The 55,135-nt window shown below is 64.3% G+C and carries 57 protein-coding genes and 2 pseudogenes (1 of these 59 cut by a window edge); 41 read left to right on the top strand and 18 right to left on the bottom strand.

Annotated elements, in window-relative coordinates; all coding sequences use genetic code 11:
- The 3 genes from DH08_RS05550 to DH08_RS05540 form a co-directional block, all read left to right on the top strand.
- Positions 1–724: the 3' portion of a hypothetical protein gene (locus tag DH08_RS05550; protein ID WP_192178273.1), read on the top strand. 383 nt of this gene lie to the left of the window's left edge; the window shows 724 of its 1,107 coding nt (coding positions 384–1,107); its start codon lies off the left edge, out of view; its stop codon occupies positions 722–724.
- Positions 725–809: 85 nt separating this feature from the next.
- The gene (locus tag DH08_RS05545) at positions 810–1,436 is read left to right on the top strand and encodes a nucleoside triphosphate hydrolase (protein ID WP_192178272.1); all 627 of its coding nucleotides are present in this window, start codon (positions 810–812) and stop codon (positions 1,434–1,436) included.
- A gap of 77 nt (positions 1,437–1,513) precedes the next feature.
- Positions 1,514–1,837 carry a hypothetical protein gene (locus DH08_RS05540; RefSeq protein WP_192178271.1) on the top strand — a complete coding sequence of 108 codons (324 nt, stop codon included), beginning with the start codon at positions 1,514–1,516 and terminating at the stop codon, positions 1,835–1,837.
- Between the two features lie 38 nt (positions 1,838–1,875).
- On the opposite strand, the gene DH08_RS05535 is transcribed toward DH08_RS05540, so the two are convergent.
- The 3 genes from DH08_RS05535 to DH08_RS05525 form a co-directional block, all read right to left on the bottom strand.
- Positions 1,876–2,580 (bottom strand): glutathione S-transferase family protein, encoded by a 705-nt coding sequence (locus tag DH08_RS05535; protein WP_192178270.1) that lies wholly within the window; start codon positions 2,578–2,580, stop codon positions 1,876–1,878.
- 111 nt (positions 2,581–2,691) lie between these two features.
- Positions 2,692–3,900: a beta-ketoacyl-[acyl-carrier-protein] synthase family protein gene (locus DH08_RS05530; protein WP_192178269.1), complete on the bottom strand. Its 1,209-nt coding sequence runs from the start codon at positions 3,898–3,900 to the stop codon at positions 2,692–2,694.
- Between the two features lie 4 nt (positions 3,901–3,904).
- The gene (locus DH08_RS05525; protein WP_192178268.1) at positions 3,905–4,159 is read right to left on the bottom strand and encodes an acyl carrier protein; all 255 of its coding nucleotides are present in this window, start codon (positions 4,157–4,159) and stop codon (positions 3,905–3,907) included.
- A 209-nt stretch (positions 4,160–4,368) separates the two neighbouring features.
- On the opposite strand from DH08_RS05525, the gene DH08_RS05520 reads away from it, so the two are divergent.
- Genes DH08_RS05520 through DH08_RS05500 form a run of 5 tightly spaced genes read left to right on the top strand, consistent with a single transcriptional unit; the run spans position 4,369 to position 6,751 of the window.
- On the top strand, positions 4,369–5,205 hold the full coding sequence (locus tag DH08_RS05520; protein ID WP_192178267.1) for an urease accessory protein UreD: 837 nt from the start codon (positions 4,369–4,371) through the stop codon (positions 5,203–5,205).
- Positions 5,206–5,240: 35 nt separating this feature from the next.
- Positions 5,241–5,543: an urease subunit gamma gene (locus DH08_RS05515; RefSeq protein ID WP_006200750.1), complete on the top strand. Its 303-nt coding sequence runs from the start codon at positions 5,241–5,243 to the stop codon at positions 5,541–5,543.
- 10 nt (positions 5,544–5,553) lie between these two features.
- Positions 5,554–5,808 (top strand): DUF1272 domain-containing protein, encoded by a 255-nt coding sequence (locus tag DH08_RS05510; RefSeq protein ID WP_192178266.1) that lies wholly within the window; start codon positions 5,554–5,556, stop codon positions 5,806–5,808.
- Positions 5,809–5,843: 35 nt separating this feature from the next.
- Positions 5,844–6,437 carry a HupE/UreJ family protein gene (locus DH08_RS05505; protein ID WP_192178265.1) on the top strand — a complete coding sequence of 198 codons (594 nt, stop codon included), beginning with the start codon at positions 5,844–5,846 and terminating at the stop codon, positions 6,435–6,437.
- An 8-nt stretch (positions 6,438–6,445) separates the two neighbouring features.
- On the top strand, positions 6,446–6,751 hold the full coding sequence (locus tag DH08_RS05500) for an urease subunit beta (protein ID WP_192178264.1): 306 nt from the start codon (positions 6,446–6,448) through the stop codon (positions 6,749–6,751).
- Positions 6,752–6,834: 83 nt separating this feature from the next.
- On the opposite strand, the gene DH08_RS05495 is transcribed toward DH08_RS05500, so the two are convergent.
- Entirely contained in the window at positions 6,835–7,323 is a 489-nt protein-coding gene (locus tag DH08_RS05495) for a hypothetical protein (protein ID WP_192178263.1), read from the bottom strand.
- A gap of 147 nt (positions 7,324–7,470) precedes the next feature.
- Positions 7,471–7,851, bottom strand: coding sequence for a hypothetical protein (locus tag DH08_RS05490; protein WP_006200755.1), 381 nt, complete (start codon positions 7,849–7,851; stop codon positions 7,471–7,473).
- A 164-nt stretch (positions 7,852–8,015) separates the two neighbouring features.
- Here DH08_RS05490 and ureC point away from each other — a divergent pair, with 164 nt between their 5' ends.
- The 8 genes and pseudogenes from ureC to DH08_RS05450 all read left to right on the top strand — a co-directional run bounded on the left by ureC (position 8,016) and on the right by DH08_RS05450 (position 14,353).
- On the top strand, positions 8,016–9,728 hold the full coding sequence (gene ureC, locus DH08_RS05485) for an urease subunit alpha (RefSeq protein ID WP_428338284.1): 1,713 nt from the start codon (positions 8,016–8,018) through the stop codon (positions 9,726–9,728).
- Between the two features lie 93 nt (positions 9,729–9,821).
- Positions 9,822–10,415 (top strand): annotated as a pseudogene (locus DH08_RS05480) (hypothetical protein).
- Positions 10,416–10,560: 145 nt separating this feature from the next.
- Positions 10,561–11,166, top strand: coding sequence for a glutathione S-transferase family protein (locus tag DH08_RS05475; protein WP_192178262.1), 606 nt, complete (start codon positions 10,561–10,563; stop codon positions 11,164–11,166).
- A complete protein-coding gene (gene ureE / locus DH08_RS05470; RefSeq protein ID WP_192178261.1) occupies positions 11,163–11,750 on the top strand; it encodes an urease accessory protein UreE in 588 nt (195 codons plus the stop codon). Before DH08_RS05475 ends, ureE begins: the two co-directional genes overlap by 4 nt.
- Positions 11,725–12,414, top strand: a complete 690-nt coding sequence (locus DH08_RS05465) for an urease accessory protein UreF (RefSeq protein WP_192178260.1) — start codon at positions 11,725–11,727, stop codon at positions 12,412–12,414. Before ureE ends, DH08_RS05465 begins: the two co-directional genes overlap by 26 nt.
- Positions 12,411–12,851, top strand: a complete 441-nt coding sequence (locus DH08_RS05460) for a DUF3995 domain-containing protein (RefSeq protein WP_192178259.1) — start codon at positions 12,411–12,413, stop codon at positions 12,849–12,851. Before DH08_RS05465 ends, DH08_RS05460 begins: the two co-directional genes overlap by 4 nt.
- The gene (gene ureG, locus DH08_RS05455; protein WP_192178258.1) at positions 12,848–13,489 is read left to right on the top strand and encodes an urease accessory protein UreG; all 642 of its coding nucleotides are present in this window, start codon (positions 12,848–12,850) and stop codon (positions 13,487–13,489) included. Before DH08_RS05460 ends, ureG begins: the two co-directional genes overlap by 4 nt.
- A gap of 96 nt (positions 13,490–13,585) precedes the next feature.
- The gene (locus DH08_RS05450) at positions 13,586–14,353 is read left to right on the top strand and encodes a class II aldolase and adducin N-terminal domain-containing protein (protein ID WP_192178257.1); all 768 of its coding nucleotides are present in this window, start codon (positions 13,586–13,588) and stop codon (positions 14,351–14,353) included.
- Between the two features lie 9 nt (positions 14,354–14,362).
- Here the strand turns inward: DH08_RS05450 and DH08_RS05445 are convergent, their stop codons facing one another.
- Positions 14,363–14,995, bottom strand: a complete 633-nt coding sequence (locus DH08_RS05445; RefSeq protein WP_192178256.1) for an HAD family hydrolase — start codon at positions 14,993–14,995, stop codon at positions 14,363–14,365.
- A 244-nt stretch (positions 14,996–15,239) separates the two neighbouring features.
- On the opposite strand from DH08_RS05445, the gene DH08_RS05440 reads away from it, so the two are divergent.
- Positions 15,240–16,199: a sugar-binding domain-containing protein gene (locus tag DH08_RS05440; protein ID WP_192178255.1), complete on the top strand. Its 960-nt coding sequence runs from the start codon at positions 15,240–15,242 to the stop codon at positions 16,197–16,199.
- Between the two features lie 21 nt (positions 16,200–16,220).
- Here the strand turns inward: DH08_RS05440 and DH08_RS05435 are convergent, their stop codons facing one another.
- Complete coding sequence (locus DH08_RS05435; protein ID WP_192178254.1) at positions 16,221–16,406, bottom strand: hypothetical protein; 186 nt, start codon at positions 16,404–16,406, stop codon at positions 16,221–16,223.
- Positions 16,407–16,516: 110 nt separating this feature from the next.
- Between DH08_RS05435 and gcvA (DH08_RS05430) the strand changes: the two genes are divergently transcribed.
- From gcvA (DH08_RS05430) to DH08_RS05385, 10 genes are all read left to right on the top strand, one after another.
- Positions 16,517–17,425: a transcriptional regulator GcvA gene (gene gcvA / locus DH08_RS05430; RefSeq protein WP_192178253.1), complete on the top strand. Its 909-nt coding sequence runs from the start codon at positions 16,517–16,519 to the stop codon at positions 17,423–17,425.
- Positions 17,426–17,630: 205 nt separating this feature from the next.
- The gene (locus DH08_RS05425) at positions 17,631–18,941 is read left to right on the top strand and encodes an ABC transporter substrate-binding protein (protein WP_192178252.1); all 1,311 of its coding nucleotides are present in this window, start codon (positions 17,631–17,633) and stop codon (positions 18,939–18,941) included.
- Between the two features lie 138 nt (positions 18,942–19,079).
- On the top strand, positions 19,080–19,952 hold the full coding sequence (locus DH08_RS05420) for a carbohydrate ABC transporter permease (RefSeq protein WP_006201819.1): 873 nt from the start codon (positions 19,080–19,082) through the stop codon (positions 19,950–19,952).
- An 11-nt stretch (positions 19,953–19,963) separates the two neighbouring features.
- A complete protein-coding gene (locus tag DH08_RS05415; RefSeq protein WP_120011784.1) occupies positions 19,964–20,788 on the top strand; it encodes a carbohydrate ABC transporter permease in 825 nt (274 codons plus the stop codon).
- A gap of 45 nt (positions 20,789–20,833) precedes the next feature.
- Entirely contained in the window at positions 20,834–21,832 is a 999-nt protein-coding gene (locus DH08_RS05410) for an ABC transporter ATP-binding protein (RefSeq protein ID WP_192178251.1), read from the top strand.
- Positions 21,833–21,834: 2 nt separating this feature from the next.
- A complete protein-coding gene (locus tag DH08_RS05405) occupies positions 21,835–22,605 on the top strand; it encodes an L-iditol 2-dehydrogenase (protein ID WP_192178250.1) in 771 nt (256 codons plus the stop codon).
- Between the two features lie 87 nt (positions 22,606–22,692).
- Entirely contained in the window at positions 22,693–24,171 is a 1,479-nt protein-coding gene (locus DH08_RS05400) for a mannitol dehydrogenase family protein (RefSeq protein WP_192178249.1), read from the top strand.
- An 18-nt stretch (positions 24,172–24,189) separates the two neighbouring features.
- Entirely contained in the window at positions 24,190–24,873 is a 684-nt protein-coding gene (locus DH08_RS05395) for an HAD family hydrolase (RefSeq protein ID WP_192178248.1), read from the top strand.
- Positions 24,870–26,456 (top strand): FGGY-family carbohydrate kinase, encoded by a 1,587-nt coding sequence (locus DH08_RS05390; protein ID WP_192178247.1) that lies wholly within the window; start codon positions 24,870–24,872, stop codon positions 26,454–26,456. Before DH08_RS05395 ends, DH08_RS05390 begins: the two co-directional genes overlap by 4 nt.
- A 254-nt stretch (positions 26,457–26,710) precedes the next feature.
- Positions 26,711–28,114 (top strand): MATE family efflux transporter, encoded by a 1,404-nt coding sequence (locus DH08_RS05385; RefSeq protein ID WP_192178246.1) that lies wholly within the window; start codon positions 26,711–26,713, stop codon positions 28,112–28,114.
- A 56-nt stretch (positions 28,115–28,170) separates the two neighbouring features.
- Here DH08_RS05385 and DH08_RS05380 read toward each other — a convergent pair whose 3' ends face one another.
- The 8 genes from DH08_RS05380 to speB form a co-directional block, all read right to left on the bottom strand.
- A complete protein-coding gene (locus DH08_RS05380; RefSeq protein WP_192178245.1) occupies positions 28,171–28,974 on the bottom strand; it encodes an ABC transporter permease in 804 nt (267 codons plus the stop codon).
- Entirely contained in the window at positions 28,971–29,825 is an 855-nt protein-coding gene (locus DH08_RS05375; RefSeq protein WP_192178244.1) for an ABC transporter permease, read from the bottom strand. Before DH08_RS05375 ends, DH08_RS05380 begins: the two co-directional genes overlap by 4 nt.
- On the bottom strand, positions 29,822–30,859 hold the full coding sequence (locus DH08_RS05370; protein ID WP_192178243.1) for an ABC transporter ATP-binding protein: 1,038 nt from the start codon (positions 30,857–30,859) through the stop codon (positions 29,822–29,824). The genes DH08_RS05375 and DH08_RS05370 overlap by 4 nt, the downstream gene beginning before the upstream one ends.
- Before the next feature lie 77 nt (positions 30,860–30,936).
- The gene (locus tag DH08_RS05365; RefSeq protein WP_428338283.1) at positions 30,937–32,025 is read right to left on the bottom strand and encodes an ABC transporter substrate-binding protein; all 1,089 of its coding nucleotides are present in this window, start codon (positions 32,023–32,025) and stop codon (positions 30,937–30,939) included.
- Positions 32,026–32,093: 68 nt separating this feature from the next.
- On the bottom strand, positions 32,094–32,741 hold the full coding sequence (locus tag DH08_RS05360) for an amino acid ABC transporter permease (protein WP_006201831.1): 648 nt from the start codon (positions 32,739–32,741) through the stop codon (positions 32,094–32,096).
- Entirely contained in the window at positions 32,738–33,406 is a 669-nt protein-coding gene (locus DH08_RS05355) for an amino acid ABC transporter permease (RefSeq protein ID WP_192178242.1), read from the bottom strand. The genes DH08_RS05360 and DH08_RS05355 overlap by 4 nt, the downstream gene beginning before the upstream one ends.
- A 99-nt stretch (positions 33,407–33,505) precedes the next feature.
- A complete protein-coding gene (locus DH08_RS05350) occupies positions 33,506–34,312 on the bottom strand; it encodes a transporter substrate-binding domain-containing protein (RefSeq protein WP_192178241.1) in 807 nt (268 codons plus the stop codon).
- A gap of 81 nt (positions 34,313–34,393) precedes the next feature.
- The gene (speB, locus tag DH08_RS05345) at positions 34,394–35,455 is read right to left on the bottom strand and encodes an agmatinase (RefSeq protein ID WP_192178240.1); all 1,062 of its coding nucleotides are present in this window, start codon (positions 35,453–35,455) and stop codon (positions 34,394–34,396) included.
- Positions 35,456–35,718: 263 nt separating this feature from the next.
- Between speB and gcvA (DH08_RS05340) the strand changes: the two genes are divergently transcribed.
- The 8 genes from gcvA (DH08_RS05340) to DH08_RS05305 all read left to right on the top strand — a co-directional run bounded on the left by gcvA (DH08_RS05340) (position 35,719) and on the right by DH08_RS05305 (position 44,762).
- Complete coding sequence (gcvA, locus tag DH08_RS05340) at positions 35,719–36,693, top strand: transcriptional regulator GcvA (protein WP_192178239.1); 975 nt, start codon at positions 35,719–35,721, stop codon at positions 36,691–36,693.
- A gap of 136 nt (positions 36,694–36,829) precedes the next feature.
- Entirely contained in the window at positions 36,830–38,134 is a 1,305-nt protein-coding gene (pncB, locus tag DH08_RS05335) for a nicotinate phosphoribosyltransferase (protein ID WP_192178238.1), read from the top strand.
- Between the two features lie 293 nt (positions 38,135–38,427).
- Positions 38,428–39,807: a hypothetical protein gene (locus DH08_RS05330; protein WP_210328545.1), complete on the top strand. Its 1,380-nt coding sequence runs from the start codon at positions 38,428–38,430 to the stop codon at positions 39,805–39,807.
- A 152-nt stretch (positions 39,808–39,959) separates the two neighbouring features.
- Positions 39,960–41,264 carry an ABC transporter substrate-binding protein gene (locus DH08_RS05325; protein WP_192178237.1) on the top strand — a complete coding sequence of 435 codons (1,305 nt, stop codon included), beginning with the start codon at positions 39,960–39,962 and terminating at the stop codon, positions 41,262–41,264.
- A gap of 219 nt (positions 41,265–41,483) precedes the next feature.
- Complete coding sequence (locus tag DH08_RS05320; protein WP_192178236.1) at positions 41,484–42,365, top strand: branched-chain amino acid ABC transporter permease; 882 nt, start codon at positions 41,484–41,486, stop codon at positions 42,363–42,365.
- Entirely contained in the window at positions 42,362–43,324 is a 963-nt protein-coding gene (locus tag DH08_RS05315; protein WP_192178235.1) for a branched-chain amino acid ABC transporter permease, read from the top strand. Before DH08_RS05320 ends, DH08_RS05315 begins: the two co-directional genes overlap by 4 nt.
- The gene (locus tag DH08_RS05310) at positions 43,321–44,046 is read left to right on the top strand and encodes an ABC transporter ATP-binding protein (RefSeq protein ID WP_192178234.1); all 726 of its coding nucleotides are present in this window, start codon (positions 43,321–43,323) and stop codon (positions 44,044–44,046) included. Before DH08_RS05315 ends, DH08_RS05310 begins: the two co-directional genes overlap by 4 nt.
- Positions 44,043–44,762, top strand: a complete 720-nt coding sequence (locus DH08_RS05305; protein ID WP_192178233.1) for an ABC transporter ATP-binding protein — start codon at positions 44,043–44,045, stop codon at positions 44,760–44,762. The genes DH08_RS05310 and DH08_RS05305 overlap by 4 nt, the downstream gene beginning before the upstream one ends.
- On the opposite strand, the gene DH08_RS05300 is transcribed toward DH08_RS05305, so the two are convergent.
- Together DH08_RS05300 and pncA are read right to left on the bottom strand one after the other, a co-directional pair.
- Positions 44,763–46,088, bottom strand: coding sequence for a sodium:proton antiporter (locus DH08_RS05300; RefSeq protein ID WP_428338285.1), 1,326 nt, complete (start codon positions 46,086–46,088; stop codon positions 44,763–44,765).
- A 129-nt stretch (positions 46,089–46,217) separates the two neighbouring features.
- Positions 46,218–46,832 (bottom strand): bifunctional nicotinamidase/pyrazinamidase, encoded by a 615-nt coding sequence (gene pncA / locus DH08_RS05295; protein ID WP_192178232.1) that lies wholly within the window; start codon positions 46,830–46,832, stop codon positions 46,218–46,220.
- Between the two features lie 286 nt (positions 46,833–47,118).
- On the opposite strand from pncA, the gene DH08_RS05290 reads away from it, so the two are divergent.
- Genes DH08_RS05290 through DH08_RS05265 form a run of 6 tightly spaced genes read left to right on the top strand, consistent with a single transcriptional unit; the run spans position 47,119 to position 54,261 of the window.
- Positions 47,119–47,979, top strand: a complete 861-nt coding sequence (locus tag DH08_RS05290) for an FAD binding domain-containing protein (protein ID WP_192178231.1) — start codon at positions 47,119–47,121, stop codon at positions 47,977–47,979.
- Between the two features lie 59 nt (positions 47,980–48,038).
- On the top strand, positions 48,039–50,807 hold the full coding sequence (locus DH08_RS05285; RefSeq protein ID WP_246800690.1) for a molybdopterin-dependent oxidoreductase: 2,769 nt from the start codon (positions 48,039–48,041) through the stop codon (positions 50,805–50,807).
- Positions 50,804–52,342 carry a 6-hydroxynicotinate reductase gene (locus tag DH08_RS05280; RefSeq protein ID WP_192178230.1) on the top strand — a complete coding sequence of 513 codons (1,539 nt, stop codon included), beginning with the start codon at positions 50,804–50,806 and terminating at the stop codon, positions 52,340–52,342. The genes DH08_RS05285 and DH08_RS05280 overlap by 4 nt, the downstream gene beginning before the upstream one ends.
- Positions 52,342–53,223 carry a UPF0280 family protein gene (locus DH08_RS05275; protein WP_192178229.1) on the top strand — a complete coding sequence of 294 codons (882 nt, stop codon included), beginning with the start codon at positions 52,342–52,344 and terminating at the stop codon, positions 53,221–53,223. Before DH08_RS05280 ends, DH08_RS05275 begins: the two co-directional genes overlap by 1 nt.
- A complete protein-coding gene (locus DH08_RS05270) occupies positions 53,216–53,800 on the top strand; it encodes an amino acid synthesis family protein (protein ID WP_192178228.1) in 585 nt (194 codons plus the stop codon). Before DH08_RS05275 ends, DH08_RS05270 begins: the two co-directional genes overlap by 8 nt.
- Positions 53,782–54,261, top strand: a complete 480-nt coding sequence (locus DH08_RS05265; RefSeq protein ID WP_192178227.1) for a MarR family winged helix-turn-helix transcriptional regulator — start codon at positions 53,782–53,784, stop codon at positions 54,259–54,261. Before DH08_RS05270 ends, DH08_RS05265 begins: the two co-directional genes overlap by 19 nt.
- 88 nt (positions 54,262–54,349) lie before the next feature.
- Here DH08_RS05265 and DH08_RS05260 read toward each other — a convergent pair.
- Positions 54,350–55,135: pseudogene (locus tag DH08_RS05260) on the bottom strand (NAD(P)(+) transhydrogenase (Re/Si-specific) subunit beta); the annotation flags it as partial.

Below are 55,135 nucleotides of genomic sequence, written 5' to 3'. Positions count from 1 at the left end.
CCTCTACCAGGAACATGTCTTCTCAGACGGCGCCGGCGCCATTTCCATCGCCCATCATCCGATGACGGCGATGCGCGACGGCGGCAGGCTGGCCTTCTCGCCCAAGCGCTTTGCCGCCACTCCCGCCGATCCGCTGGAGCCCGATCCGGCCCGCGGCCGCTTCATGCTCGCCTATCCCGCACGTTCCGCCGACCTGGCGCGGTTTCCAACCGCCGATGGCGGTACGACCGACCTCGGCGAGTACCGCAACGATCGGGTGCGCGAGGATTTCCTCACTCTGGTCGAGGCCGATCACGGCGGGCCGGGCTGGACGGCGCTCGCCCGGCATGCCGAGCAGGATCTGGTGCTGGTGCTGAAGAACCCGGCCGAACTGCCGGTCACCATGCTGTGGTTCAGCAATGGCGGGCGCGACTATGCGCCCTGGAACGGCCGCCACCGCGGCGTGCTCGGCATCGAGGACGGCCGCGCTGCCGTCGGCCATGCCGCCTCGCTCGGCGACAACTGGCTGAAGCGTGAAGGCGTGGCGACAGCCTTCGCGCTTGCCGAAGGGCGCTCGGTATCGTTCCGCCATGTCATCGGCGCCGTCCCCCTGGCCGGCGGCGAGCCACCGCGCGACATCGAAACCGTGCGCGACCGGATGCGCATCCTCGCGGCCGACGGTGCGACGAAGGAGATTGCCTTCGACGGCGACTTCCTGCGCATCGGCCGGTCCGTCCCGGCCTGAGGCGCCGACGCCGCGTTTGAAATTTCCACCAACTGCCGCCAAGATACGCCGATCACCCTGCGGAACATCCAGCCAGGAATGCCTCATGTCCGAAATCGCCCATCTCGCCGCCACCATCTTCAAGCGTGCCGGCAAGGCGCCCCGCTTCGTCGTCGCCATCGCCGGCCCTCCCGGCGCCGGCAAGTCGACGCTATCTGGCTCCTTGCATGACCTGCTGCCGGAAGGATCCTCGGAAGTCGTGCCGATGGACGGCTTCCACTATGACGACATCGTGCTCAACCAGCGCGGCCTTCGGCCAAGAAAAGGCGCGCCGGAAACCTTCGACTTTGCCGGCTTCGAAACGCTGTTGAAGCGCATCCGCTCGGGCGAGCCCGACATTGCCATCCCGGTGTTCGACCGCAGCATGGAATTGTCGCGCGCCGCCGCGGCAATCGTCGGTGCCGGCACCAAGTTCATCCTGGTCGAGGGCAACTATCTCCTGCTCGACGAAGAGCCATGGTCGCGGCTGGCGCCGCTGTTCGATTTCACCATCTTCGTCGACGTGCCGCGCGACGAGCTCGAACGCCGCCTGCTGGTGCGCTGGCACGGGCATGGCCGCTCCGATGAAGACGCCCGCGCCTGGATCGCGTCCAACGACATGCCCAACATCGACCGCGTGCTGGCGCGGCGGCGGCCCGCTGATCTTGTCATCGGCGATCATGCCGGATTTTAGCATTGTTGGTCGGGGAACCTTAAGACTTTCCGGTCGTTATGCCCGACACGGCATTTAGCTGGATCAGGGAAAATCCGATGGCAACCAGGACCAAAAAACCCGCCAAGGGCAAGTCAGTTCAACCCAGGGCAACGCAGGCAAAAGCGGGTGCCGGCCCGGCAATCGCCGAGCGTTCGAAGGACGCCAAGCCTGCCTTCGGCAAGGCCGCGCCGAGGAAAGTGGTGCCCGGCGCCGCCCCGAAAGCCACCAAGGCCAGGAAACCGGCGGCAAGCACCTCGAAGGGCGCCGTTCGCACGGCAGCCGGCGTTGCGGCCGGAGCGGTCGTCGCCACCGCGCGAGGCGTAGCGTCGCTCGCGGCCTCCGTCGTCGGCCGGGGCGGGTCCAAAGCCAAGGCAAAATAGGTCCCAGTCGCGGTTCCCGTCCTTGCGGCCGGCCGCGCTCAGCCCCTTGCGGGAATGGTTAGGCCTTTTTGCACCGCGGGCCGCGCGAGGCCGCGCTCCAGCCATGCCGCGACGATCGGGAAATCGTCGAAGCCTACCAGTTCGCGCGCCTCATAAAAGCCGATCAGATTGCGCACCCAGCCGAGCATCGAGATGTCGGCGATGGTGTAGTCGTCGTCCATGATCCATGTCCGACCCTTGAGCCTGGTCTCCAGCACGCCGATCAGCCGCCGCGATTCGTCGCGGTAGCGCTCCAGAGGCCGCTTGTCGGCGATCTCTCGCCCGGCGAATTTGTTGAAGAAGCCGACCTGTCCGAAGATCGGCCCGATCGAGGCCATCTGGAAGAACACCCACTGGATCGTCTCGTAGCGCCGGATCGGGTCGGCAGGGATCAGCTTGCCGGTCTTGTCGGTGAGATAGAGCAGGATGGCGCCGGATTCGAACAGGCCGATCGGCTGGCCGCCGGGACCGTTCGGGTCGATCATCGCCGGTATCTTGCCGTTCGGGTTCAGCGACAGGAATTCCGGCGTCCAGCTCTCGTTCTTGCCGATGTTGACTGCGTGCGCCTCGTAGGGAAGGCCGAGTTCCTCCAGCGCGATCGAGATTTTCACGCCGTTGGGTGTTGTCGCGGAATAGAGCTGGAGGCGGTCTGGATGTTTGGCCGGCCAGCGCTTGGTGATCGGAAAGGCGGACAGGTCGGTCATGGAAGGCTCCGGAATCGGAAGCGGCGCAAGGGGCGGGTCGCAAAGAATTAGAAGCAGGCCCGGCCCCGATCAATATGGCCGGCAAAGTTCCGGCCAAATGGTGCGACGGCCTCAGACCGCCTTGAAGGCCAGCACCGCATTGGTGCCGCCAAAGGCAAAGCCGTTGCTGACCGCGACGCGCACCTTGCGCTCGCGCGCCACGTTCGGCGTCACGTCGAGATCGCAATCGGGGTCCGGCTCGCGGAAATTCGCCGTCGGCGGCACGATGCCTTCGCGGATCGCCATGACGCAGGCGATCATCTCCAAGCCGCCCGAGGCGCCAAGGCAGTGCGCATGCATCGACTTGGTCGAGGAGATGGAGAGCGAATGCGCGTGCTCGCCGAAAACGCGCTTGATCGCCGCCGTTTCGATCTGGTCGTTGGCTTTGGTGCCGGTGCCATGCGCGTTGAGGTAGTCGATATCCTCCGGATTGAGCCCGGCGTCCGCCAGGCAGAAGCGCATCGCCGCTTCCGGCCCTTCGATGGTCGGCGCGACGATGTCGGATGCGTCGGCGGACAGGCCCGTGCCGGCGATCTCGGCCAGGATGGTGGCGCCGCGCGCCACGGCGTGGTCGTAGCTTTCCAGCACCGCCATGCCGGCACCTTCGCCGAGGATCAGGCCTTGGCGGTCGGCCGAGAACGGTCGGCATGTGTCAGGCGACAGAACGCGCAGCGCCTCCCAGCCCTTCAGCACGCCCCACACAAGCGGCGCGTCGGTGCCGCCGGCGACCATGACGTCGGCGCGGCCGAGCCGGATCTGGTCGACCGCCGAGGCGATCGCGTGGTTGGCCGACGAGCAGGCCGAGGTGACGCCAAACACCGGCCCGCGCAGGCCGAGATGCATGCTGACCTGGCCGGAGGCTGCGCCCGGCATGACTTTCGGCACCGTGAAGATGCCGGCGCGGTTCTTCTTCTCGATCAAAATCGCGCGATAGTTTTCCTCGACCGCCTCGAACCCGCAGACCCCGACGCCGACGATGGTGCCCATGCGGTAGGTGTTGTCCGCATGAGCGGTCAATCCGGAGTGCTGCATGGCTTCGCGCGCGGCAATCACCGCCAGCAGGCTGAACCGGTCCATCGACACCAATTGCTTGCGGTCGATGCCGTGCTCGGGCAGCGCCTTGATTTCGCAGCCGATCTTGACCTTCAAATCATGCAGCAGCGGATTGTCGATCGGACCGATCGCCGAGCGGCCGGCGCGCATCTCGCTCCAGATTGCCGGTGCATTGGTGCCGAGCCCGCAGAGCCCGCCGATGCCGGTAATGACGACGCGCTTCAGCATTCGGTCAGGCTTTTTTCGCGATCAGCGCGCGAACAGCCTCGACCATGTCGCCGACATTCTTCAAATTGCTCCAGGCATCGACCGTGTTCATCTCGATCTCGATGCCATACTGTTCTTCGAGATCGAAGATGATCTCCGTCAGTTCCAGCGAATGGATGCCCAGCGACGTCAATTCGGTATTGGCGGTGATCTCTTCGCCGCCAGGCTCGGCATGAGCCTTGATCTTCTCGATGATGTCCGTTGCCAGCTGGTCAGCCATTCGGTTTCTTCCCCAACTTTGTCGTTTCCCGACGCCGACTGATCAGCGCCCCTTTGTCCCCGGATTCACATCGTCGTCGTCGCCCTATACCCCGCCAGGCGCTGCGTGACCGTTCCAAGGTGGCTCTCTCTATAGAAACCGAAACGTTGTGAGGCAACAAGCTATATATCGACAAAGCCACGGGAGTGCTTAACGTTGGTCGTGTGGACATGATGGAAACTATCTCGACTTCGGCGCCCGCGGCCCAGCGTGTTGCGGGGCGAGCCAGGCTTTTCTGCGGCAGGAGCGATGGTCGCACGCGCCTTCGGCGTCTCTATCAGGACGGCTCGGCCAAGATCCGCATGCCTTCAGTCTCGGCCGATCCGCTCGAAGCCGTGCTGATCAACACCGCCGGCGGCCTGACCGGTGGCGACCGTCTCGACTGGGAGGTGGATGTCGGCGCCGGTGCCTCGGCCTCGATCACCACCCAGGCCTGCGAAAAAATCTATCGCGCGGCATCGGATCGCGCCGAAGTGCGGGTGAGGCTGACCGTCGGCGCCGGCGGCCGCATCGCCTGGCTGCCGCAGGAAACCATCGTCTTCGATCGGGCGGCCTTCGCCCGCACGCTCGATGTCGAGCTTGCCGCCGATGCCGAGGCGCTGCTGCTCGAGGCCACCGTCTTCGGCCGCCTGGCCATGGGCGAGCGCACGACGCATGGCGGTTTTCACGACCGCTGGCGCGTCCGCCAGGACGGCGCGCTCGTCCACGCCGAGGATTTCCGTATCGGACCGGATATTGCCGCCAGCCTTGGCCGTGCGGCCGTCGTCGGCGGCGCCGCCGCGATGACGACGGTGCTGTTGGTCTCGCCGCGCGCCGAGGCGTTTCTCGACCCGGTTCGCGCAATCATCGGCGGTGAGGGCGACGCCAGTGCCTGGAGCGTGAAAAAATCTGGCAAGCTTCTTGCGAGGCTGTTTGCCGAGGACGGCTACCAGCTCCGCAAGCGGCTGGTTCCGCTTGTCGAATTGCTCAACGGGCGGGCGGGCCTGCCCAAATTATGGTCACTCTGATTCTGCCACTTTGATTCTACCTCTTAGGAAAACGCATGAACCTGACGCCGAGGGAAAAGGACAAGCTGCTCATCGCCATGGCGGCGATCGTGGCGCGCAAGCGGCTCGAACGCGGCGTCAAGCTCAACCATCCGGAGGCGATTGCGCTGATCACCGATTTCGTCGTCGAAGGTGCTCGCGACGGCCGTGCGGTCGCCGAATTGATGGAGGCCGGCGCCCATGTCGTCACCCGCGCGCAGGTGATGGACGGCATCGCCGAGATGATCCACGACGTCCAGGTCGAGGCGACGTTTCCCGACGGCACCAAGCTGGTGACCGTGCACGAACCGATACGGTGAGGAGAAAAACATGCTCGAGCTGCGCCCAAACTGCGAATGTTGCGACAAGGACCTGCCGCCGGCGGCGATGGATGCGCTGATCTGCACGTTCGAATGCACCTTCTGCGCCGATTGCGCGGAAAACGTGCTTGGCGGTGTCTGCCCGAACTGCGGCGGCAATTTTTCGCCGCGGCCGATCCGCCCAGCAGCGAAGCTGGAGAAATATCCTGCTTCGACCAAGCGCGTGCTCAAGGCCGAGGGCTGCGGCCCCCGCAAGGCCGCGTGACCGGCACGAACCCTGTCAGCAGAGAAGGCATTTCGATGATATCAGCTCCGATGAAACGAACCACGCTCGCGGCGATCCTGCTGCTCGCCGCCGCCATGCCCGCCTACGCTCATGTCGGCGTCGGCACCACCTCGTCCTTTGCGGCCGGCCTCATGCATCCGCTGTCGGGCCTCGACCACATGACGGTGATGATCGCCGTCGGGCTCTGGGCGGTGCTCAAGGGTGGCAAGGCGATCTGGGCCTGGCCGGCGGCGTTTGTCGGCGTCATGCTGGTCGGCGGCGCGCTCGGCATGCTGCACGTGCCGCTGCCCTTCGTCGAACCGGGCATCCTCGCTTCCGTCGTGGCCTTGGGCCTGCTGGTGGCGCTGGCGGTCGATCTGCCTGTCTCGGCAGGGGTTGCCATTATCGGCCTGTTCGCGCTGTTCCACGGTCACGCCCATGGCACCGAGGTGCCCGAAAATGCCGGCGGGCTGGAGTACATGGCCGGCTTTGCCGCGGCCACCGTGCTGCTCCATGCGACGGGCATTGCGGCTGGTCTGGGCCTTGGTATGCGCTTCCGCGGCTTTGCCCGTGCGGCCGGCGCCGCCTGCGCGGCGATTGGCGTCGGCCTCGTCTTCGGCGTGCTGTGAGGCCTCAGATGATCCCGGGCGAAGTCATCACCGCGAGCGGCGAGATCGAACTGAACAAGGGCCTGCCGACCGTGACGCTGAAAGTGGCCAACAGCGGCGACCGGCCGATCCAGGTCGGCAGCCACTACCACTTCTTCGAGACCAATGAAGGGTTGAAATTCGATCGTGCCAGGGCGCGCGGCATGCGCCTCGACATCGCCGCCGGAACGGCGATGCGCTTCGAGCCCGGCCAGGAGCGCGACGTCACGCTGGTGCCGCTCGGCGGCAAGCGCGAGGTCTACGGCTTCCAGCAGAAGGTGATGGGCAAGCTGTGAGATCGATTGCCGATGCATGTCGCCCAAAAGTGCTGAGCGGTTTTGGAGCAGCGACATGCATGGAAACAAGCAGCGCTTTCGGCTCAGCCCGACGGCTTGGCCGCCGCATAGATGACGACTTTTCCCGGATCGTCGAACTCGACGGCGAGAACGTCCTCGGCGGCCACGCGCCTGGAATCGATGGCATTGAACAGCAGCGCGTTCGCTTCGATCTCCTTGCGCAGCTCCGCGATATCGTCCTGATGCTGTTTGATCTTGGTCTCGATCGCCGGCGGCGGGCCGCCTTCGCTGCGCGCCGCATCGGTGAGGAACACGATATCGACCTTGTCGAGCTTGGACGTCTTGCGCACGGTGCCGATGTTTTGCCGCGTCCGGTCGATCGCGATGCTGACCTTCCCGGCTTCAGTGCTTGTCCTGGTCTCTTCCTGCTTGACCTCCGAACCGATGATGCGGTCGACGGTCTCGGTGCTTCCAAGCCCTTGCGCGTTGAGCTCTGTGGGGGAGCCGGCCGCGGCGAGGAGCGCCAGCGCGGCCATCGCTTGCAGCCATCTTGTCGTGAGGGTAATCGCCATCGCTCGCTCCAGACGGAACTCTTTTCGGGACGCGGTTCAGCGCGAAAAGATAGAAACGAATCCCGCCCGGCGAAGGTTCCCTTGCTGATGTGGCGGGCGGGCCGGGTGTCGGCCCGCCGCAGCCACGCGTCAGCTCGCTTTCCCGGATCAGCTCGCCTTCTTTGTGATCAGCGTCAGTGCGCCGTCGGTGTTCATGCTGGCGGCGATCACCTGCGCCGAGGTCAGCCCCTTGGCTTCGAGCGCCGACTTGACCTTGGGCGTCGCGTCGATCGAGCTGCGCAGCTTCTGCAGGCCGCCCTCGCCGCGCTGGGCGATCACCTGGTTGACCTGCGTCTGGGTGTCCTTGGGCAGTTCCGTGATGTCGACGATGTTCACGCTCTGGATCGTCGGCACGGCCGGCTGCGCGCCGGGCGCGGCGGGGGCTGCCGGCGGCTGGCTGGGCTGTTGCTGCGCGGGCTGTTGCTGAGCGCTGGCTGCACTCGCCAAGGCCAGGGTGGCGGCGGCTGCGATAAGTATCGTTTTGCGCATGGATCTTCCTTCCATCGATTTGGCAAACGGTCGTTTTGGGGTGACTCGTTCACCTCAACCGCCAAATGGGAACACAAGGTGTCGCGTAGCAGGTCATTGCGTGACCATAGGATGGCGGCAATGTGGAGCACGGCTTCGCGGCCGCATTTCGGGAGCAGTTGCTGATGGCTAGAATTACCCGCGCCGCCTATGCGCAGATGTACGGCCCGACGGTCGGCGACAAGGTGCGGCTGGCCGACACCGAATTGTTCATCGAGGTGGAAAAGGACCTCACCGTTCACGGCGAGGAAGTGAAATTCGGCGGCGGCAAGGTTATCCGCGACGGCATGGGCCAGAGCCAGGTTTCGCGGGCACAGGGCGCGGTCGACACGGTCATCACCAACGCGTTGGTGATCGATGCGTCGGCCGGCATCTTCAAGGCCGATATCGGTCTCAAGGACGGCCGCATCGCCGCCATTGGCAAGGCCGGCAATCCGGACACTCAAGACGGCGTCACCATCATCATCGGCCCCGGCACCGAGATCATCGCCGGCGAGGGCAAGATACTGACCGCCGGGGGTTTCGACGCGCATATCCACTTCATCTGCCCGCAGCAGATCGAGGAAGCGCTGATGAGCGGCATCACCACCATGCTCGGCGGCGGCACCGGTCCGGCGCACGGCACTCTGGCCACCACCTGCACGCCGGGGCCGTGGCACATGGCGCGCATGATCCAGTCCTTCGATGCTTTCCCGATGAACATCGGCCTGTCGGGTAAGGGCAATGCCTCGCTGCCGGCCGCCCTTGAAGAAATGGTGCTCGCCGGCGCCTGCTCGCTGAAGCTGCACGAGGACTGGGGCACGACGCCTGCGGCCATCGACTGCTGCCTGTCGGTCGCCGACGACCATGACGTGCAGGTGATGATCCACACCGACACGCTGAACGAGTCCGGCTTCGTCGAGAATACCGTCGCGGCGATCAAGGGCCGCACCATCCATGCCTTCCACACCGAAGGCGCCGGCGGCGGCCACGCGCCCGATATCATCAAGGTCTGCGGCCTGCCCAATGTCATCCCGTCCTCGACCAATCCGACCAGGCCCTACACTGTCAACACGCTGGCCGAGCATCTCGACATGCTGATGGTCTGCCATCACCTGTCGCCATCGATCCCCGAAGACATCGCCTTCGCCGAAAGCCGCATCCGCAAGGAAACGATCGCGGCCGAAGACATACTGCACGACATCGGCGCCTTCTCGATCATCTCCTCGGACAGCCAGGCCATGGGCCGCGTCGGCGAAGTCGCGATCCGCTGCTGGCAGACCGCCGACAAGATGAAGCGCCAGCGTGGCTCGCTGCCGCAGGAAACCGGCGACAATGACAATTTCCGCGTCCGCCGCTACATCGCCAAATACACCATCAACCCGGCCATCGCGCATGGCCTGTCGAAGGAGATCGGCTCGGTGGCGGTGGGAAAACGCGCCGACCTCGTGCTGTGGAACCCGGCCTTCTTCGGCGTCAAGCCGGAGATGGTGCTGGTCGGCGGCTCGATTGCCGCGGCTCCGATGGGCGATCCCAACGCCTCGATCCCGACGCCGCAGCCGATGCACTACCGGCCGATGTTCGGCGCCTATGGCAAGGCGCTGACCAACTCCTCGGTGACCTTCGTTTCCAAGGCAGCTTTCGAGTCAGGCCTGCAAGGCCGGCTCGGCGTCGACAAGGCCATGGTCGCGGTCGAAAACACCCGCGGCGGCATCGGCAAGCATTCGATGGTGCTCAACGACGCCACCCCGCATGTCGAGGTCGACCCCGAAACTTACGAGGTGCGCGCCGACGGTGAGCTGCTGACCTGCGAACCTGCGACCGTGCTGCCGATGGCGCAGAGGTATTTTCTGTTTTGACGCGGGCAGTTCGATTGCCCGGGCAAAATGCGTTGCGGCTGAAATCCGTACGCCGCAATATGCCGTCGAGCAGAAGCCGAATAGTGATCAGGCATGGCCACCGAAATAGCCTCTCCCCACGACGTCTTCCCGCATATCCGCATCGTCATGGGCATGGTGATCGGTCTCGGCGTGACGCGGCTGCTGTCGGGGCTCGCCCGCATCGTTCAGCATCCCGGCCAGTACAAGCTCTATCCCGTGCATCTGGCCTGGGTCGGCTCGATGCTTGTTGCTGCTGGTGCATTTCTGGTGGTGGGAATTCGGCCTCTACGCCATTGAGACCTGGACCTTCGGCACGTACCTGTTCCTCATCTTCTATGCCGTCACGCTGTTCCTGCTCTGCGCGCTGCTGTTCCCGGACTCCATGCTCGACTACACCGGCTACGAGGATTTCTTCTATTCGCGCCGCGCCTGGTTCTTCGGCCTGCTGGCGATGACCATCTGCTCGACGTCGTCGACACGCTGCTGAAAGGGCCGGAGCATTTCGCCCACTACGGCAATGAATATCTCATCCGCACCCCGGTTTTCGTTGCGCTGTGCATCGCAGCCATCCTGGTCCGCGATCGCCGCTTTCACATCGTCTTCGTCGCCGGCACGCTGATCTATCAGGTATCGTTCATCCTGCGGCTCTTCGACACGATCGTATGACGGCAGCGGATGGTCTAGAACATGATCCCGAAAAGTGGGAACCGGTTTTCGGAAAAGATCATGCTCAAACAAAAAGCTAGAGCCCATCCCGATACCATCGGGATGGAACAGGCTCTATGCTTCTCGCAAAAGGCAGGTTTCAACAATGTACAAGGCCGTCGGATCGCGCGGGTCCCGGGTCAGCCGTGTTCTCTGGATGCTCGAGGAACTCGGGCAGCCCTATGAATTCGTCGAGGTCAAATTGCGCTCGCCGGAAGCCTATGCGCTCAACCCGTCCGGCAAGGTACCGATCCTGATCGACGAAGAGCTGAAGGTGACGGATTCGGCGGCGATCTGCATCTATCTCGGCGATAAGCATGCCGATAAGGGCATGGGCGCCAATCCCGGTCTCGCAGGCCGCGCCGAGATGGATTCCTGGATGCATTTTGCCCAGTCGGAATTCGAAGCGCCGCTGTGGAACAAGGTGCGCCACCGCTTCCTGCTGCCGAAGGAGGTCCGTGTCGATGTCGGCCCCGCCGCGGCGCATGACTTCGCCACGGAGGTCAAGGCGCTGGACCGCCGGCTTGGCGACAAGTCCTTTGCCCTCGGCGACCGGTTTTCCGCCATCGACGTGCTGCTCGGCGATATGGGCGGCTGGGCCCGCGCCGGCCGGTTCCCGATAGAGTCCGACAGCGTCAATGCCTATCTCGACCGCGTGCTGGCCCGCCCGGCCCGCGCCCGCGCGCAGGCCAATGGAGGATCTTCCAGATGAAGCTCGACATCCGCACCGACTTCACCAAGTTTCCGCGTGCCGTCTCCGTGCTGGCAGGCGCAGAGGCGGGGCCGACCGTGCCTTACGCGAAGGCTGTGCTTGCTCACGACGAGCGGCATCTGCGCCGTCGCGCCATCGAGACGTCAGGCGGCGAGAAGGTGCTGGTCGATCTGCCGGAGGCGGTCGCCTTGAATGATGGCGACCGGCTGGTGCTGGAGGATGGCCGCCATGTCGAGATCGTCGCCGCGCATGAAGAGGTCTATGACATTCGCGCTCGCAGTGCCGTGCATCTGGCCGAACTCGCTTGGCATATCGGCAATCGCCACCTTGCCGCGGCGATCGAGACCGACCGCATCCTCATCCTGCGCGACCATGTCATCAAGGCGATGCTGGAGGGGCTCGGCGCCACGGTGAGCGACGTCTCCGAGCCATTCAAACCTGTACGCGGCGCCTATTCCGGCGATGGCGGTCATGATCACGGTCATGCCCATGCCGAGGCGCATGCGCACAGCCATTCTGAATCGCATTCCCATTCGCACAGCCATTCCCATTCGCATGATGACGACCACCACCATCATGACTGACCAGCCTTCCGGCATCGCCTTGCTGCGGCTGATGGCATGGCTGTCGCCGGCCTTTCCTGTCGGCGGCTTTTCCTACAGCCATGGCCTTGAACGCGCCGTGCATGACGGCCTGATAACCGACAGGCAAAGCCTCGCTGCCTGGCTGGAGACGCTGGTCGAGATGGGCTCGGGCTGGAACGACGCCGTGCTGTTCGCCGAATCCTGGCGGCGTGCCCGCGAAGCCGGCGACCTGGATGAGATTGCCGCACTCGCCGAGGCCCTGGCCGGCTCGCGCGAGCGACATGCCGAGACCATGCTGCAGGGCGCCGCCTTTTTGAAGGCGGCGTCGGCTTGGCCAAGCCGGGTGCTGCAGCGTCTGTCGGAAGACTGCGCCTATTGCGTCGCCGTCGGCGCCGTCGCTGGCGGCAATGGCATCGCCTTGCAGGATGCACTCTCTGCGTTCCTGCAGGCCTTCTTCTCCAATCTTGTCCAGGCCGCGATTAGGCTCGGCGTCGTCGGCCAGAACGACGCCACCGCGCTGCTCGCCGGCTTCGAGCCGCTGGCGCTGGCGACCGCGGCCCGTGCCGCCGGCTCGACTCTTGACGATCTCGGCGGCTGCGCCTTCGTCTCCGACGTCATGGCGATGAAACACGAAACCCAATATTCGCGGCTGTTTCGCTCATGATCCTCTTCGCCTTTACGCTATCGCTCGTCCTACTCGTCATCACCGCTCTGCACGTCTATTGGGGCATAGGCGGTGTCTGGCCGGGCAGGGACGCTGCGTCCTGCGCCCACGCTGTCGTCGGCTTTCGCGGCGTCAGTGAGATGCCCTCGCCCTTTGCCAGCTTTGCCGTTGCCGCCTGCCTTGGCCTGGCGACGCTGTGGCCGATGGCGCTAGAAGGCGTCTTTGCCTCGCCCTTTCCCAAGCAAGGCCTTGCCGCCACATCGATGCTGATTGCGCTGGTGTTCCTCGGGCGTGGCATTGCCGGCTTCACGCCCTGGTGGCGCCGGCTCACGCCCGAGCAGCCTTTCGCGCGGCTCGATGTCCGGTATTATTCGCCGCTGTGCCTGCTGATCGGGCTCGGCTTCGCCGTCCTTGCCATCACGGAGTTCTCGACATGACCCAGGCCAATGGTCCCCTTCGCATCGGCATCGGCGGTCCTGTCGGTTCCGGCAAGACGACACTCACCGAAAAGCTTTGCAAAGCGCTGCGCGACGACTTCTCCATCGCCGTCGTCACCAACGACATCTACACCAGGGAAGACGCCATGATGCTGGCCAGGCTGCAGGCGCTGCCCGAAGACCGCATCGTCGGCGTCGAGACCGGTGGCTGCCCGCACACCGCCATCCGCGAGGATGCCTCGATCAATCTGCAGGCGATCGCCGAGCTGAACAAAAAATTCCCGGATCTCGACGTCATTTTCATCGAGTCCGGCGGCGACAACCTCGCCGCCACCTTCTCGCCCGATCTCGCCGACCTGACGCTCTATGTCATCTCCGTCTGCCAGGGCGAGGAAATTCCGCGCAAGGGTGGGCCGGCGATCACCCGCTCCGATTTCCTTATCATCAACAAGAGCGATCTCGCGCCCTATGTGAACGTCAACCTCGATGTCATGGAAAGCGACGCCGCCCGCATGCGCGGCAAGCGGCCCTTCGGCTTCACCGACCTGTCGCGCGGCAAGGGCCTGCAGGAGGTGATCGATTTCATCGTCGAGCATGGCGGGCTCAGCGTCGGTGCCGCCAGAAGCACGGCCGCGTAGGGCGGCAGCCTCATCCTACCGGATCTGCACCAAACGAAACCGGTTGCGTGCTTGTCAGGCGCGCGGCATCCTCGCCTCTTTTACGGAGTATTCTCGATGAGCATTGCCCGCCTGCAGAAAGAGCCGCTGACCAATCTGCCCTTCTATGAGGAGCGCGTCGATCTCGCTTGCGCCTTCCGCTGGACGGCGCGGCTCAACATGCATGAGGCGGTGGCCAATCATTTCTCACTGGCCGTCAACGAGGACGGCAGCAAGTTCCTGATGAACCCCAACCAGGTGCATTTCTCGCGTATCAAGGCGAGCGATCTTCTGCTCATCGACGCCAACGATCCCGAGACGCTCTCCGGCCCCAATGCGCCCGACCCGACGGCCTGGGGCCTGCATGGCGCCATCCATCGCAACGTGCCGCATGCGCGTTGCGTCATGCATGTGCATTCGGTCCACGCCACCGTGCTCGCCTCGCTCGCCGACTCGACCTTGCCGCCGGTCGACCAGAACTCGGCCATGTTCTTCAACCGCCATGTCGTCGACGCCAATTATGGCGGGCTGGCCTTCGAAGAGGAGGGCGAGCGCTGCTCGCAGCTTCTGACCGATCCGAAGGTCAAGGTCATGGTCATGGGCAATCACGGCGTGCTGGTCATCGGCGACAATGTTGCCGATGCCTTCAACCGCATGTTCTATTTCGAGCGCGCCGCCGAGACCTACATCAAGGCGCTGTGGACCGGCCGTCCGCTGCGTATGTTGTCCGATGCCATTGCCGAGAAGACGGCAAGCGAGATGGACGACTATCCCGGCCAGGCCGAGCGTCATCTCAGCGAATTGAAGGCGATCCTCGACGAGCAGGAGCCGGTCTACCGGAACTGAGGGATATTTTCAAAGCCCGAGTTCCCGGCGCAGATCTTCGGCGCTGTTGATGACGGTCGCACCTGGCGGGCCTTCCATCGGCGCCTCCGGCCAGAACATCGTGCGCATTCCCGCCGCCAGCCCGGCCATGGCGCCGGTGCGGCTGTCGTCGACCGCCGCGGCGTCAGCCGGCTCGATGCCGGCCAGGAAGGCGGCGCGCAGGAACGGTTCGGGATGCGGCTTGCCTTCGTGCACATCGTTGCGGCTGATCGTCTTCATGCCTGGATAGACGAGGCCGACCGCGCGCAGGTTGGCGTCGACGATCAGCCGGTCGGAATTGGACACCACCGCCTGCTGCACGCCGCGTTCGCGCAATTCGTTGAAGATCTCGATCGCGCCGGGGCGCGGCTTCAGCGTTTCGGCCATTGGCAGATAATGATCGTATTTGCGCACGATCCAGTCGTCGAAGGGCAGGTCGAGGCCGAACTCGCCGCACAGCATCTCGTAGACAGGCCATGCGGCGACGCCCAGCACCCGCTCGTGCAGATTGGTCGGCGGCGCGATGCCGACGCTGCGCAGCGCCGCCACCAGAGCTGCCTCGTGCAGCGGCTCGCTGTCGACCAGCGTGCCGTCCATATCCCAGAAAACCGCTTTCGGCGTCATGCAAGGCTCCTTTTGTGACCCCCATAAAGCGTTTGTGTCCGGAGATAAACCGTCGAACCCGCGATCCCCGATATTCATGAGGCTGCAGCGTCTTCGCCGAGGTCTGGCTTACACTGCCTGGCCCCGGTCAGGTGCATCAGACGGCGTAAGCAATTGCCCTTTTTGATAGACAATTGCGCATGGCGCCATTCCTTGTAAGCTAAAGCGCCCGCTTGCATACTAAGCGGGGCTTGGGAGGCAGGACGTGAATTCGCGGCAAGATGGTGGCAGCAACCGGTTGGACGACGCGGCGCGCGCCGGCTGGCTTTACTATGTCGCCGGCAACACACAGGACCAGATCGCTGCTACGCTCGGCATCTCCAGGCAGACGGCACAGCGGTTGGTGTCGCTGGCGGTGTCCGAAGGGCTGATCAAGGTGCGTGTCGACCACCCGATCGCCAATTGCCTCGATCTCGCGGCGCGGCTGAAATCGCGCTTCGCGCTCGATCTGGTCGAGGTCGTGCCGAGCGACCCGACCTCCTCTTCCACCATCGTCGGCGTTGCCGAGGCGGCCGCGGCCGAGATCGAAAGGCGGCTGAGATCGCCGGAACCGATTGTCATGGCGATCGGCACCGGGCGCACGCTGAAGGCCGCGATCGAGCAGTTGCCGCCGATGGAGTGTCCGCAGCACAAGGTGGTGTCGCTGACCGGCAACATCTCGCCCGACGGCTCGGCCGCCTTCTACAACGTCATCTTCACCATGGCCGACAGGGTCAAGGCACGCTCGTTCCCGATGCCGCTGCCGGTCATCGCCACTTCGCCGGAGGAGCGCGAGATGCTGCTCGCCCAGCCGATGATCCAGCCGACGCTGGCGCTCGCGGCAGAGGCCGACGTCACCTTCGTCGGCATCGGCGATCTCGGCCCGAAGGCACCGCTCTACGAGGACGGCTTCATTTCGGAAAGCGAGTTGAAGGCGCTGCAGAAAGCCGGCGGCATCGCCGAGATCGTCGGCTGGGTGTTCGACCGCGAAGGCCGCATGATCGAGGGCATCACCAACGACCGCGTGTCGTCGGCCGCGCTGCCGTCGCGTGAAAGGTCACTGGTGATTGCGCTGGCCATGGGCGAGCGCAAGCTGCCGGGCATCCTGGCGGCGGTCAACCGGCGGCTGGTCAACGGCCTCATCACCGATGAGCGAACCGCAACCGCGCTGCTGGCCGCCAGCTGACTTTCCATAAGACAGGCAAGCCTATTTGGACGGTCCGTGAGGGTCGTTGCCGTCGAGGAAACCCATGTCGCGCTGCAGATGCGGCGACAGCTCCCTTATGTCGATGTAGGCCCGCCGCTTTGCCGTGTGCCGCGCAAATCCATGCGCCAGCCACGAAAACCAGCTGTAGCCTGGCGTGAAAGACAGCTTTTCCTGTACCGTGGTCATGATCGTCAGCCTCCGCTATGTCTAGACGAGAGTGATCGTCGACCCCAGATATCGGCCCGATTGGCCCTCGCTTCCAATCAAACGTCGATCACGGCCCATAAGGAGGCCTTATGCCCGAGCTCAACCCACGGCAGCTCTCCCAGCTCCCGCCACTCGCGGCGATCCGGGTCTTCGAAGCGGTGGCCCGGCATCTTTCCTTCACCAAGGCGGCCGAGGAGCTCGGCATGACCCAAGCCGCCGCGAGCTATCAGATCAAGCTTCTCGAGGAGCGCGTCGGCGGGCCTCTTTTCTTGCGCCGTCCCAAGCAGATCGTGCTGACCGAGGCAGGGCAACGCATGGCCCCGGCGGTCAGCGAGGCGTTCGCCCTGTTGAGCGGTGCCTATGCCGCCGCACGCACCGGCGCCGATGGCGTGCTTTGCGTATCGACGCTGCTGACCTTTGCCTCCAACTGGCTGGCCCAGCATCTTGGCTCGTTCCAGCTCGCGCATCCGTCGCTGGCGGTTCGGCTCGACACGTCGAACCGCCTCGTCGATTTCGCTCGCGAGGACATTGACATCGCCATCCGTTCGGGCGGCGGAAACTGGCCGGGTATGGAAGTGCACAAGCTTCTCGATGCCGACTTCACACCAATGCTCAGTCCCAAGCTGGCGGCGAGCATCGGTGGCGTGAAGGAGCCAGCCGATCTGCTGCGTCTGCCCATCCTCGACCCCAGCGATATCTGGTGGAGGGACTGGTTCGCGGCTGCCGGTGTGCAGTCCCACGATCTTGCCGCTCGTCCCGGCTCAAGCATGGGTGCGCAAGCCTACGAGGCCAATGCCGCCATCGCCGGGCAGGGCGTCGCCATCCTGACCAGAGCGCTGTTCAAGACCGAACTTGCCGATGGCCGCCTCATCCAGCCCTTTGACCTCGTCGGCGACGACGGCCATGCTTACTGGCTGGTCTATCCCGAGGCGCGCCGCAACGTGCCGAAGATCCGCGCCTTCCGTGACTGGATCCTGGCCGAGATCGCCTGCCAGTAGGCAGCCAGTTTTCTCTGCGGCTCGTCGCCGGTATCCGCCGCTTCGCGGCCGCGACATCCATCGTCCTACGTCCTCAAGCGCCCGGCGCCGCGCGGCTGCGTCGTGCTGCGCTGCAGCAACGAATCTGGCTTGACATAATTAACATCAAGTGAGTAATTGCTCACAACCAAGGCAAATGCTCATCTTGGTTTATGGGAGGAATTTGATGAAACTTCGCACGCTCACACTGGGCCTGTTGTCGGCCAGCGCTCTTGCGTTCGCCGCGCACGCCGAATCCATCACCATCGCCACAGTCAACAACGGCGACATGGTCCGCATGCAGAAGCTGACGGACGACTTCACCAGCAAGAATCCCGACATCCAGCTCAACTGGGTTACGCTCGAGGAAAACGTCCTTCGCGAGCGCGTCACCACCGACATCGCCACCAAGGGCGGCCAGTACGACGTCATGACCATCGGCACCTATGAGGTTCCGATCTGGGCCAAGCAGAGCTGGCTGCTGCCGCTCGACAAGCTCGGCGACGACTATGACGCCAAGGACATCATCCCGGCCATCGCCGGCGGCCTTTCGGTCGACGGCAAGCTCTATGCCGCGCCCTTCTACGGCGAAAGCTCCTTCGTCATGTACCGCAAGGACCTGATGGAGAAGGCCGGGCTCACCATGCCCGACGCACCGACCTGGGACTTCATCAAGCAGGCCGCCGAGAAGATGACCGATCGCGCCAATGGCGTGAATGGCGTCTGCCTGCGTGGCAAGGCCGGCTGGGGCGAGAACATGGCCTTCCTGACCGCCATGTCGAACTCTTTCGGCGCGCGCTGGTTCGACGAGAACTGGAAGCCGCAGTTCGACCAGCCGGAATGGAAGAACACGCTGCAGTTCTATGTCGACCTGATGAAGGCCGCTGGGCCGGAGGGCGCCTCGTCCAACGGCTTCAATGAAAACCTGGCGCTGTTCCAGCAGGGCAAGTGCGGCATGTGGATCGACGCCACCGTCGCTGCTTCCTTCGTCTCCGACCCGAAGGCATCCACCGTCGCCGACAAGGTCGGCTATGCGCTGGCGCCGGACAATGGCCTCGGCAAGCGCGGTAACTGGTTGTGGGCCTGGTCGCTGGCCATTCCCGCCGGCACGCAGAAGGCTGACGCGGCACAGAAGTTCGTGTCCTGGGCGACCAGCAAGGGCTATGCCGAACTCGTCGCGTCGAAGGAAGGCTGGGCCAATGCTCCGCCCGGAACGCGCACCTCGCTCTATGCCAATCCCGAGTACCAGAAGGCGGCACCCTTCGCCAAGATGACGCTGGACTCCATCAACGCCGCCGACCCGACACATCCGACCGTCAAGCCGGTGCCCTATGTCGGCGTCCAGTTCGTCGCCATCCCTGAGTTCCAGGGTCTCGGCACCACCGTCGGCCAGCTCTTCTCGGCGGCACTCGCCGGCCAGTCGAGTGTCGACGATGCCTTGAAGCAGGCCCAGGACGCCGCCACCGCGGCGATGACCGAGGGCGGCTACATCCAGTAGGCTCCTCCCGGTGCCGAAGCCGGTCGCGCATCATGACCGGCAGGGGCCGCCCGAATCCCAGTTCGGGCGGCCACCTTCAAAACCCGGAAAATTCTGGCACAACTCTGAAATCTGGCTGACCTTTGGAGGGTGACCGTCATGGCTACTCAGCAGACCCGCTCGCTTGCCCGCTTCATGATGGCGCCATCCGTGGTGCTGCTGTTCGTCTGGATGATTGTCCCGCTGGTCATAACCATTTGGTTCTCTTTCCAGCAGTACAACCCGCTCAACCCGATCCGCGACGGGTTCGTCGGCTTCTCGAACTACGCGCTTTTCTATTCCAACCCGGCCTTCCTGCAGTCGATCCTCAACACGCTTGTCCTCGTCGGCAGCGTGCTGCTGATCACGGTGATCGGCGGCATCGCGCTGGCGCTGCTGATCGATCAGCCGATGTGGGGACAAGGCATCGTCCGTATCCTCGTCATCTCGCCCTTCTTCGTCATGCCGCCGGTGGCCGCACTGGTCTGGAAGAACATGATCATGCATCCGCAATACGGCGTCTTTGCCGACATTGCGCGTTTCTTCGGCATGCAGCCGATCGACTGGTTCGGGCAGCATCCGATGCTGGCGATCATCATCATCGTCGCCTGGCAGTGGTTGCCATTCGCGACGCTGATCCTGTTGACCGCCCTGCAGTCGCTTGACGGCGAGCAGAAGGAAGCCGCAGAGATGGATGGCGCCGGCTTCGTCAGCCGCTTCATCTATCTGACGCTGCCGCACATGTCGCGGGCGATCACCGTCGTCATCCTGATCCAGACCATCTTCCTGCTGTCGGTCTATGCCGAGATCCTGGTCACCACCAATGGCGGCCCGGGCTACGCCTCCACCAACCTGCCGTTCCTCGTCTACCAGAAGGCATTGCTGGAGTTCAAAATCGGCCAGGCATCCGCAGGCGGTGTGATCGCCGTCATTCTCGCCAACATCGTCGCCTTCTTCGCCATGCGCGCCGTCGGCAAGAACCTGGACAAGTAAGGGAGGCTAAGATGGCACGTGCAGTCACCACCCAGCACAAGACGATCGCGACCGCTGCCGCATGGATCGTCGCGCTGCTGATCTTCTTCCCGATCCTTTACACGATCATCACCTCGTTCAAGTCGGAGCAGGAGGCGATCCAGGGCTTCGCCCTGATCCCGTCCGGAACCATCGAGAGCTATTCCGAAGTCCAGGCGCAGAGCGGCTACTTCAAGTTCTTCTTGAATTCCGTGCTGCTGTCGGTCGGCTCGACTATCCTGGCCCTGCTCGTCGCCATACCGGCGGCATGGTCGATGGCCTTCTCGCCGACCAAGCGGACCAAGGACATCCTGATGTGGATGCTCTCGACCAAGATGATGCCGGCGGTCGCCGTGCTGTTCCCGATCTACCTGATCTTCCGCGACTCGGGTCTGCTCGACAGCCGCGCCGGCCTGATGGTCATGCTGATGCTGATCAACCTGCCAATCGTGGTCTGGATGCTCTACACCTACTTCCGCGAGATCCCCGGCGAGATCCTCGAAGCAGCGCGCATGGACGGCGCCTCGCTGTGGAACGAGATCGTCTATGTGCTGACGCCGATGGCGGTGCCGGGCATCGCCTCGACCATGCTGCTCAACATCATTCTGGCCTGGAACGAGGCGTTCTGGACGATCCGGCTGACCACCACCGAAGCCGCACCCCTGACCGCCTTCATCAGCTCCTTCTCCAGCCCGCAAGGCCTGTTCTGGGCCAAGCTGTCGGCGGCCTCGACACTGGCGATCGCGCCGATCCTGATCATGGGCTGGTTCAGCCAGAAGCAGCTGGTGCGCGGCCTGACTTTTGGCGCGGTGAAATAACAACGCCGCAGGCGGACGACGGACACCAATCCCCGGGAGGAAACCATGGGAAACATCACGCTCAAGAACGTCTCCAAATCCTTTGGGTCGACGTCCATCATCCCCGGCCTCGACCTGGTCATTGAGAATGGCGAGTTCGTCGTCTTCGTCGGCCCATCCGGCTGCGGCAAGTCCACGCTGCTGCGGCTGATCGCCGGGCTGGAGGACACAAGCGGCGGCACCATCAACATCGATGGCCGCGACGTCACCGGCGAAGCGCCGGCCAAGCGCAAGCTCGCCATGGTGTTCCAGTCCTATGCGCTCTACCCGCATATGACGGTGGCCAAGAACATCGCCTTCCCGCTGAAAATGGCGGGCGAGGACCAGGCGACCATCGACAAGAAGGTCAAGGACGCGGCGCGCGTCTTGAACCTAACCAACTATCTCGAGCGTCGCCCAGGCCAGCTCTCCGGCGGCCAGCGCCAGCGCGTCGCCATTGGCCGCGCCATCGTGCGCCAGCCTTCGGCCTTCCTGTTCGACGAGCCGCTGTCCAACCTCGACGCAGCGCTGCGCGGCACCATGCGCCTCGAGATCAGCGAACTGCACCACCAGCTCAAGACGACGATGATCTACGTCACCCATGACCAGGTCGAAGCCATGACCATGGCCGACAAGATCGTCGTGCTCAATGCCGGCAACATCGAGCAGGTTGGCTCGCCGATGGAGCTCTACAAGACGCCAAAGAACCTGTTTGTCGCCGGCTTCATCGGCTCGCCGAAGATGAACCTGATCGAGGGCGCGCCGACTGCCAAATATGGCGCCAAGACGATCGGCATCCGTCCCGAGCACATGGAGATTTCGACCACGGCCGGCGAGTGGAAAGCGACCGTCGGAGTTGCCGAGCATCTCGGCTCCGACACCTTCCTGCACGTCCAGGCCGACGGCGTCGGGCCGCTGACGGTGCGCGCCGACGGCGAGCTCGCCGTCCATCACGGCGACACCATCTACCTGACCCCGGACAAGGCCAAGCTGCATCGCTTCGGCCCGGACGGGAAGGCGCTGTAAGCATGCGCCTGGCCGGCAAATCGGCGCTGATCACCGGGTCGGCGCGCGGCATCGGCAAGGCCTTCGCCGAAGCCTATGCCCGCGAAGGCGCCACGGTGGCGATTGCCGACATCAACCTCGAAGCCGCCGAGAAGACGGCCTCGGAGATCGGTGGGAAAGCCTATGCGGTCAAGCTCGACGTCAGCGATCTCGCGTCGATCGAGGCAGCGGTGAAAGCGGTCGAGACCAGGACGGGCGGGCTCGACATATTGGTCAACAACGCCGCCCTGTTCGACCTGGCGCCGATCGTCGAGATCACCAAGGCGAGTTACGAAAAGCTGTTTTCGGTCAACGTCGCCGGCACGCTGTTCATGCTGCAGGCAGCCGCCCGCTCGATGATCGCGCGCGGCAAGGGCGGCAAGATCATCAACATGGCGAGCCAGGCCGGGCGGCGTGGCGAACCGCTGGTCGCCGTCTATTGCGCCACCAAGGCCGCCGTCATCTCGCTCACCCAGTCGGCCGGGCTCGACCTGATCAAGCATCGCATCAACGTCAATGGCATCGCTCCCGGCGTCGTCGACAGCGATATGTGGGATGATGTCGATGCGCTGTTCGCCAAATACGAGAACCGGCCGAAGGGCGAGAAGAAGCGACTGGTCGGCGAGAGCGTGCCTTACGGCCGCATGGGCAAAGCGGAAGATTTGACCGGCATGGCCGTGTTCCTGGCCAGCGAGGACGCCGAATACATTGTCGCCCAGACCTACAATGTCGACGGCGGCCAGTGGATGAGTTGAGGGGCGAAGGCGCTCTTCTCCCCGTACCTCCGCGGGGAGAAGACGCCGGGATCGCGAAGGCCGGGTTCGGCCAAAGGGTAAAAGCAGATGACCGTGAAACTCTCGTCTTCCACTCTCGCCAAGCTTCCCCCGAAGGTCGTCGGCCCGCAATACGATCGCGCCGCACTCAAGGCCGGCATCGTGCATTTCGGCGTCGGCAATTTCCATCGCTCGCACCAGGCCGTCTATCTCGATGACCTGTTCAATCAGGGCGTCGGCCATGACTGGGCGCTGGTCGGCGCCGGCGTCTTCGAGGGCGAGAAGGTCGGCCGGGGCAAGCTGCAGGAACAGGACTGGCTGACCACCGTGGTCGAGCAGGACTCAGGCCATATGAGTGCTCGCGTCACCGGCGTCATGATCGACTTCCTGACGCCAGGCGATGCGACGGCGATCATCGAGCGGCTTGCCGATCCGGCGATCAAGATCGTTTCGCTGACCATCACCGAAGGGGGCTATTTCATCGACCCGGCCTCCGGTGTGTTCAACCCGACCCACCCTGATATCGTTGCCGATGCGCAGGCTGGGGCGACGCCGAAGACCGTTTTTGGCCTGATCCTGGCCGGACTGATGCACCGCCGCAGCGACGGCGTCGTGCCGTTCACCGTCATGTCCTGCGACAACATCCCTCACAACGGCCATGTCACCTCCGACGGCGTCATCGGCCTCGCCCGCCTGATCGACGAAGACCTCGCCAGTTGGGTGAGCGACAACGTCGCCTTTCCGAACGGCATGGTCGACCGCATCACGCCGGCCACCACCGACCGCGAGCGCGGCATCCTGGTCAGCGATTTCGGCCTTGAGGACAATTGGCCGGTGTTCTGCGAGCCCTTCAAGCAATGGGTGCTGGAGGATCATTTCACCGACGGCCGCCCGCCGCTGGAAAAGGTCGGCGTGCAGTTCGTCAAGGACGTCGCCCCCTATGAGCTGATGAAGATCCGCATCCTCAATGGCGGCCATGCGACGATCGCCTATCCGGCCGGGCTGATGGACATCCATTTCGTCCACGAGGCAATGCAGGAGCCGCTGGTGCGCGGCTTCCTCGCCAAGCTGGAGCGCGACGAGATCATCCCGACCGTGCCGCCGGTTCCCGATACGGTGCTGGAAGATTATTACCAGCTCATCGAACGCCGCTTCTCCAACCCGAAGATCGGCGACACCATTCGCCGGCTTTGTCTCGACGGCTCCAATCGCCAGCCGAAATTCATCATCCCGACGATTGCCGATCGGCTGAAGGCGGGAAAGAGCGTCGCCGGGCTGGCGCTGGAATCGGCGCTCTGGTGCCGCTACTGCTTCGGTGCCACCGACAGCGGCGCCGTCATCGAACCCAACGATCCGAGCTGGGACCGCCTGCAGTCGACCTCGAAGGCCGCGAAGGATGCGCCATCCGCCTGGCTTGCCATGGAGGACATCTATGGCGATGTCGGCCGCTCGCCGGTCTTCGCCGAAGCGTTCGCGCATGCGCTCAACATTTTGTGGGCGAACGGCGCGCGGCAGACGCTGACGCGCTATATCGCCGGCCAGCTCTGACGCCGACGGAAGCAGAGAATGACGCCCGAGCTGGTCATCTTCGACTGTGACGGCGTTCTGGTCGACAGCGAGGCGCTCTCCGTCTCGGCGCTGCTCGGCATGATCGCGCTTGCCGGCGGCGCGGTCAGCGAAGACGACGCCTACGAGCATTTCCTCGGCAAAAGCATGAAGAGCGTCCGCGAGATCCTCGGTCGCGATTTCGGGCTCGATATCTCCGACCAGCATCTGACCGCGATGCGCGTCGAATTGATGCGCAAATTCCGCGAGGAGCTGAAACCGATCCCCGGCATCAAGGACGTGCTGCCGAAGCTCGGCGTGCCGTTCTGCGTCGCCTCCTCGGGCACGCTCGAGCGCATTCGCTACGCGCTCGAGGTCACCGGATTGCTTGGCCATATGGAGCCGCATCTGTTCAGCGCCACCATGGTGGCCAAAGGCAAGCCGTCGCCCGACCTTTTTCTCCACGCGGCCGCCAGCATGCGCACCCATCCGCGCAAATGCCTGGTCATCGAGGACAGTCCGGCCGGCATCGCCGCCGCGCGGGCGGCGGGCATGCGCGTCTTTGCCTTCACCGGCGGCTCGCATGCCGGCAACCCGGCATTGAAAGCGCGGCTTGCGTCGAGTGAACCGGACTTTATATTCGCTGACATGCTGCAATTGCCCGATCTGATTGCAGGTCTGGGAGCGAGAGAAAAAGCATCTTGACCAACAGTTTCGTTTGCGCGGTCGATGTCGGCACCGGGAGCGCCCGCGCCGGCATTCTCGACACCAGGGGTACCTTGCTTGGCCGCGCCGATCACCCGATCGCCATGCACCAGCCCAAGGCCGATCACGCCGAGCATGATTCGCGCGATATCTGGTCTGCCGTGTGCATCGCCGTGCGCGCTGCCCGCGAGAAGGCCCGCGTGGCGGCAGACGACATTGTCGGCATCTCCTTCGATGCCACCTGCTCGCTGGTGGTGCGCGACAGGCAAGGCGGCCAGCTCAGCGTGTCGGTGACCGGGGAGCGGCGCTGGGACACCATCGTCTGGCTCGACCACCGCGCCATCGCCGAGGCCGACGAATGTACGGAAAGCGGCCATGCCGTGCTCGACTATATCGGCGGCGTCATGTCACCGGAGATGGCGACGCCGAAGCTGATGTGGCTGAAGCGCAAATTGCCCGGAACGTGGAATGAAGCCGGCTATCTATTCGACCTCACCGATTTCCTGACCTGGAAGGCGACAGGCTCGCTGGCGCGCTCGCAATGCACGCTGACCGCCAAATGGACCTATCTCGCGCATGAGGAGACCGGTTGGCGGCGCGATTTCTTCGCGACGGTCGGTCTTGGCGATCTTTTCGAGCACGGCAATCTGCCGGAGAAGGCCAGTCCTGTGGGGGCCGATATCGGCCCGCTCAGTCCGGAGGCGGCGGCGGAGCTAGGCCTGACGGAGAAATGCCGGGTCGGTGCCGGCGTCATCGACGCCTATGCCGGCGCACTCGGCGTACTTGGCGGTTTCGCCGGCGACGACAGCAATATCAGCCGCCATCTGGCGCTGATCGCCGGCACCTCCTCTTGCGTCATGGCGATGTCGCCCGACCCGCAGCCCTTCGCCGGCGTCTGGGGCCCGTATTATGGCGCAGCCTTACCGAAGCTATGGCTGTCGGAAGGCGGCCAGTCGGCGACCGGCGCGCTGCTCGACCACATCATCCGCTGGCACGGCGCCGGCGGCGAGCCCGACGCCGCCATGCACGCCAGGATCGCGCGCCGCGTCGCTGAATTGCGCGCCACCGAGGGCGAGGGTCTCGCGGCAAGGCTGCATGTGCTGCCGGATTTCCACGGCAACCGCTCGCCATTGGCCGATCCGCATGCGGTCGGCGTCGTCAGCGGGCTTACACTCGATTCCTCCTTCGACAGCCTGTGCAAGCTCTACTGGCGCACCGCCGTCGGCATCGCGCTCGGCGTGCGCCATGTGCTGGAGGCGCTGAACGAGAACGGCTATTTGATCGACACGCTGCATGTCACCGGCGGCCACACCAAGAACCCGCTGCTGATGGAGCTTTATGCCGATGCCACCGGCTGCGCGGTGGTCGAACCGCTGGCCGACGAGGCGGTGCTGCTCGGCACCGGCATGGTCGCGGCCACCGCCGCCGGGCTTTTCCCCGACCTCAACGCCGCCTGCGTCGCCATGCAGCAAGGCGGCAGGAAGCGCGCCGCCAACCCGGCCGCCGGCACCCGCTTCGACCGCGACTACCGCATCTTTTTGGAGATGCACCGCCAGCGGCAGGCGCTGGACGCGATCCGCTAGAGCAATTCCAGGAAAAGTGTGAAACGGTTTTCCGTCCGGAATTGCGTCAAAACAAAGATAGAGCGGTTCTGCGTTTCCGTGAAACGCTGAACCGCTCAAGCTCTGGCTCAATAGCTGCCCGCTCCTCCTCCCTTGCCTTCACGTCGCATTTCGTTCAATAGACGGCGCAAACGCTGCGAAACCGAAGGTTTTGCCGTTTGAAGTGCGGCTTCCGGGCAAGGTCCCGACGCGCCGCAATCGGAAAGAGCAGGACAATGTCTGCGATCGAAGCCGGCGCTCGCGCGCCGGAAAACCTTTGGCGTCAGGAAATCACGGCGACGCTGGCGCTCGCCTGGCCGATGGTGCTGACCAATCTCGGCCAGACGGCCATGACCGCCACCGACGTCATGATGATGGGCAGGCTAGGGCCGGATACGCTGGCCAGCGGCGCGCTGGGCGCCAATCTCTATTTCATGCCGCTGATCTTCGGCCTCGGCCTGATGCTGGCGACCTCGCCGATGATGGCGACCGAACTCGGCCGCCGCCGCCATTCGGTGCGCGACCTGCGCCGCACCGTGCGCCAGGGCCTTTGGCTGGCGATCCTGATCTCAATTCCGATCTGGATCGCGCTCTGGCACGGCGAGGCAATCCTGTTGGCCATGGGCCAGGAGCCGAGACTCGCGCATCAGGCGGGCATCTATCTGCGCTGGCTGGAATGGGCGGTGCTGCCGTTTTACGGCTATATCGTGCTGCGCTCCTTCATCTCGGCGCTGGAACGGCCGGGTTGGGCGCTGATCATCGTCTTCGTCGCCGTCGCCTGCAACGCCTTCTTCAACTGGGTGTTCATGTTCGGCAATCTCGGTGTCACCTCGATGGGCATTGCCGGCTCCGGTCTCGCCACGACGCTCTCCAGCACGCTGATGTTTTGCGGCATGGCGGCGGTGGTGATGCTGGAGAAGAAGTTCCGCCGCTATCGTCTGTTTGGCCGCTTCTGGCGCGCCGACTGGCCGCGCTTCAAGGGATTGCTGCGGCTCGGCATGCCGATCGCCGGCATCCTCGCCTTCGAGGTGACGATCTTCAACGCGGCAGCGCTTCTCATGGGCCTGATCGATGCGGATTCGCTGGCCGCTCATGCCATCGCCATCCAGATCGCCTCGATCTCGTTCATGGTGCCGCTCGGCCTCAACCAGGCGGTGACGGTGCGGGTCGGCCTTGCCCATGGTGCGGGCAATCCGGAAGGGGTTTCCCGCGCCGGCTGGACCGCCTTCGTCATCGGCGTCTCGTTCATGGCGCTGATGGGTCTGGTGATGATCCTGTGGCCGCATCTCTTGATCAGCGCCTTCATCGATTTGACCAACCCGGCCAATGCCAGGGTGATCGCGCTTGCCGTGTCTTTCCTGGTGTTTGCGGCACTGTTCCAGATCTTCGACGGCGCGCAGGCGGTGGCCGCCGGCATGCTGCGCGGCCTGCACGACACCAAGGTACCGATGATCTATGCCGCGATCGGCTATTGGGGCGTCGGCCTGCCGCTCGGCGTGCTGCTCGCCTTCCATTTCGGCTTGCACGGCGTCGGCATCTGGATCGGCCTGGCCTCGGGGCTGGCGGTGGTGGCGGCCCTGCTGCTCGCGCGCTGGCTGCGGCGTGATCGCATCGCGCCGTCACTCGCCTTCGGGCATTGAAAACAAAGCGGCCGCCGGACAGGTTCCGGCGGCCGCTTTCGTTTGCGTAAGCTCGCTCAGTTGCCGTCGGACGACATCGCGCCGAGTAGCCTGCGGATATCGCCGAACCTGGCGATCGCGCCGAACACCAAGGCAGCCACCGCGACGAAGAACACCGACACCGAGGCCATGGTCGGCGTGTAGCCGTAGCGCAGCGCGTTGAAGATCTTGATCGGTAGCGTCTCGGTGGTGAAGCCGATCGTCATGTAGGCGACGATGTATTCGTTGAGCGACAGCACGAAGGCGAAGGCGTAGCCCGAGACGAGGTAGGGGAGGATCAGCGGCAGCACCACAGTCTTCAGTACCGTGCGGTCGTCGGCGCCCATGGTGGCGGCGGCCTCGACCAGCGAGCGGTCGATCGAGGCAAAGCCCAGCGACAGCGTCACCAGCGGCAGCGTCACGAAGAAGATCGCATGGCTGATGATGGCGGTGAAGAACTGGCCGAACAGCCCGACCGTTGCCCAGAAGCTGAGGAAGCCGAGCGCCGTGATGACCGGCGGCAGGATGAAAGGGGCGAGCCCCAGCACCTGAAAAATGTTCGCCCATGGCGCGATGCGCCGCCACAGGAACCAGGCCAGCGGCAGTGCGATGGCCACCGCGATCGCCGCCGAGCAGACGGCGAGCGTCACCGAATGGATCAGCGCCAGCCGCCATTCCGGGTCGGTGAAGATCTGTCCGTACCATGCCAGCGAGAAGCCGACCGGCGGGAAAGCCAGGTCCTGCTTCTCGTTGACCGAGACGCCGGCAACGACGATGAGCGGCGCCGCCAGGAACAGGGCGACGAGGCCGAAATAGAAGCGGCGAAGCCAGGTCTCGGTCATAGCGCGTTCTCCTTGCGTCCGACGAGCAGCGTCATTCCAACCAGCGCCAGCGAGATCAGCACCAGGAACACCGCCATCGCCGCCCCGAAAGGCATGTTGGACTGATAGATCGCCTGGTCGGTGATCAGCACCGACAGTGTCCAGTGTTGCGGCCGCCCGAGGATCTGCGGCAACAGATAGGAACCGAGCGCAAAGACGAAGACCATGATCAGCGTTGCCACGATGGTGTTTCGGAGCGCCGGCGCCACGACGTTGAAGAAGGCCCGAACCGGCGAGGCGCCAAGCGTGCGCGCCGCCTCGAGCAGTGTCGGGTCGAGGCGCACGAGCGCGGGGTAGAGCACCAGGATCGTGTAGGGTAGCGCCTGGTAGACCATGCCGGTCAGCACCGCGCCGAAAGTCGGCAGCAGCGCCACCGGCTTGTCCATCAGCCCGATCGCCACGAACAGATTGGTGATGCCCGCGGTGCGCGAAAACAGTGTCGACCAGGCAAAGCCGATGATGACCTCCGACAGCGACAGCACCGACAACAGCCCGACCAGCCACAGCGTTTGCACGCGGCGCGGGCGCCGCGTCAAAAGATAGGTGAAGGGGAAGGCGATGGCGACGCAGCAGATTGCGACCAGCACCGCCAGCATCAGCGAAAAGCCGAGCACGCCGCCGAAGAACATCGACAGGAAGCGTGCGTAATTGTCGAACACGAAATCCGGCGTGTAGAAGCCGGCGGGATTGCGCTTGAAGAAGCTCACCGCGATCATCGTTGAGAACGGCACGACGAAGAAGACGATCAGCATCAGCGCCGGAAAGAACAGCGGCGTGTAGTCGGCTACCGACTTTGGAGCTTCGCGTCTCATGAGCCGAGCACCACGCAGCTTGCGGGCGGCAGCGTGACGCCGACCTTGGCGCCGACCGGCACGTCATGCCGCTCGCGCGGCGTCGTCACGGCGATGATGCTGGTGCCGCCGACCTCGACGAAGGTCTCGATGGTGCCGCCGAGATCGCGCACGAAACTCACCTCGCCGGTGATTGCCGATCCGCCGGGAGCGCCCAGATGCACGTCCTCGGGACGGATCGACACCGAGGCCTTGGTTTGCCCCGCCGGCATGGCGAGACCCGCAATGGCGGTGCCGAGGATGGTGGTGCGCCCGGCGCTGTCGACTTCGGCCGGCAACAAATTGGTGATGCCGATGAAGTCGGCGACGAAAGCGTCGGCCGGTTTGCGGTAGATTTCGATCGGCGGCGCCGCCTGCAGGATCTTGCCGTGGCCCATCACGACGACGAGGTCGGCCATGGTCATGGCTTCGCGCTGGTCGTGGGTGACGACGATGGTGGTGATGCCGAGCCGCTGCTGCAGCTGGCGCAATTCCACTTGCATGGCCTCGCGCAATTTGGCGTCGAGCGCCGACAGCGGCTCGTCGAGCAGGAACAGTTTCGGCGACAGGGCCAAGGCACGGGCGATCGCCACGCGCTGGCGCTGGCCGCCCGACAGTTTCGCCACCGGGCGATCGGCAAAGCCGGTCAGGTGGATCAGGCTCAGCAACTCGTCGACGCGTTTCTTCTGCTCTTCCTTCGAGGCGCCGCGAATGCGCAGCGCATAGGCGATGTTGTCTCCGACAGAAAGATGCGGAAACAGCGCCAACGACTGGAACACCATGCCGAGATTGCGCTTGTGCGTCGGCAGCGGCGTGATGTCCTCGCCGTCGAGCACGATGGCGCCGCTGGTCGGCTCCTCCAGCCCGGCAATCATGCGCAGCAGCGTGGTCTTGCCGCAACCCGATGGCCCGAGCAGGCACACGAAAGTGCCGTGCGGTACGTTGAGCTGGACATTGTCGACGGCGGCGAAGCTGCCGAATTTCTTGGTGATGGCGTTGATGTTCAATCCGGACATGACTCACCCCTCTCAGGCATTGCACTGCAGGGCCGCCGGAGGCTATCCGGCGGCCGGTCAGGTTAATGCAGGTCGGCTTAGCCGACGATCAGCTCGGTCCACTTCTGGTTGATCCAGTCGGCCTTCGACGTATAGAGGTCGTAGCGCGGGATGATCGGCTCGATGTCCGACGACACCGCGGCGAACTCTTCTGGCTTGAGGTCGAGCACCTCTTTCTTGAGCGTCGGCGTCGTGCCGACCTTGCGCGACATGAGGCCCTGCATCGAGGGTTGGCTCATATAGTCGATGAAGGCATGCGCCTCGTCGACCTTGGTCGAGGCGCGCGACAGCACCCAATTGCCGGAATCCTGGATGCCGCCTTCCTTCGGGAAGGTCGAGCGGACATGGAATCCGTCGGCGGCCGCGAGCCCGGTGACGTCGTGATAATATTGGCCCATCGGGATCTCGCCCGACTTCAAGGCCTGCTCGAACTGCGCCTCGTCGCGGTACCAGAGGCGGACGTTCGGCTTGACCTCGGCGAGCTTTTCGAACGCCTTGTTCAGCCCGTCCTCGGTGTCGAGCGCGTTGGTGCCGCCCATGAAGGTCTTGGCGGTCACTTCGAGCAGGAACGAGTTGGAGGCAAGCGCCAGCAGGCCGAGCTTGTCTTCGTTCGCCTTGTCCCACAGTGCGGTCCACGAGGTCGGCGCGTCCTTGTAGACATCGGTGTTGGTGACCAGCGTGATCCACCAGGCAACGGCACCGATGCCGGCAACGCGGCCGTCCGGATACTTGTTGACGAAGCGGGGCAGCAGGTCGTTGTAGTGCTTGAATTTCGACGTATCGAGCGGCGTCCACAATTCGGTCGACTGGCCCTTTATCGTTGAGCCCTGCGACATCATCGAAAGGTCGGCCGGCGCCTGCCCGGCCTTGGCCGCCTGTTCGAGCTGCACCAGCCAGGCCTCGCCGGTCGGCTCGGCGACGGATTCCACCGCGATACCGGTTGCCTTAGTGAAATCCGGGAAGACATGCTCGTCGAAGGATTTCTTGAAGTAGCCGCCATAGACGCCGACCTTCAGCGACTTGTCCTGCGCCCGCAGGATCGAAGGCATGGCGAGCATGCCTGCCGTTGCGAGGCCGGCGCCAAGCACGCCGCGCCGTGTCAGGGATTTTCCGATCAGTCTGTTCATCTCGTTTCTCCTCAGTTGATGCCGGCTAACCGGCGGGTTCCCTTCACACACTGTTTCGCCGCCTGGCGTCAGTGGGCCGCCGCTCGTTGTTCGAGCGTGCGGGCATATTGCGTCAGTGGAAAGCACATGACGAAGAAGATCAGCGCCACCAGCCCGTAGACCTTGAACGGCTCGAAGGTGGCGTTGTTGATGGCGTTGGATGTCCTGACCAGTTCCTCGAAGCCGATGATCGAGGTCAGCGCTGTCGATTTGATTAGCTGTACCAGGAAGCCGACGGTCGGCGCCCGGGTGATCGAGAACGCCTGCGGCAGGATGATCAGCCTCAGCTCCTGCAGATAGTGGAGGCCGAGGCTGGCGCCGGCATCCCACTGTCCCTGCGGCAACGCGGCGACGCCGCTGCGCCAGATCTCGGCCAGGTAGGCGCTGGCGAAGAAGGTGAGCCCGAGCACCGCCGCCGTCCACGGCTCGATGCGCAGGCCGAGCATCGGTAGGCCGAAGAACATCAGGAACAGCTGCATCAGGAGCGGCGTGCCCTGGAACAGCGCGATGTAGCCGGAAGCGATGCGCCGGCTCCACTTGTTCTTGGCGATCCTGAAGAACAGCACGACCAGGCCGACCAGCGCGCCGCCGACGAAAGCGGCAAGCGACAAAAGCACCGTCCAGCGCGCGGCGAGCAAGAGGTTGCGCAGAATATCCCAGAAGGTGAATTCGATCATGACACACCGGCTCCGAGAACGCGGCGTCCGCCTGACACCAGCAGCCGGCGCAGGCCCATCGACAGCGCCAGATAGACCATCGTCACCACGAAATAGGTTTCGAAGGCGCGGAAGGTGCGTGCCTGCAGCATGTCTGCCTCGTAGGTCAGTTCCCGCACGGCGATCTGCGACACGACGGCGGATTCCAGCATCATGATGACGACCTGGCTGGTCAGCGCCGGGTAGATCACCTTCAACGCCTGCGGCAGCACGATCTTGACGAACACCTGGCGCGGCCTGAGTCCGAGCGCCAGTGCTGCTTCCGTCTGTCCGCGCGGTACAGCGTCGAGCCCGGCGCCGACGATCTCGATCGTGTAGGCCGCCATGTTGAGCGTCATCGCCAGCATGGCGGCCAGGATCGGATCGAGCCTGATGCCGAGGCTGGGCAGGCCGAAGAAGATGAAGAACAGCTGCACCAGGAACGGCGTGTTGCGCATCACCTCGACATAGACGCCAATCGCCCGCTTCAGCAGCAGCGGGCCGTTTCGCCGGCCGGCCGCGCCGAGGATGCTGAGCAGCGTTCCCACGAACGTGGTCACGACGATCAACAGGATCGTCGTGGCCGCACCGCGCGCGATCGCGCCCACAGCACCCGCAAGCCAGCCGAAGTCGAGGCTGTAGCCCATGACGATAGGTCCCGTCCGGAATTGCGTAAAAACAAATACTTAGAGCGGGTCGGCGGTTCATCAAAAGCTGAACCGCTCTAAGTATCAACGACTCTGGCATCAATCCTTGAGGTTGTCGGGATTGAGCGGCGTCTTCAGCCAGGCCTTCGAGCTCTCATCCAGCTTGCCGTCGGCGAGCATCTTGGCGACCGCGTCGTTGACCGCCTGCTTCAGCCGGTCCTCGTTCTTGTTGAGGCCGATATGCGAAGGCGAAGTGAGCAACTGGAATTTCTGCTCCGGCTGCAGCGCGTCCTGCTTGGCCAGCACCTGGGCGCCGACATCGTTGCCGACCACCATCAACTGGGTCTGGCCGGAGATGAAGGCCTGGATGACGGCGTTGTAGTTGTCGAAGCGGCGGATGTCGGCCGAAGCCGGCGCAGCCTCGGTCAGCGAGGTGTCCTCCAGCGTGCCGCGGTTGACTGCGATCGACTTGTCGGCGAGGTCTTCCTTGCTTTTGACCGCAAGGGCGGCCGGGCCGATGACGGCGATGTAGTATGGCGCATAGGCGGCGGCGAAATCGATCACTTGCTCGCGCTCCTTGGAGTAGCCGACGCTCATCAAAATGTCGACGCGCTTGTCGGTCAGATACGGGATGCGGTTCTGGCCGGTGACGCTGACTAGGTTGAGCTTGACCTTCAGGGAATCGGCGATGGCCTGCGCAACGTCGATGTCATAACCCTTGATGCTCATGTCGGCGCTGGCCGAGGAGAAGGGCGGGAAATCGGAGAAGATGCCGACATTGATGGCGCCGGCCTTGGCGATGTCGTCCACCGCGTCGGCATTGGCCTGAGTGGTGAAACCAAAGCCGGTCGCGCCGAGCATCAGCACGGCGGCGATGGATGATTTGAGCTTCATGTGAAAAGTCATTGTCGTTCCCCTGCTGGAAGCTTGTTTGTTTGAGGCCGGCCGCCGGCTCCAGCGCGGCGGCCGCCTTCGATTTGTCTAGTGTCAGGATCCCTTGCTCGTGATCGCCGGGCTGAACACCATCAGGCTCAGGATCTCGAACAGAATCTGCGCGCCGACATGAGCGGTGTTGGTGGTCGCGTCATATTGCGGCGCCACCTCGACGACGTCGCCGCCGACGATGTTGAGACCTTTGAGGCCACGCAGCAGTTCGAGCACCTCGCGCGTCGTCAGCCCGCCGATCTCGGGCGTGCCGGTGCCCGGCGCGAAGGCCGGATCGACGCTGTCGACGTCGAAGGAGATGTAGGTCGGGCCGTCGCCGACAATCTTGCGCGCCTTCTCGATGATGGCGGGGATGCCGAGGCCGGTCACCTCCTCGGCATGCACCACGGTCATGCCGGATTCGTAGCTGAACTCCCACAGATACTCGGCCGCGCCGCGGATGCCGATCTGGATGGTGCGCGACGGGTCGAGCACGCCGTCCAGCACCGCGTTGCGGAACGGCCCGCCATGATGGAACTTGGTCAGGTCGAACAGGCCGCTGGTGTCGCAGTGGGCGTCGATATGGATCATGCCGACCGGCGCCTTCTTGCCGACCGCCTTCAGGATCGGATGGCTGATCGAATGGTCGCCGCCGACTGAAAGCGGGATCACGCCGGCATCGACGATCTGGTTGGTACGGCGCTCGATGTCTTCATGGCTGGTCTCCAGCCGGTAGCGGCTCTGGAACGGCACGTCGCCGATGTCGGCGACCCGAAGCTCATGCGTCGGAGCACATTCCAGGACGTGGTTGTAGGGGCCGATGCGTTCGATAGCGCGCAGCGCCCTTGGCCCGAAGCGCGATCCCGGCCGGTTGGTGACGCCGAGATCCATCGGCACGCCGATGATCGCCACCTGCAGGTCGCCGAAATCCGGATTCTCGGCGGCAATTTCGCGATAGGGTGCGGCCAGGAAGGTCGGGATGCCGGAATAGGGTGCCAGCCGCGTGCCGCTCTTGGAAAAGATCTTGTCGGCGACCTTGCGGAATTTCGGGTCGAACATCTCGCCGCCATGGCCCTCGCCATATTTGCGACGCAACGCTTCGAGCTTGCCGCGATCATAACCCATGTCGGTCTCCTCCTGTCTGAATGATGACTCGAAAGGCCTCGGCGACGCTTGGCGAACTGACCACCATCCGGCCGGACCGCTGTCCCGCTCTGGCTGCCTTCGAATTTCACGTCTTGATGCTGCTCTGCTGCAAAGTGTCCGGCAGCTGGATTGAAAAATCAATTGATATTGTTAGTGTGATTACTGTGAGAAAATCTCACAATCAATTTGGCGCGCGATCTTGTCCGAAAACCGGCCTCGGGATCGTGCTCTAGCGAGTGCCGATGGCCAAGCGTCTGCCCCCGTTGAATCCGCTGCGCGCCTTCGAGGCGACGGCACGCCATGCCTCGCTGACCAAGGCGGCGACCGAGCTCAATGTCACCCACGGCGCCATCAGCCACCAGATCAAGGCGCTCGAGCAATCGCTCGGCGTCAAGCTGTTCGAGCGCGCCGGACAGCGGGTGAAACTCACGCCGCACGGCGCCGAACTGCTGCCGGCGGTGTCGAGCGCCTTCGACGGCATCGCCGCCGCCACCCAGCGCATGACCAGGCCGGCCAGTGCCGGCACGCTCTCGGTCTCCTGCGTGCCGGCGCTGCTGCTTTTGTGGATGGCGCCCCGGCTCGGCAGCTTCATGTCGCAATATCCCGACATCAGGCTGACGCTTGTCCCGTCCAACGATCCCAGGGACATCCGCGCGCCGCATATCGATGTCTGCGTGCACTATGGCGACGGCAGCTGGAGCGACTGCTGGATGCGTAAATGGTCGGGTCTGGAATTGTTCCCGGTGGTCAGCCCGACGCTGATCAACAACCGTCCGATCCGCACCGTCCGCGATCTCGCGGACCATGTCTTCCTGCACGGCGATGACGGCCGCGAGTGGCATACCTGGCTGGCGGCCGCCGATGGGCTCGATCTGGAGCGCGGCCGCCGCCACCATCTCGGCGATGCCCGCACGGCGACCGAAGCGGCGGTGCATGGCCATGGCGTGGCGCTTGGCGATTCCGTGACGGCAAGCACGCTGCTCGCCAGGGGCCTGCTGGTCGCGCCGTTCAGCCTGTCGGTGCCGGCGGTCGACGATTTTTACGTCGTCTGCCGCAATGAGATGCGCTCGGCACCGATCGTGCAGCTGTTCATCGACTGGCTGTTTGCCGAGAAGGAACAGGCCGACGGCCGCGCCGACGCGCCGGTGGCCGGCCGCATCGGCATCCGCCGGAAGCGTCCGGCATTGCGGGTCATCGGCGCCAAGAGCGCTTCTTGAGGCCGTTTCAAGTAAACCCGGCGCTTGCGCAGCGGTCGCTTTTTGTCGGGCCAGGCCGCAAAGCGGGAGGCGCTTTCAAAAATTCAATGCTAAGAGGCATTTCGCGGGAAGCGAGCAGCGAAGGCGGCATCGAGATATGGCAAAGACCGATATAGCGCGGCGCGTCTACAACCACACCTGGAAGCTCGACCCGATCGTCCGCAGCCTGCTCGACACCGATTTCTACAAGCTTTTGATGCTGCAGATGATCTGGGGCATGTATCCCAAGGTGGACGCCACCTTCTCGCTGATCAACCGCACCACTTCGGTGCGCCTCGCCGAGGAGATCGACGAGGCGGAGCTGCGCGACCAGCTCGACCACGCCCGCACCTTGCGCTTCTCCAAGAAGGAGATGATCTGGCTGGGTGGCAACAATTTCTATGGCCGCAAGCAGATCTTCGAACCGGAATTCCTCGCCTGGCTCGAAGATTTCCAGCTGCCGGACTACGAGCTGTCCAAGCGCAACGGCCAGTATGAGCTCTCCTTCAGCGGCCCGTGGATGTACACGACGCTGTGGGAGATCCCGGCGCTGGCTATTATCAATGAACTCCGATCTCGCGCGGCCATGCGCGCCTTCGGCCCCTTCGCGCTCGACGTGCTCTACGCCCGCGCCAAGGCCAAGATGTGGGCCAAGACCGAGCGGCTGAAGGCCTTGCCCGGCATCCGCATCTCCGATTTCGGCACGCGCCGCCGCCATTCCTTCCTGTGGCAGCGCTGGTGTGTCGAGGCGCTCAAGGAAGGCATCGGCGAGGCCTTCACCGGCACCTCCAACGTGCTTCTGGCCATGGACAACGACCTCGAAGCGCTCGGCACCAACGCGCATGAACTGCCGATGGTGTTTGCAGCGCTCGCCAATTCCGAAAAGGAACTGAAACAGTCGCCCTACAAGGTGCTGCAGGACTGGCAGCGCTACTATGGCGGCAATCTCCTGATCGTGTTGCCCGATGCCTTCGGCACCGCCTCCTTCCTGCGCGACGCGCCGGACTGGGTCGCCGACTGGACCGGCTTCCGCCCCGACAGCGCCCCACCGATCGAAGGCGGCGAGAAGATCATTTCCTGGTGGCGCGAGAGGGGCAAGGATCCCAGGCAGAAGCTGCTGATCTTCTCCGACGGGTTGGAGGTCGAGACCATCGAGGAGACCTACCGCCACTTCAAGGGCAAGGTGCGCATGTCTTTCGGCTGGGGCACCAATCTGACCAACGACTTCGAAGGCTGCGCGCCGACGGAGACCAACAGCCTCGATGCGATATCGCTGGTCTGCAAGGTCACCGAGGCGAATGGCCGCCCGGCGGTCAAGCTGTCCGACAACCCGGCCAAGGCTACGGGGGACCTGAAGGAGATCGAGCGGTATCTCAGGATTTTCGGGGCGAAGGATCGCGTGGAGCAGCTGGTTAAGGTGTGAGGAGTCGGACGGCAGCCTGCGCCGACATCTGGTTTGATCCGGCGTCAGCGTCCGGGATGGCAAATTTGGATAGGCTGAGTTCCGTCGCGCCCCCCTCTGTCCTGCCGGACATCTCCCCCACAAGGGGGGAGATTGCGATCTCATCTCCGCCTTCGCCATTCGACGCTGCAAGGGAAGAGCCGGCGGCGAAAGCGCCAATCTCCCCCCAAGTGGGGGAGATATCCGGCAGGACAGAGGGGGGCGCCGTAGAGCACCGTCGTCACCGGTTAGCGCTTCTAACTCCTGCCCTCGCAATGCTTCCCACCCCAGCCTTCGCCCACGCTTCCGACCGCGGCCATGTCCTCCTTCTCCCGACTGGCTACTACGTCGCCGGCGGCGCGCTCGCCGTTGCCGCCAGCTTCCTCGTCCTGGCCCTGTTGCCGCCGGACACCCTCGATCGCTTCTGGCGCCGGCGCCTGCCGCTCTTCGCCTTCGGCAACAGTTTTCGCACGATCACCAGCCTGATCTCCTTTGCCGGCTTCGCAATCCTGATCGCCGCCGGCCTGTCCGGCAGCCGCGATCCGCTTTCCAACCCGCTGCCCCTCGTCATATGGACGCTGCTGTGGGTGGGCCTGGCCATGTTGCAGGGGCTGCTCGGCGATCTCTGGTCGTGGCTCAATCCCTGGTATGGGCCATGGCGCATCATCAGTCGCCTGATCGGGCGCGAAGACGAGGCGCAGGAAACGCGCCTGCCTGCCTGGCTCGGCTGCTGGCCGGCCGTCATCCTGTTCTTCGCCTACGCCTGGTTCGAGCTGATCGATCCGGCGCCCGACGATCCGGCGCGGCTGGCATTTGCCGCCGGCTTCTACTGGCTGCTGACGTTCATCGCCATGCTTGTTTTCGGCTATCGCGCCTGGAGCCGCCGCTGTGAGTTCCTGACGGTTTTCTTCGCCATGGTGGCGCGTTTCGCCATCCTTGAGCGCAATAAAGTCGAGCGCGATGAAGACGGCCGGCTCAATGTCTGCTGGCCGGGCGCCAAGCTGCGCGCGGCCGAGCCGCTGTCGGCAGGCGGCATCGCCTTTCTGCTGCTTGCCCTCTCATCGGTATCCTTCGACGGCCTGTCCAAAACCTTTTTCTGGCTCGACCTGTTCGGCATCAATCCGCTCGAATATCCGGGCCGCACCGCGCTGATCGGCGTCGGCAGTTTCGGCCTCGTGTTGACATTCGTGCTGCTGGCAGTGGCATTCCTGCTGGCCGTGGTGCTCGGCCAGCGCCTTGCCGCCAGCCGGCGTTCCCTCGGCGAGGCGGCAGGTCTGCTGGTCTGGTCGATCGTGCCGATCGCGCTCGCCTATCACATCGCCCACTATCTGACCGCGCTGCTGGTCGATGGCCAATATGCTGTAGCCGCGCTGTCCGACCCGTTTGCGCTCGGCTGGAACCTGTTTGGCACCGCCGGCATGCAGATCGAAGCCGGTATTGTTGCGGGTGCCGACTCGGCCTGGTGGCTGTGGAATCTGCAGGCCGGCATCATCATCGCCGGCCATATGCTCGCAGTGCTCGTCGCCCATGGTCTCGCCTGGCGGCTGCACCCGGTTCCGTCGCGTGCGGCACTCAGCCAATTGCCGCTCACCGTGCTGATGATCGCCTATACCGTCTTCGGCCTTTGGCTGCTTGCCACGCCGACAGCGGGATGACACAAGGCGACCACATCCCTTTGGGCAAACCTCGCTTGCCACGTCGGGGCTTTGGTGATTTAGTTTGTACACATGCAATTTCGGTCCTCCTGCAAGGAGTGACCCGCCTCGTTACAGCCATTGGTCAAAACTCAAAAAAAGGGGAACCTGCCGTGACTGACAAGAATGGGTTTTTCGATCTCTCCAAAAGCACGCTTAGCCGCCGCACCGCATTGAAGGGCCTCGCCGCCGGCGCCGGCCTCGCGGTCGCTCCGGGCTTCATCCGCTACAGCCAGGCGCAGAGCTCGGCACCGGTCAAGATCGGCTTCCAGTCGCACCGCACCGGCATCGGCGCCGCCTATGGCCGCTGGTACGAGAAGACCACCGCTGCCGCCGTCAAGGCGATCAACGATGCCGGCGGCATCAACGGCCGCCCGGTCGAGGTGGTGATCGAGGACGACGGCACCGATCCCGCCCGCGGCGCCGAAGTGGTCGGCAAGTTTGCTACCCAGCACAAGACCGACATCGTCTTCGGCACGCTGTTCTCGCATGTCGTCATCGGCTCGGCGCCCGCTGCCGGCGAGGCCAAGATTCCCTATTTCGTCGTCAGCGAAGGCCATCACGTCGCTTCGACCAAGCTCAACCGCTACGTCTTCCAGCCCGGCATCACCGACGTGAAGAGCCAGATCCAGTCGATGGCGCCGTGGATCGCCGCCAACGCCGGTAAGAAGGTGACGCAGATCTTCCCCGATTTCGCCTTCGGCTACGACCACCGCGACTACCTGCCGCCGGCGCTGAAGGCTCAAGGCGCGGATGTCATCGCCCAGATCGCGATCCCGCCGACGGAATCCTCCTTCACCAAATATTTCCCGCAGATTCCGGCAGAAACCGAGGTGATTTACCACGTCATGGTCGGTCCGGCGGTGCTCACCTTCGTCAAGGAGCTCGGCGAATTCTATGGCTCCAACCGGCCGCAGCTGTTCGGCTTCATGGATTCGCTGGAAGCCACCGACATCAACAGCCCCGGGCTGGAATTCCTCGACGGCAGCCATTTCTGGGAAGGCTCGCCTCGCTATGCGCAGCCGGACGATTCCGCCGCGCAGAAGGCCTACCGCGCTGCCGTCGGCATCGACGACAATGGTGCGGCCGTCGGCGATCCCAAGGATGTCTCCACCGCGTCGCACATGTTCGGCTGCTGGGAAACGCTCTACGTCGTCAAGAAGGCGATGGAAGATGCCGGCTACAAAGGTCCGGAAGATCGCGCCAAGCTGGTTGAGGCGACCGAGGCGCTGACCGAGTTCGCCGAGGGACCCGAGCACCCGCAGGGGCCGAAAACCTTCAACGGCAAGATCCACCAGTGTTTTGGCATCCAGAACATCTCCAAGGTCGAAGGCGGTAAGCTCAAGGTCGTCCACAAGACCAAGATCGAGGATGGGCTTTACGAGCCGGAAGGGGATTACACGACGCAGGCGCTGTGAGGCTTGGCCATTCCAGCCAGCGTGAGCCCCAAGCCACCCCCCTCTGTCCTGCCGGACATCTCCCCCTCATGGGGGGAGATTGGCTGTCTTCATCGCTTTCGCCAATCGCCAAGGCTGGTAGGTGGCCGCCTTCGCAGGAACTGCCAATCTCCCCCCTTGAGGGGGAGATGTCCGGCAGGACAGAGGGGGGTGCTTCGCGCATCCGCCGGTGCTTAGCCGATGCACTTCGGACCCCACCTCCTCCTTGCCGCCCTCGAAGGCCTCGTCACCTCCGCCGTGCTGGCGCTGACGGCGCTTGGCCTGTCGCTGGTGTTCGGCGTCATGCGCGTCGTCAACGTCGCCCATGGCGAGTTCTTCATGCTGGGCGCGGTGCTGGCCTGGGCGATCTCGACGGCGATTTCGGGCCACCCGGCGATCGGCTTCCTGGCCGCGCTGGTGCTGGCGCCATTGATCGTCGGCGCAATTGCGCTCGTCGCCGAGCGGCTGGTGCTGCGCCGGCTCAATTACAATCCGGAAGCCACCATCGTCGCCACCATCGGCATGCTCTACATCATCCAGCAACTGGCACTGACCTTCTACGGTCCAGAGGCGAGGCCGGTCGAACCGCCTTTCAGCTACCGCATCCTTTTGCCGTGGTTCGGCTATTCCGGCTACAAGCTGTCGGTCATCGCCGCCTCGGCACTTCTGCTCGTCGCGACATGGCTGGTGCTGACACGCACGAGGATCGGCCTTGTCATGCGCGCCACGCAGTATGACAGCGAGACGGCGCAGGCCTTCGGCATCCCCGTCGACCGCGTCTATGGCGGCGTCTTCGCGCTCGGCGCCATGCTGGCAGCCATCGCCGCGGTGCTGATCGTGCCGATCAGTCAGGCGCATTACCTCATGGGGCAGGATCCGCTGCTGCTATCCTTCATCGTCGTCATCATCGGCGGCCTGGGCTCGCTGCGCGGCACCGTCGTCGCCGCCGTGCTGATCGGCCTGTCGGACGGCATCATCTCGGTGTTCTTCTCGCCGACGCTGGCCAAGATCATCGCCACTTTCCTGGTCGCCATGGTGCTGGTGTTCCGCCCGCAGGGCCTGTTCGGGACGGAGTCGCGATGACCGAAGCTTCGCCGGCAAAGCCCTATGCGCTGCATCTCGGCGTCATCGCCTTGCTCTTTGCGCTCAGCTTCGTCCTGCCGGACTATCACCACGGCCTGCTCGCCCGCATCATGGTGCTGGCGGTCTTCGCCATGGGCTACAACATGCTGTTCGGCTATGTCGGGCTGCTCAGCCTCGGCCACGCCATGTTCTTTTCCGCCGGGCTCTATGGCGCCGGGCTAACCGTCTATCACCTGGGATGGAACGTGCCTGCCGCCTTTGCCGCCGGCCTTGCCTGCGGCGCGCTTCTGGCGCTGGTGATCGGCCTGCTGGCACTGCGCACCACGGGTGTCGCCTTCATGATCGTCACCATGATGTTCGCGCAGGTGTTTTATCTCGTCATCCTCTATTTCGCGTCATGGACCGGCGGTGACCAGGGTTTGGTCGTTCAGCAAGCGGCGCGCGTCCTGGTCCTCGGCTCAGGGTCGCTCGACCTGACCAACCCGACCGTACGCTACATGAGCGCGCTGGCATTGTTTTCGATCGTTCTGCTGGTCACGCTTGCCATCGTTCGCTCCAGATATGGCCGCGTGCTGGTCGCCATCCGCGAGAACGAGGAGCGGACGAAGATGCTGGGCTACGACACCTTCTCCAACAAGCTCATCGCCGTCGTCGTATCCGGCACCATCTGCGCTGCCTCGGGCGCCGCCTATGCGCTGCTGTTCGGCTATGTCGGCTCGAGCTTCGCCTCGGTACAGTATTCCATCCTGCCGCTGCTCTGGGTGCTCTTGGGCGGTGCCGCCACCACGCTCGGTCCGTTGATCGGCACGCTGTTCATGTACTATGTCATCGACATCACCAGCGGCTTCACCTCCGCCTATCTGCTGATCGTCGGCATCGCGCTCATCTTGCTGGTGCTGTTCTTCCCGAAAGGCATTCTGGGCAGCATACGCCAGCGCTGGCTTGGGTGGCTGCCATGATGCCGCTGCTGACCACCAAGGGCCTGTCGCGCAGTTTCGGTGGCCTGCGTGCCGTCGACGGCGTCGACTTCGCGCTGATGCCGGGCGAGATCCGCGCCGTCATCGGTCCCAACGGCGCCGGCAAGACCACCTTCGTCAGCCTGGTCAGCGGCCGCATCCAGCCCTCGTCAGGCATGATCGTCTTCGATGGCGCCGACATCACCAACCTGCCGGCCTACGCCAGGGTTCGGCTCGGCGTTGCCTACACCTTCCAGATCACCAGTGTCTTCGCCAACCTTTCTGCCTACGACAATGTCGCGCTGCCGGTGCAGCGCACGCTGACCGATGGCCGTTCGAAGGGTGCGGTGCGAACCGGCGTCATGGCGGCGCTCGAGCGCACCGGCCTCGCCGCCCGCGCCCACATGCCGGCCGGACAGCTCTCCTATGGCCATCAGCGCCTGCTCGAAGTGGCGATGGGCCTGGCGCTGAAGCCGCGCCTGCTGATCCTCGACGAACCGACGCAAGGCCTGGCCGACAGCGAGATCGACAATTTTATTCAGCTGGTGCGCGAAATCGCCAAGAGCGCCACCGTGCTGCTGATCGAGCACAACATGCCGGTCGTCATGCAGCTTGCCGACCGCATCACCGTCTTCAACGCCGGCAGGATTCTCGCCGAGGGCACGCCCGAGGCGATCCGCGCCAACGCCGAGGTGCAGCAAGCCTATCTGGGGACGACCCCATGATTGAAACACCGCCTGAGGCGCTGACCATCTCCGGGCTCGACTGCTTCTACGGCGAAGTCCAGGTGCTCTACGGCCTCGACCTCGTGCTGAACAAGGGCGAGGTGCTTTGCCTGTTCGGCCGCAACGGCGCCGGCAAGACGACGACGCTGAAGGCGATCATGGGCCTGGTTCCGGCAAGCGCCGGTTCGATCAGGCTCGACGGCAAGGAATTGACCGGCCTGCCGGCGCATGAGGTGCCGAAAGCCGGCGTCGCCTATGTCCCGCAAGGCCGGCGGTTGTTTGCCGAGATGACGGTGGCCGAAAACATCGAGATCGGCCTGATGGCGCGCGCCAAGGGCAAGGCGACCCGCGAGAACGTGCTCGATCTCTTCCCGCTGCTGCGCCAGCGGTTGAGACAACGCTCCGGTACTTTGTCGGGCGGCGAGCAGCAGATGCTGGCCATGGCCCGTGCGCTGTGTCTCGAACCGCAGGTGCTGCTGCTCGACGAGCCGACCGAAGGGTTGATGCCGTCGATGATCGCAAAGATCCGCGAGACGGTGGCCAAGCTGCGTGAGCTCGGCGTCTCGACCATCCTGGTCGAGCAGCGCGTCGACGCAGTGCTGTCCGTTGCCGACCGTGTCTGCTTCATCGAGAACGGCCGCAACCGCGAAACGGTCGATGTCGAGGAGCTGCGCGCCGACCCTTCCGCCGTCCGCCGCTATGTCGGCGTCGGCTAATCAGCCGAAGAACAGAAAGCCGGCGATCAAGAATGTCGGGATCAGCACAAGGCCCGACCACGCCATGTAGCCGAAGAAGCCCGGCATCTTGACGCCCCGATGCCTGGCGATGGCAAAGACCATGAAGTTCGGTGCATTGCCGATATAAGTGTTGGCGCCCATGAAAACAGCGCCGGTCGAGATCGCCGCCAACGTCAAGGCGGCTTCGGTCATTAGATGCTGCGGGTCGCCGCCGGCGAGTTCGAAGAACACCAGATAGGTCGGCGCATTGTCGAGGAACGACGACAGCGCCCCGGTCAACCAGAAATAGGCGAGGTCGTTGGGCTGGCCCGAGGGCGAGGTGACGAGCGCGACCAGCGGCGCAAGCGCGCCCGCATGGCCGGCCCTGAGAATGGCGATGACCGGCACGATGCAAATGAAGATGCCGGCAAACAGTTTTGCGACTTCGGCGATCGGGCCCCAGGTGAAGCCGTTTGCCTCGCGATGGCTCTTGTATGAGACGCGAAGTGACAGGAAGGCCAGCGCCAGGATGATGGTGTCGCGCACCAGGTTCTGCAGGTCGAGGCTGACGCCAAGGATGGAAAGGCTGATACCCGGCTTCCAGCTGGCGGAAAGCAGGATCGCGCCGATTACGCCGGCCAGCAGTGGCAGATTGGCCAGGCCGCGAAGCCGCACAGTCGTATCCGGCGTCGGATCCTTGATCTTCGGCGCGCCGCCTTCGCGGCGGTGCAGGACGATGTCGATCGCCAGGAAGACGATCAGCACCAGGCCGCCGACAAAAAGCGTCTCGCGCCAGAGATTGGTCGTGGTCCAGAAGAAATCGACACCGCGCAGGAAGCCGACGAACAATGGTGGATCGCCAAGCGGCGTCAGCGAGCCGCCAATATTGGAGACCAGGAAGATGAAGAAGATGACGACATGGGCGTTGAACGGCCGGTTGTCATTGGCGCGCAGGATCGGCCGGATCAGGATCATCGAGGCGCCGGTGGTGCCGATGACCGAGGCGAGGATGGCGCCGATCAGCAGCAGCATGGCATTGACCTGGGGCGTACCATGGATGTTGCCTGCAAGCAGGATGCCGCCGGAGATCGTGTAGAGCGCAAACAAAAGGATGATGAAGGACATGTATTCGGTGAGCAGCGTGTGCAGCACCGCTTCGCTCGCCAGGGGGATACCGAATGCGATCGCCAGCGGCACCACCACCAGCGCCGCCCACAGTGCGGTGATCTTGCCATAGTGGTGCTCCCAGATGTGGTGGAAGAGCAAAGGCCCGGTGGCGATCGACAGCAGCAGACCGGCAAAGGGCAGCGCCCACCACAGCGACATGGTCGCGCCGGGCAATTCATGGGCTTCCGCCGCGACGGCTAGTCCCGGAAACAGGAGAATGGCGCCGGCCAAAGTGCCTGCCGCCAGAACCGTGGACAATCGTCTGAAGCCCCCCCGATGCCCCACGGTCTAGTCCGAGGCCTGGTCTTCGAGCATCACGCCGGCTTCGCGCATCCGCTTCAGCATCGCCTCGACGGAGCCGTTGAGGTCGATGCCGCGGCAGGCGTCGAGCCGGACCGTCGTCTTGAACCCTTGCTTGACCGCATCGAGCGCTGAAAAGGCGACGCAGAAGTCGGTCGCCAGGCCCACCAGGGTCACGGTGTCGATGCAGCGCTCTCGCAGATAGCCGGCGAGGCCCGTCGGTGTCTCATGGTCGTTCTCAAAGAAGGCGGAATAGCTGTCGATCGCCGGGCGGTACCCCTTGCGGATCACCAACTCGGCCTTCGTCCAGGCCAGTCCCGAGTGGAAATCGGACCCTAGGCTGCCCTGGATGCAATGGTCCGGCCACAATGTCTGTGGCCCATAGGGCATATCGATCATCGTGAAGGGCTGCGAGCCCGGATGGCTGGAGGCAAAGCTCGAATGGCCGGCGGGGTGCCAGTCCTGCGTCAGCACGACATGCTCGGTTCGCCGGATCAGATCGTTGACTAAAGGCACGATCTCGTCGCCGCCGTTGACCGCCAGCGCGCCGCCCGGACAGAAGTCGTTTTGCAGGTCGATGACAACAAGCGCTTCGTCGGCCATGGGGCCTCCTTCTTCTCTGTCTCGGCTCAGGCTCCATCGCCGACGCGACCGGACGCAGAAACTTGACCAGATGGCTGGCGGCGTCAACCTCCAGCGCCATAACAATTGCGTGCCGGCCCGCACGACGCGGGCAGCGGTGCAAACTCTGGCTTTGACAATTCCTGTCGGCTTGATATCATTTGCATACGAATGAATTTGACCGGTCCGGACGCCGGCAGGATCCGTCGGGAGGCCCCTTCGAGGCGGCCCTTTTCTGGGAAGGTCCCTTTGTTTTGGAAGGTAGGGCGTGATTCGTTACGCGAAACCCACCACGGTCGACGAGGCGCTCGCTTTGCTTGGCGAGGATCGCTGGCGCATTCTTGCCGGCGGCACGGACTTCTATCCGGCGCAAGGCAGCAAACCTTTTCGCGACAATGTCCTCGACATTAACGGTCTGGCCGCGTTGCGCGGCATTGCCGAGACCGACAACCACTGGCTGGTCGGCGCGCGCACCACCTGGACCGATCTTATCCGATATCCCCTGCCGGCCGCCTTCGATGCCTTGAAGCAGGCCGCGTGTGAAGTCGGCTCCGTGCAGATCCAGAACGTCGCCTCCATTGCCGGTAATCTTTGCAACGCCTCGCCGGCCGCCGACGGCGTGCCGGGATTGCTGGTGCTCGATGCCGAGGTCGAACTGCGCTCGGCACAAGCGACACGTCATTTGCCCCTGCAGGAATTCATCCTCGGCAATCGTCGCACGGTCTTGCTGCCGGGCGAGATGGTCACCGCCATTCGCATCCCGAAACCCGCTGCTACCGGCACTTCCACCTTCGTAAAGCTTGGCGCGAGGCGCTATCTCGTCATTTCCATAGCCATGGCGGCGGCGCGCCTCGTTGTCGAGAATGGCATCGTCAGCGAAGCCGCCATCGCCGTCGGTTCCTGCTCGGCGGTCGCCAAACGTCTGACCGGCGTCGAAGCCGCCTTGCGTGCCCAGCCCGCGAACCATGCCCTCGCGGCCGCGGTGCAGTCCGCTCCAATGGACGAGCTTTCACCGATCGGTGATGTCCGCGGTAGCGCCGAATATCGGCAGGATGCGGCGCGCGAGATCGTCGCCCGCGCCGTGCTTGGCGCCATCGACCATTCAGCCGGCGGCAAGGTGGCGGCATGAGCAAAGCTCAGCCCAACATGAATAAAGCTCAGCCTGGCATGAGCGAGGCTCAGCCTGGCATGAGCCAGGCTCAGCCCGGGATGGGGCGCGCCAACATCGACTTCGAGGTCAACGGCGCCGCCGTCAGCGTCTTTGTGCCACCAGTGCGCCGTCTCTCTTCGGTGCTGCGCGACGATTTGCGGCTGACCGGCACCAAGGTCGGTTGCGACGCCGGCGATTGCGGTGCCTGCACGGTGCTGGTCGACGGCGAACCGGTCTGCGCCTGCCTGATGCCGGCGGCGTCGGCAGCCGGCGCGGCGATAGTCACGGTCGAAGGCCTGGCCAACGGAAAACTGTCGGCGCTGCAGGCCTCGTTCCTCGATCATGGCGCGGCGCAATGCGGCATCTGCACGCCCGGCCTGCTGGTCGCGGCAACCGCGCTTCTGGATCGGAGGCCGAATCCGACCGAGGTGGAAACACAGGATGCGTTGGGAGGCGTGCTCTGCCGCTGCACCGGCTACCGAAAAATCATCGCGGCGGTGATGGATGCCTCGCGCCACGTTGAAAGCCTCGACCACCGCATGCCGCAATCCGGTTCTGCTGTTGGCGCATCGCCGGTTCGCCTCGATGGCTTGCCCAAAGTCACCGGCGGCGAAAAATTCGGCGGCGATTCCTTCCCGGCCGATGCGCTGGCAGTGCTGGTGGTTCGCTCGCCGCACCATCACGCCCGGTTCACTTTCGGCGACCTGGATTCCTGGGCGAGGGCCCGTCCCGGCGTTGCCGGCGTCTTCACCGCGGCCGATATCCCCGGAAAAAACTGCTTCGGCGTCATCGGCCCCTTCGCTGACCAGCCGGCTCTCGCTGAAGGTTTTTCGCGCTTTCGCGGCGAGGCGGTGGCATTGGTCGCCGGCGAACGTGAGGCAATCCTTGATCTCGACTTGTCGGATTTCCCAATCGAATGGACCGAACTGCCGCATGTGCTGCAGCCATTTGAAGCACAGGCCGGTGGCGCCGAACTGATCCACCAGCACCGGCCGGCGAACCTGCTCACCTCCGGCTTTGTCGAACGCGGCGACCCGGACGCGGCGCTCTCCGGCGCCGTCGTCACCGTGTCGGGCGCCATCGACACCTCCTACGTCGAGCACGCCTATATCGAGCCGGAAGCCGGCTATGCATACATGGATGGCGACACGCTGGTCATCGTCGCCTGCACGCAGGCGCCCTACATGGACCGCGACGACACGGCAAAGGTGCTGGGTCTCGCCGTCGACAAGGTACGTATCGTGCCGACCGCCACCGGCGGCGGCTTTGGCTCAAAGCTCGATGTCTCGCTGCAGCCTCTCATCGGCCTGGTGGCGATGAAGACGGGACGGCCGGCAGCACTTGCCTATACGCGCAACGAATCGATGATCTCGACCACCAAGCGCCATCCGGCCGAGATGCAGGCGACCATCGGCGCCGATGCCGAAGGCCATGTCACCGGCATGGTCTTTGCTGGCGATTTCAACACCGGCGCCTATGCCAGCTGGGGCCCGACCGTCGCCAATCGCGTCCCGGTGCATGCCTCCGGCCCCTATGTCACGCCGAACTATCGAGCCGAAGGCCGCGCCATCCACACCAATGGGCCTATCTCAGGCGCCTTCCGCGGCTTTGGTGTGCCGCAGGCGACGATCATGCAGGAGACGCTCTACGACGAGCTGGCCGGCAAGCTGGGGATCGACAGACTCGATTTTCGCTTGAAGAACTGTCTTCGGAACGGATCCGAAACGGTTACTGGACAAAAATTGGACTCCGGCGTCGGCATTGCCGAGTGTCTCGAGGCGCTGCGGCCGCATTGGACGCGCGCCCTGGCCGACACGGAGCTGTCCAACGCCGGCAGCAGCACAAAAAGGCGCGGCATCGGCGTCGCGTCCTGCTGGTATGGCTGCGGCAACACCTCGCTGCCCAATCCGTCGACGATCAAGGTCGGCATGTCGTCCCAAGGCGAAATCGTGCTGCATCAGGGCGCTGTCGATATCGGACAGGGATCGAACACGGTCATCAGCCAGATCTGCGCCGACGCGCTCGGCCTGCCGCTCGAAAAATTCCGGCTGAAGAGCGCCGACACGGCGATTACGCCTGATGCCGGCAAAACATCAGCCTCGCGCCAGACCTTCGTCACCGGCAAGGCCGCCGAGAAGGCCGGCCGCGCCTTGCGCGAAGCGATCCTGCGCTTTGCCAACGTTTCGTATAAGGCGGCCATTGCGCTGGATGGAGCAAGCCTGACCATCCGCGAGGGCGAAGCGACACGGCGGATCGATCTTTCCCAACTGGCTGCTGATGCTGATGGGCTCGTCTTCGTCGCCTCGGAAACCTACGACCCGCCGACGCTGCCACTCGACGCCAAGGGCCAGGGCAAGCCTTACGCCGTCTACGGTTATGGCGCGCAGATCGCCGAACTCGAGGTCGACCTCGAACTGGGCACGGTGAAGCTGATCAAGATCACCGCCGCACATGATGTCGGCAAGGCAATCAATCCGTTGCTGGTCGAAGGCCAGATCGAGGGCGGCATCGCGCAAGGCATCGGCATGGCGCTGATGGAGGAATACATCCCCGGTCGGACCGAGAATCTGCACGACTATCTGATCCCGACGATCGGCGACGTGCCGCCGATCGAGACCATTCTCGTCGAAGTTCCGGACCCGGAAGGACCGTTCGGCGCCAAGGGGCTGGGCGAGCATGTGCTGATCCCGACGGCGCCGGCGATCCTCAACGCCATCAGACACGCCATCGGCGTGCTGGTCACCAAGGTGCCGGCAACGCCGAGCCGCATCCGTGCGGCGATCCGCGACAAGGAGGCACGCCCATGAGCGAGCTGGCCGAACGTTTCGAAACCCATGACCCCGGCGAGAAACAGGTGGCGGAAAAGATCCGCTGCGATGCCTGCCCGGTCATGTGCTACATCGCCGACGGTCGCACCGGCGCCTGCGACCGCTACGGCAATGTCGGCGGCCGCATCGTGCGTATGGATCCGTTGACCATCCTCGACCACGCGGCCGAAACCGGCGGCGCGGTCGTGCCTTTCGTTGCCGAGGGCGAGGCGTGGAACGGTGAACTGGTCAACACCGGTCGCCGCTTCGTCACCGCGATCGGTGCCGGCACCACCTATCCCGACTACAAGCCGGCCCCGTTCATTGTCAGCCAGGAGGTCGAGGGCGTCGATCTCGTCACCGTGGTGACGGAGGGCATCTTCTCCTACTGCGGCGTCAAGGTGAAGATCGACACCGACCGCCATATCGGTCCCGAAACGGCGACTGTGCGCACCGAAGGCGAGGCGATCGGCCATGTCACGACGGGCGAATACGGCTCGCAGATGCTGTCGCTGGGCGGCGTGCATCACCTGACCGGCGGCTCCAAGGCGGAAGGGCGCGCCACTTGCGATGCAATGCTCAACCTCTGCAACCGCAGCCCGGTCGAGCTCACCATCGACGGCGGGGCGATGGTTATCGTCGAAGCCGGCAAGCCGCCCGTCATCGACGGCAAGGTCGAGCACCGCATGCGCGTCGGCTGCGGCTCGGCCACCATCGGCATGTTCGCCACCCAGTGGCGCGGCCTGGTCGACGAGGTGGTGGTGGTCGACGACCATATCACCGGCGTCGTCTCCGAGCATCAGGCCGGCAAGGTGCTGGGCTGGCAGGATACCGGCATAAAGATCATCGGCCGCCGCTCGACGCCTGGCCGCTATTTCAAGGTATCGGAGCCTGGTCTCGGCTGGGGCGGCACCAGCATTTCCGACCCGCTGTCGATCCTTGGCGAGTGGAACGTCAAGAAGGGCGCGCGTCCCGGCCTGTCGCTGCTGATGGTATCGACCACCGGCGAGCAGTTCGCCTATTACGAGCTCGACGACGATCTGAAACCGGTCGAAAAGCCGTTCCCGGAACGGCTGCAGAAGTCGGTCGGTCTGATCGAGGAGAATTGCGAGCCGGCTTTGTGCACCGTGCTCTTCATCGGCGGTGCAGGCGGCTCGCTGCGCGCCGGCGTCACCGAGAACCCGGTCAACCTCACCCGCTCGGTACAGGGCCTGAAGACCTACGTCACAGTCGGCGGCGCGCCGGTCTATGTCTGGCCGGGCGGCGGCATCACGCTGATGGTCGATGTCACCCGCGTGCCGGAAGGTGCCTTCGGCTATGTGCCGACCCCGGCGCTGGTGGCGCCGATCGAGTTCACGCTGCGCCGCGACGACTATGTCAGGCTGGGCGGCTATGAGGCCGAGATCCGGAGCGTCGAGGACATCCTTGCCAAGGGCGGAGAATACCTCAATCCGCGTCGCGGCACCGGCGCGCCGGTAAGCAATCCCTGGCCGCCGCTGGCGCAATTGCGGCGCGCGGCGAACGGGGCCGGCTGATGAACGGCCCGCAGGCGTATTGGCTCGACGACGGCAGGCGGCTTCATCTCAATCATGGGCCGATCGACCTGATCATTGGGGTATTTGGCCCTGCCGAAGAATGCCAGGCCGCCTATGGTCAGGCGGTAGCGCGATTCCAGACCGTCCTGACCGAACTGGTGGAAGAGCTTGCAGAATTGCGCCGTCCGGCCTCGACAAAGCCACGCCTATTTGCCGGACCGGTGGCGCGTCGGATGGAAGCAGCAGTCGCGCCGCTGGCAAAAAACTTCATCACGCCGATGGCCGCCGTCGCCGGCTCGGTAGCCGACGAAATGCTGGCCGCGCTGCTAGCCGGCCGAAAGCTCGACCGCGCCTATGTCAACAATGGCGGCGACAGCGCCATCCACCTCGGCACCGGCCAGTCGATGACCCTCGCCATTGCCGGCACGGTGCATGGGCTGCAGGACCGGATCGTCATTCGCGCGGGAGACGCGGTACGCGGTGTCGCCACCAGCGGATGGCGTGGCCGCTCCTTTTCGCTGGGCATCGCCGATGCCGTCACCGTGCTGGCGAGAACCGGCGCCGAGGCCGATGCCGCCGCGACGCTGATTGCCAACGCCGTCGATCTACCCGATCACCCCGCCATCAAGCGCGAGCCTGCGCGCGACCTGGCGCCCGACAGCGACCTGGGCGACCGCCTGGTGACGACGGCGGTCGGCCCGCTTTCACCGGTAGAAATCGCCACTGCACTGGACAGCGGGCTCGCTGTCGCCGATGATTTTCGCCGAAATGGCCTGATATCAGCTTCGGCGATTTTCCTTGCCGGTCAAACCCGCATCAGTGGTTCCATGGCGCTTACAGCGCCCACGAAAATCCCAGGGAAGGAAGTTGCCCATGCCTGAGTTTCCGATCCGCAAGATCGCGGTTCTGACCGAGGAAATCTTTCATGACGGCGGACCGGCGGCGAAAGAGCCGCGCCGCCGCGCCGCGGCCCTGGCGCTGGTGAAGAACCCCTTTGCCGGCCGCTATGTCGAGGATCTGCAGAGCGCCATGGACGATCTCAAGCCGCTCGGGCTGATGCTCGCCGACCGGCTGATCGCAGCACTTGGCGGCGACGTGAAGCAGATCGATGGCTACGGCAAGGGCGCCATCGTCGGCTCCGCCGGTGAACTCGAGCATGGTGCTCTCTGGCACGTACCGGGCGGCTACGCCATGCGCGAGCGGCTCGGCGACGCCAAGGCGATCGTGCCGTCGGCAAAGAAGGTCGGCGCCTTCGGCGCGAAGCTCGACGTGCCGCTCGGCCACATCAACGCCGCCTATGTGCGCAGCCATTTCGACGCCATGGAAGTTGGTGTCAGCGACGGGCCGCGTCCCGATGAGATCCTGTTCTGTCTCGCCATGACCTGCGGCCCGCGCATCCACGATCGCATGGGCGGTCTGGCGGCCAAGGACATCAAGGCATGGGATGGGCTGCGGTGAGCGCCGGCGAGGAAGTCAGGCTCAAGCTGGTCGAGGCCGAGGAGCCCGAGGACAACGACTACCATCTGCAGGAGCAGGTCGGCTTCATCCTGCGCAAGGCACATCAGCGCCATGTTGCGATCTTCGCCGCCCATATCGCCGATCTGACGCCGCCGCAGTTCGCCGCGCTGGCCAAGCTGCACGATGTCGGCGAGACCTCGCAGAACCAGCTCGGCACGCTGATCGCCATGGATGCGGCAACCGTGAAAGGCGTCATCGACCGGCTGAAGGCGCGCGGCCTGGTTGAGCTTTCCAAGCACGAGGTCGACAAACGGCGCCTGCTGGTCAATCTGACCGCCGAAGGCCGCGATGCGATCGAGCGCTTGATCCCGCTCGCGCGTGGCATCACCGAGGAGACGCTGGCGCCGCTGTCGGCCAAGGAAGCGGCCACCTTCATGCGGCTGCTGGCCAAGCTGGCGTGAAGGAATTCCGGCCCGCTTGACGGCCTACAGAAAAAGCCCGGCGCGAGGCCGGGCTTTTTGCTGCGTTCTTGAGGAAGCGGCCGACGGATCAGTGATCCATGGCCTTGACGATCTCTTCCGTCATTTTCTTAGCGTCGCCGAGCAGCATCATGGTGCCGTCCTTGTAGAACAGCGTGTTGTCGATGCCGGCATAGCCGGAGCCGAGCGAGCGCTTGACGAACAGGCAGGTGCGGGCCTTGTCGACGTCGAGGATCGGCATGCCGTAGATCGGCGAGGCCTTGTCGTCTCTCGCCGATGGGTTGGTGACGTCGTTGGCGCCGATGACATAGGCGACATCGGCCTGCGCGAATTCGGAGTTGATATCCTCGAGCTCGAACACTTCGTCGTAGGGCACGTTGGCCTCGGCCAAGAGCACGTTCATGTGACCGGGCATGCGGCCGGCCACGGGATGGATCGCGTATTTGACGTCGACGCCATTGGCCTTGAGCTTGTCGGCCATTTCGCGCAACGCATGCTGCGCCTGGGCGACCGCCATGCCGTAGCCGGGCACGATGATGACCTTTTGCGCGTTCATCATCAGATAGGCGGCATCGTCTGCCGATCCCTGCTTGACCGTGCGCTCGATGCCGTCATCGGTAGCCGCCGCCGTTCGCCGCTGCTGCCGTCTCGCCGCCGAAGCCGCCGAGGATGACCGAGATGAACGAGCGGTTCATGCCCTTGCACATGATGTAGGACAGGATCGCACCGGACGAGCCGACCAGCGCGCCGGTGATGATCAGCGCCAGGTTGCCGAGCGTGAAACCGAGAGCCGCCGCCGCCCAGCCGGAATAGGAGTTCAGCATCGACACGACGACCGGCATGTCGGCGCCGCCGA

The sequence above is a fragment of the Mesorhizobium amorphae genome (assembly GCF_014843845.1).
Taxonomy (GTDB): Bacteria; Pseudomonadota; Alphaproteobacteria; order Rhizobiales; family Rhizobiaceae; genus Mesorhizobium; species Mesorhizobium amorphae_A.
Note: the sequence above shows the minus strand (reverse complement) of the source record. Positions and strands in the feature narration are given on the sequence as shown.

What these genes read in the sequence shown, in the direction of transcription:
- DH08_RS05515 (WP_006200750.1), top strand. Translation starts at nt 5,241, where the DNA reads ATGAACCTGACGCCGAGGGAAAAGGACAAGCTGCTCATCGCCATGGCG.
- pncA (WP_192178232.1), bottom strand. Translation starts at nt 46,832, where the DNA reads ATGGCCGACGAAGCGCTTGTTGTCATCGACCTGCAAAACGACTTCTGT.
- DH08_RS05350 (WP_192178241.1), bottom strand. Translation starts at nt 34,312, where the DNA reads ATGACTTTTCACATGAAGCTCAAATCATCCATCGCCGCCGTGCTGATG.
- DH08_RS05525 (WP_192178268.1), bottom strand. Translation starts at nt 4,159, where the DNA reads ATGGCTGACCAGCTGGCAACGGACATCATCGAGAAGATCAAGGCTCAT.
- DH08_RS05475 (WP_192178262.1), top strand. Translation starts at nt 10,561, where the DNA reads ATGTACAAGGCCGTCGGATCGCGCGGGTCCCGGGTCAGCCGTGTTCTC.
- DH08_RS05415 (WP_120011784.1), top strand. Translation starts at nt 19,964, where the DNA reads ATGGCACGTGCAGTCACCACCCAGCACAAGACGATCGCGACCGCTGCC.
- DH08_RS05305 (WP_192178233.1), top strand. Translation starts at nt 44,043, where the DNA reads ATGATTGAAACACCGCCTGAGGCGCTGACCATCTCCGGGCTCGACTGC.
- DH08_RS05265 (WP_192178227.1), top strand. Translation starts at nt 53,782, where the DNA reads ATGGGATGGGCTGCGGTGAGCGCCGGCGAGGAAGTCAGGCTCAAGCTG.
- DH08_RS05370 (WP_192178243.1), bottom strand. Translation starts at nt 30,859, where the DNA reads ATGTCCGGATTGAACATCAACGCCATCACCAAGAAATTCGGCAGCTTC.
- DH08_RS05285 (WP_246800690.1), top strand. Translation starts at nt 48,039, where the DNA reads ATGAGCCAGGCTCAGCCCGGGATGGGGCGCGCCAACATCGACTTCGAG.
- DH08_RS05330 (WP_210328545.1), top strand. Translation starts at nt 38,428, where the DNA reads ATGCTTCCCACCCCAGCCTTCGCCCACGCTTCCGACCGCGGCCATGTC.
- DH08_RS05385 (WP_192178246.1), top strand. Translation starts at nt 26,711, where the DNA reads ATGTCTGCGATCGAAGCCGGCGCTCGCGCGCCGGAAAACCTTTGGCGT.
- DH08_RS05300 (WP_428338285.1), bottom strand. Translation starts at nt 46,088, where the DNA reads ATGTCGCTGTGGTGGGCGCTGCCCTTTGCCGGTCTGCTGCTGTCGATC.
- DH08_RS05435 (WP_192178254.1), bottom strand. Translation starts at nt 16,406, where the DNA reads ATGACCACGGTACAGGAAAAGCTGTCTTTCACGCCAGGCTACAGCTGG.
- gcvA (WP_192178239.1), top strand. Translation starts at nt 35,719, where the DNA reads ATGGCCAAGCGTCTGCCCCCGTTGAATCCGCTGCGCGCCTTCGAGGCG.
- DH08_RS05505 (WP_192178265.1), top strand. Translation starts at nt 5,844, where the DNA reads ATGATATCAGCTCCGATGAAACGAACCACGCTCGCGGCGATCCTGCTG.
- DH08_RS05510 (WP_192178266.1), top strand. Translation starts at nt 5,554, where the DNA reads ATGCTCGAGCTGCGCCCAAACTGCGAATGTTGCGACAAGGACCTGCCG.
- DH08_RS05380 (WP_192178245.1), bottom strand. Translation starts at nt 28,974, where the DNA reads ATGACCGAGACCTGGCTTCGCCGCTTCTATTTCGGCCTCGTCGCCCTG.
- DH08_RS05355 (WP_192178242.1), bottom strand. Translation starts at nt 33,406, where the DNA reads ATGGGCTACAGCCTCGACTTCGGCTGGCTTGCGGGTGCTGTGGGCGCG.
- DH08_RS05420 (WP_006201819.1), top strand. Translation starts at nt 19,080, where the DNA reads ATGGCTACTCAGCAGACCCGCTCGCTTGCCCGCTTCATGATGGCGCCA.
- DH08_RS05400 (WP_192178249.1), top strand. Translation starts at nt 22,693, where the DNA reads ATGACCGTGAAACTCTCGTCTTCCACTCTCGCCAAGCTTCCCCCGAAG.
- DH08_RS05275 (WP_192178229.1), top strand. Translation starts at nt 52,342, where the DNA reads ATGAACGGCCCGCAGGCGTATTGGCTCGACGACGGCAGGCGGCTTCAT.
- pncB (WP_192178238.1), top strand. Translation starts at nt 36,830, where the DNA reads ATGGCAAAGACCGATATAGCGCGGCGCGTCTACAACCACACCTGGAAG.
- DH08_RS05460 (WP_192178259.1), top strand. Translation starts at nt 12,411, where the DNA reads ATGATCCTCTTCGCCTTTACGCTATCGCTCGTCCTACTCGTCATCACC.
- DH08_RS05490 (WP_006200755.1), bottom strand. Translation starts at nt 7,851, where the DNA reads ATGCGCAAAACGATACTTATCGCAGCCGCCGCCACCCTGGCCTTGGCG.
- DH08_RS05495 (WP_192178263.1), bottom strand. Translation starts at nt 7,323, where the DNA reads ATGGCGATTACCCTCACGACAAGATGGCTGCAAGCGATGGCCGCGCTG.
- DH08_RS05405 (WP_192178250.1), top strand. Translation starts at nt 21,835, where the DNA reads ATGCGCCTGGCCGGCAAATCGGCGCTGATCACCGGGTCGGCGCGCGGC.
- DH08_RS05520 (WP_192178267.1), top strand. Translation starts at nt 4,369, where the DNA reads ATGATGGAAACTATCTCGACTTCGGCGCCCGCGGCCCAGCGTGTTGCG.
- DH08_RS05320 (WP_192178236.1), top strand. Translation starts at nt 41,484, where the DNA reads ATGCACTTCGGACCCCACCTCCTCCTTGCCGCCCTCGAAGGCCTCGTC.
- DH08_RS05530 (WP_192178269.1), bottom strand. Translation starts at nt 3,900, where the DNA reads ATGCTGAAGCGCGTCGTCATTACCGGCATCGGCGGGCTCTGCGGGCTC.
- speB (WP_192178240.1), bottom strand. Translation starts at nt 35,455, where the DNA reads ATGGGTTATGATCGCGGCAAGCTCGAAGCGTTGCGTCGCAAATATGGC.
- DH08_RS05360 (WP_006201831.1), bottom strand. Translation starts at nt 32,741, where the DNA reads ATGATCGAATTCACCTTCTGGGATATTCTGCGCAACCTCTTGCTCGCC.
- DH08_RS05395 (WP_192178248.1), top strand. Translation starts at nt 24,190, where the DNA reads ATGACGCCCGAGCTGGTCATCTTCGACTGTGACGGCGTTCTGGTCGAC.
- DH08_RS05540 (WP_192178271.1), top strand. Translation starts at nt 1,514, where the DNA reads ATGGCAACCAGGACCAAAAAACCCGCCAAGGGCAAGTCAGTTCAACCC.
- ureG (WP_192178258.1), top strand. Translation starts at nt 12,848, where the DNA reads ATGACCCAGGCCAATGGTCCCCTTCGCATCGGCATCGGCGGTCCTGTC.
- ureE (WP_192178261.1), top strand. Translation starts at nt 11,163, where the DNA reads ATGAAGCTCGACATCCGCACCGACTTCACCAAGTTTCCGCGTGCCGTC.
- DH08_RS05545 (WP_192178272.1), top strand. Translation starts at nt 810, where the DNA reads ATGTCCGAAATCGCCCATCTCGCCGCCACCATCTTCAAGCGTGCCGGC.
- DH08_RS05410 (WP_192178251.1), top strand. Translation starts at nt 20,834, where the DNA reads ATGGGAAACATCACGCTCAAGAACGTCTCCAAATCCTTTGGGTCGACG.
- DH08_RS05270 (WP_192178228.1), top strand. Translation starts at nt 53,216, where the DNA reads ATGCCTGAGTTTCCGATCCGCAAGATCGCGGTTCTGACCGAGGAAATC.
- DH08_RS05365 (WP_428338283.1), bottom strand. Translation starts at nt 32,025, where the DNA reads ATGAACAGACTGATCGGAAAATCCCTGACACGGCGCGGCGTGCTTGGC.
- DH08_RS05280 (WP_192178230.1), top strand. Translation starts at nt 50,804, where the DNA reads ATGAGCGAGCTGGCCGAACGTTTCGAAACCCATGACCCCGGCGAGAAA.
- DH08_RS05450 (WP_192178257.1), top strand. Translation starts at nt 13,586, where the DNA reads ATGAGCATTGCCCGCCTGCAGAAAGAGCCGCTGACCAATCTGCCCTTC.
- DH08_RS05445 (WP_192178256.1), bottom strand. Translation starts at nt 14,995, where the DNA reads ATGACGCCGAAAGCGGTTTTCTGGGATATGGACGGCACGCTGGTCGAC.
- DH08_RS05465 (WP_192178260.1), top strand. Translation starts at nt 11,725, where the DNA reads ATGACGACCACCACCATCATGACTGACCAGCCTTCCGGCATCGCCTTG.
- gcvA (WP_192178253.1), top strand. Translation starts at nt 16,517, where the DNA reads ATGCCCGAGCTCAACCCACGGCAGCTCTCCCAGCTCCCGCCACTCGCG.
- DH08_RS05310 (WP_192178234.1), top strand. Translation starts at nt 43,321, where the DNA reads ATGATGCCGCTGCTGACCACCAAGGGCCTGTCGCGCAGTTTCGGTGGC.
- DH08_RS05425 (WP_192178252.1), top strand. Translation starts at nt 17,631, where the DNA reads ATGAAACTTCGCACGCTCACACTGGGCCTGTTGTCGGCCAGCGCTCTT.
- DH08_RS05315 (WP_192178235.1), top strand. Translation starts at nt 42,362, where the DNA reads ATGACCGAAGCTTCGCCGGCAAAGCCCTATGCGCTGCATCTCGGCGTC.
- DH08_RS05535 (WP_192178270.1), bottom strand. Translation starts at nt 2,580, where the DNA reads ATGACCGACCTGTCCGCCTTTCCGATCACCAAGCGCTGGCCGGCCAAA.
- DH08_RS05375 (WP_192178244.1), bottom strand. Translation starts at nt 29,825, where the DNA reads ATGAGACGCGAAGCTCCAAAGTCGGTAGCCGACTACACGCCGCTGTTC.
- DH08_RS05500 (WP_192178264.1), top strand. Translation starts at nt 6,446, where the DNA reads ATGATCCCGGGCGAAGTCATCACCGCGAGCGGCGAGATCGAACTGAAC.
- ureC (WP_428338284.1), top strand. Translation starts at nt 8,016, where the DNA reads ATGGCTAGAATTACCCGCGCCGCCTATGCGCAGATGTACGGCCCGACG.